The sequence below is a fragment of the Corynebacterium sp. MSK204 genome, from assembly GCF_030229885.1.
GTDB lineage: Bacteria > Actinomycetota > Actinomycetes > Mycobacteriales > Mycobacteriaceae > Corynebacterium.
This window is the reverse complement of the sequence record NZ_JASPGQ010000007.1, coordinates 57672-115342: the sequence shown is the minus strand read 5'-3', so window position 1 is coordinate 115342 and position 57671 is coordinate 57672. Positions and strand designations below refer to the sequence as shown.

Below are 57671 nucleotides of genomic sequence, written 5' to 3'. Positions count from 1 at the left end.
GTGGAGTGGACGGTTGTTGCCAGCGAAGTTGAAGCGCTGCAGCTGGAATATACCTGGATTAAGCGGTTCGACCCGCACTTCAACGTCATGTACCGCGATGACAAGACATATCCCATGCTTGCCGTCTCGGTGGGAGAGGTCGTCCCGCGCGCCTTTTTCTACCGCGGCCCCCGCCGCAAGGGGGTGCGCTACTTTGGCCCCTATTCCCACGCTTGGGCTGTGCGCGAAAGCCTGGATCTGCTCACCCGAGTCTTCCCCATGCGCACCTGTTCCAAGGGCGTATATAACCGTCATGAGCGGCTGGGACGGCCGTGCCTTTTGGGATACATCGGCAAGTGCGACGCGCCCTGTATCGGGCGGGTAAGCAAGGAAGAACACCGCGAGACCGTCAATGAGTTGGTCTCGTTCATGAACGGCAACACGGCGGGCGTTAGGCGCAAGCTGGTCAAGGACATGGAGGCTGCCGCCGAAAACCTGGAATTTGAGCGCGCGGCGCGGTTGCGCGATGACCTTGGGGCCATCGATAAGATTATGGAGCAACAAGCGGTTGTCTTCGCCGATGGCACCGATGCCGATCTGATTGCGTTTAATTCCGATGAATTAGAAGCCGCCGTCCAAATCTTCCACGTCCGCGGCGGCAGGATTCGCGGCCAGCGCGGCTGGGTCGTTGAACGCGCCGGCGACCAGGCAACCTCTGAGCCCATTGAGGAGGGCCAACCCGATCCCGCCTTGCCCGCATTGGTGCAAAACTTCCTCATCCAGTTTTACTCGGATGCTGTAGAGCGCGAAGAACAAGAAGCCCGCGAGGACGCGGCTTTAGCTGCGGATGTGCCGCGGCGCGGCGTGGACCAAGAATCGCATATGGAACAGCGCCACGTCCACGTCATCCCGCGCGAGATTCTGGTCCAGGCCATGCCGGAGGAGTCCGAACAAGTGGTCTCCCTCCTGGAAGACCTGCGCGGTGCGCGCGTCGATCTCCGCGTTCCCCAACGCGGGGATAAACGCTCCCTTATGGATACCGTGGAAAAGAACGCCAAGGAGCAGCTGCGCCAGCATAAGTTGAAGCGCGTCGGCGACCTCACCGCGCGGTCCGCGGCGCTGCAGGATATCCAGGATGCCTTGGGCATGGACCAAGCACCGCTGCGCATTGAGTGCACCGATATTTCGCATATTCAAGGCACCGATGTCGTCGCTTCCTTGGTGGTTTTTGAAGACGGCATTCCAAAGAAGTCCGATTACCGGCGCTACCGCATCAAGGAGGCGGCCGGCGACGGGCATTCCAATGACGTTGGCTCCATTGCTGAAATCACGCGGCGCCGGTTTAAGCGCCATAACCAAGATAAGTTGGCGAACCCGGACGAGGAAAAAGAAGAATCCTCCTTCGCGGAAGAAAAGGTGGCGGAAGAATCCGCCGAGGCAGGCCGCCGCTTTGCCTATCCTCCTCAGCTTTTTATCGTCGACGGTGGCGCACCGCAGGTGGCTGCGGCGCAAGAGGTATTCGATGAACTGGGCATCGTCGATGTCACCCTCGTGGGGCTGGCTAAGCGCTTGGAAGAAATTTGGGTGCCAGGCGATGATGAACCGGTGATTTTGCCGCGCAATTCCCAGGCCCTGTTCTTGCTGCAGCAAATTCGCGATGAGGCGCACCGCTTTGCCATTACCTACCACCGGCAACAGCGGTCTAAGCGCATGCGCTCTTCGGCGCTTGATGCAATTCCTGGTCTCGGTCCGCAGCGCCGGACGGATTTGGTGAAGCATTTTGGTTCAGTCAAAAAGCTCAAGGCTGCTTCGGTGGATGAGATCTGCGAGGTCAACGGCTTCGGGCCGAAGCTGGCCCAGACCGTTTACGATAAGTTGCACGACACACAGTAAATAAGCAGCCTTCTGGCAGAAGTGTAGAGCGCGAAAACGCTAGACTGGTGTGCATGACGCACTTCGAGACTCCGCCCATCTTGATTACCGGCATGTCCGGCGGCGGGTTGAGTTCCGCCGCCAAGGTTTTTGAGGATAAGGGCTACTACGTGGCGCATAATATCCCACCGCGCGCCATCGTGGACCTGTGGAAATTGTGCAACCAAGAAGAAACGCCCGTAGAAAAGGTCGCGGCGGTAACGGACGTGCGCTCCCGCATGTTTCCAGGCTCTCTTATAGAAACCATCGATGAGCTAACGGCGCTGGGCATGAAGCCCACCGTGCTCTTCCTCGATGCCCGCGATGATGTGCTCATCCGCCGCTTCGACTCTGTGCGGCGCACCCACCCCTTGCAGGGCGAAGATACCTTGAAGGTGGGCATTCAACGCGAACGCCAAGCGGTGGCGGAGATTCGGGATCGCTCCGATATCATCATTGATTCCACGAACCTCTCGATTCATGACTTGCGCCGGGCTATCGAAGCTGCGTTTGGCGAGTTTCAGAATACGAACCAGCACGTCACGGTGGAATCCTTCGGATTTAAGAATGGTTCCCCGCGCGATGCCGATATCGTTGTCGACGTCCGCTTTTTGCCCAATCCCTACTGGATTCCGGAGCTGCGCGGCTGCCGCGGTACCGATGCGCCGGTGGCCGATTATGTCCTGTCGCAACCGGCCGCCCAGAAATTCGTGGATAATTTTGTCGCCATGTTTTCCACCATGCTGGAGGGATACCGGCACGAGGGCAAGAACTTCATCACCGTGGGCGTCGGCTGCACCGGCGGGCATCACCGCTCGGTGGCGGTAGCTGAGGACATCGCCAAGCGCCTGCGCACCAATGACAACCTTGACGTCAGTATTTTGCACCGGGATATCGCCCGCAATTAGGGCTGAGGAGCACTAAAAACTGTATGGAACACCCTTCTCATATGGTCTGCCTCGGCGGCGGCCATGGTCTTTATCAAACCCTTTTATCCGCGCGGCGCAGCAATGCAGCGGATATTTCTGCCATCGTGACGGTTGCCGATGATGGCGGATCTTCGGGGCGCCTGCGCCGGGAATTGGATATCATTCCACCCGGTGACCTGCGCATGGCTTTGGCGGCGCTAGCCGATGACAATCAGATAGGCGAGCTGTGGGGCAAGACCCTCCAGCATCGCTTCGGCGGCAATGGCGCTATGGCAGGCCATGCCGTGGGCAACCTCATGATCGCCGGGTTGACCGGGGTTTTGGGCGATTACCAGGCCGCCTTGGACGCGGTGGCGGAGCTTACCCACTCGCACGGGCGGGTCATCCCCGTGGTCCCGCATCCCTTAGAAATTGAGGCCGATGTCTCTGGGCTTGACGATGACCCCCGGGTCATGCGCCAGGTCCGCGGCCAGGTCGCGGTGGCATCGACGCCGGGCCATGTGCGGCGGGTGCGCATCCTGCCTGAAGCGCCCCAAGCGAGCCCTGCTGCGCTGGAGGCCATTAGACAGGCTGATCTTATTACCATCGGTCCGGGATCCTGGTTTAGCTCCGTGCTGCCGCATACGTTGGTGCCAGAGATCGTGCAGGCCATTTCTGAATCCAATGCCTTGCGCGTGGTTATGCTCAACCTGTCGGCCGAACCGGGAGAAACCCAAGGCTTTTCCGCGGAGCGCCACGTGCACGTGCTTGCCCGTCACGCACCGAATTTGCGCATCGATCGCATTGTGGTGGATGCGGCAGCCTTACCGAATGAGAGCGAACGGGTTTATGTGCAGCGTGCCGCGCAAGCCTTGGGGGCGCGCGCAGTATTTGCGGATGTCAGCATTCAGGATGACAATGGACAGCGATTGATGAAACACGATCCAGACAAACTTTCTTCTGTCATCGTGGATCTTTATAACGAGTACCGGCGGGCCTAGTTAAAATCAGGCCAGCCAGTCCTCAATGCGCGTGGCACGGTAAAATAAGAAAATTCAGTTTCCCACGCAGTAGTTGGTGTGCGTGGGGCCGTGCATTGCACAAGCGTCATTCGTGACTGTGACAGAGAAATGGGGCGAACTAGGTGACCACACCGTTGACCGAACAGGTCAAAGAAGAACTAGCGGCGGTAGGCGTAACGCGCCAGTCCGCGCGCGCTGCGGAGCTCGCATCGATCCTGCGCTTTGCCGGAGAGGTAGACGTCTCTGGGGACAGCATGGCCTACGAGCTTGAGCTCGATAACCAGGCTATTGCGCAGCGCATCCTCGTGGCTTTGGACGAGCTTTACGGGATCGAAGCGGAAAGCCATGTTGTTGGCCCTGCGGGGACGGCGAAGAAATCCCGCGTCATCGTGCGCATCACCACAGGAGCGAAGGAGCTTACCCGCCGCCTGGGCCTGATTACCCGTTCCGGTCACGCCGTGGTGGGGCTTCCCCCGCAGGTCATTTCCGGCACGGTGGCAGATAGCGAGGCAGCGTGGAGGGGTGCCTTCCTTGCCCACGGCAGCCTGACGGAGCCAGGGCGTTCTTCGGCACTTGAAGTAACGTGCCCCTGCCAAGAGGCCGCATTGGCACTCGTGGGCTGCGCGCGGCGCCTGGGGATTTCCGCGAAGACAAAAGAGACCCGCGGCGAGGATCGGGTCGTTGTCCGCGACGGCGATGCTATTGGCGCACTGCTGACCCGCATGGGCGCTCAGGTGACCCGCTTGTCTTGGGAGAAGAAGCGGGTAAAGCGCGAAGCGCACGATACATCGCGCCGGTTGGATAACTTTGATGATGCCAACCTGCGCCGCTCGGCACGGGCCGCCGTGACCGCCGCGGCGCGCGTGGATAGGGCGATGGAAATCTTGGGCGATGACGTTCCCGAGCACCTGGCCGATGCCGGCCGCCTGCGCGTGCAGCACCGCGAGGCTTCCTTGGAGGAGCTTGGCCGGCTGGCGGATCCGCCCATGACCAAGGATGCGGTGGCCGGACGCATTCGACGCCTACTGTCTATGGCGGATAAGCGGGCCGAAGAACTGGATATCCCCGATACCAATGAATCCATCTCGGACGATCTTTTTGGTGACTCTTAGCCGCAGGGCACGGCCTAAAGCAGTTATTTGATCCACGAAAGGCGGGAAGGAAAGCACTGAAGTGCTTGTCCCTCCCGCCTTCTGTTGTGCCGCGGCCCAGCACCGAGGATGATTTGGTGCTAGGCGGGGGCAGGGGCTTAAAGCCGGTGGCGGCCTAAGCTTTATGGGACCGCCTTATGGGACCAAGAAGCCCAAGACGTTGGTCATCAAGAAGACGATGACGCAGACAACGGCCAAGAACGCGATGGAGTAGCCCACGACGTTCTTCAAGATGACGGATTCCTTGCCCTCCATGGATACGGCGGTTGCCGCAATAGCCAGGGACTGTGGCGAAATCATCTTACCCACAACACCACCGGAGGTATTGGCGGCCAGCATGAGGTCAGGGTTGACGCCAATGCGGTCAGCGGCGGCGACCTGGAGGTTACCAAAGAGCGCGTTCGCGGAGGTATCGGAGCCGGTAACCGCGGTACCAATCCAGCCCAGCACGGGAGCGAAGAGCGCGAAGATGGAACCGGCGGAAGATACGAATTCACCGATGGCGATGGTCTGGCCCGAGTAGTTCATCGTGTAGGCCAAAGCGAGGACCAAGACAATGGTCAGCCCGGAGAACTTCATGCGGTTGGCAACTTCACCGAAGGCCTGCACGGGTTGGGCGAAGCTGAGCTTGTAGCGGCCATTTTCGTTCCAGAAGTGGTAAACAATGGCCACGATAATGCCGGAGAGCAAGAGCAAGGTACCGGGGTTGCCAAAGACATTGAAGCTAAAGCTGGTGTCCATGGCTTCGCCGTTGGTGCCGATGACGGTGCCATCCAGCAGCGGCCACGCGAACTTCAGCTTCCAGAAGCCGAAGATGGCTGGGGCTGCGGTTGCGATGGCAAATACTGCGGTAACGACGGCGTAGGGCAGCAGGGCCATCCAGATGCGGCGGCCATTGAGGTCGGTCGACGTTTCTGCGGCGGGCAGCTCCATGCGCTCGCGCAGCTGCGCGACGCCGCGTGGCTTCCACACGCGGAGGAAGATGAAGGCGGCACCCAAAGATACGATGCAGGCAATAACGTTGGTGAGCTGGTAAGCAAAGAAGGTTGCGGTCAGCCACTGTGCGGCGGCAAAGGAAATGCCGATGACCGCGGCGGCGGGCGCCGTTTCCTTCACGCCGCGCATGCCGTCGAGGATGAATGCGATAAGGAACGGGACGATCGCGGCGATGACCAACACCTGCAGGGCAATAAGGCCTGCGATATCTTGGGTTTGCTCAGCGGTACGTCCGCCAACCTCACCGGCGGTGGTGACCGGAATGCCGACCGCGCCGAATGCCACTGGGGCGGTATTAGCAATGAGGACCACCGTCGCTGCGCGCAGCGGCTTGACGCCGAGCGCCATAATCATCGTGGCGGTGATAGCAACGGGTGCGCCGAAACCCGCAAGGGCTTCAAGGAGGCCACCGAAACAGAAGGCGATGAGCATCGACTGGATGCGGATATCTCCATCGCCTAAGAGGTCGAAGGTCTTACGCAAATCCTCGAAACGGCCCGAGGCGACCGTGATCTCGTAAAACCAAATCGCGGTGATGATAACCCAGACAATGGGCAAGAGGCCAAAGAGTCCACCGCGGACCGCGGAGGACAGTGCCATATCCACGGGCATCGCAAAGGCGACTATGGCAAGGATGATGGAGGTCGCAAGGGCGACGGCTCCTGAAGTATGTGCACGGGCTTTAAAGCCCATCAACATAATGAAGAAAGCCACGAGGGGGAGAATCGCCACGAGCGCGGTGAGCCCAAGACTGTCTCCCACAACAGAGGTATTTATCTCAAACATTGAGTATCCTCGATTCTAACGGGGGTACTATCGCAGGCGCATTCGGTCTGCGGGGGGACTTAAATTTGTTGCCCACGCGTTTCAGGCGAGAGTTAGCGCCCAGCGAATGCCCGAGTGCTACCTGTAACACAGTGAGTTAGCGCAAGCATATCGCGTCATAAAGAATGCTGTGTGATTTGGGTCAAGTAATTTATAGTACTCCGTCTCTAGCGACCAGTGTGCGAGCCGTTTCTGGCGACCGTTGTGCGAGCAAGCCTGGACATATTGTGGGCTGTGATATATCGCACATTAACGGTGTAAAGTCCACATGAATCCACCTAAACGGGCTTGAACAGCCGGAATATTCGGGAGAAACAAAAATACCCGGGAAGATTGTACGCCTAAAACGGAAAACTTTCAGATGCTGCGCGCCCAGTATTGAAGGCCACTGCACGCGTCATGAAGGCTCTGTAGTATTGCGGTTGTTGGGCAAAGCCTCGGGCACCTTACTCACCCTGAGCAGTAAAGTACTCGAAGGACCCGCGGTAGGCCCATAGAAATAATTACTCGACTCTTTGAGGAGATTTACAGTGACTACCCGCGTAGGCATTAACGGCTTTGGCCGCATTGGTCGTAACTTCTTCCATGCTGTTAACCGGACCGACAACGACCTTGAGATCGTTGCTGTCAACGACCTGACCGATAACCACACGCTTTCTAACCTGTTGAAGTACGACTCCGTATTGGGTCGCTTCGACGGCGAGATTACCTACGACGATGACTCCATCACCGTCAACGGCAACCGCATCCAGGTCTTCAACGAGAAGGACCCGAAGAACCTGAAGTGGGGCGAGCTGGACGTGGACCTCGTTATCGAGTCCACCGGCCTGTTCACCAACGGGAACGACGCAAAGGCTCACATCGAGGCCGGCGCCAAGAAGGTCATCATTTCCGCTCCTGGCAAGGAAGTTGACGCAACTTTCGTCTACGGTGTTAACTCCGACACTTACGATCCTGCTAATCACAACGTTATTTCCGCAGCTTCCTGCACCACCAACTGCCTGGCACCTATGGCCAAGGTCTTGAACGATAAGTTCGGTGTGGAAAAGGGCCTGATGACCACGGTTCACGCTTATACCGGTGACCAGCGCCTGCAGGATGCTCCTCACAAGGACCTGCGCCGCGCCCGCGCCGCAGCGGTCAACTTGGTACCTACCTCCACCGGTGCAGCAAAGGCCGTCTCCTTGGTTCTGCCTGAGCTGGAGGGCAAGCTGGACGGCTACGCAATGCGCGTTCCAGTCATCACCGGTTCCGCAACGGACCTGACCTTCACCGCTTCCCGCGACGTCACCGTTGAGGAGATCAACGCCGCACTCAAGGAGGCAGCTGAAGGCGAGCTGAAGGACACCCTCGCATACACCGAGGATCCGCTGGTTTCCACCGACATCGTGACCTCCCCGCACGGCTGCATCTTCGACGCCGGCATGACCAAGGTCTCCAACGGCAACCTGGTCAAGGTGCTGGGTTGGTACGACAACGAGTGGGGCTACACCTCCCAGCTCGTCCGCATGACCAACCTGGTTGCAGACAAGCTCTAAAGTCCTGAAACCGAGCACCCTTTAATGCGATACCGGCCACAACGAACGCCCTGACGGCACGACGTTGTGGCCGGTATCATTTTATGTAGGAACCTCGATTGCAGAACCCACTTTAAAAGGAGTAACACATGGCTTTTAAGACCCTAGATAACCTGCTTGAAGAAGGCGTAGAGGACCGCCACATCTTGGTGCGTTCTGACTTCAACGTGCCGCTCGATGATGACGGAAATATCACCGACCCGGGCCGCATTACCGCTTCTCTTCCGACCATTAAGGCGCTTGTCGATGGCGGCGCGAAGGTCATCCTTTCCGCCCACCTCGGCCGCCCCAAGGGTGAGGTAAATTCCAAGTACTCCTTGGCCCCAGTCGCAGAGGCGCTGTCCGAGGCCCTGGATCAATATGTTGCCTTGGCCAACGACGTCACCGGTGAAGACGCCCACGAGCGCGCAAACGGGCTAAACAGCGGCGATGTCATGCTGGTAGAAAATGTCCGCTTTGACCCGCGCGAGACCTCCAAGGATGAGGCAGAGCGCGGCGAATTTGCTGAAGAGCTCGTCGCCTTGGCCGCCGATAATGGTGCATTCGTTTCCGACGGCTTCGGCGTTGTTCACCGCGCACAGACGTCTGTGTATGACGTCGCCAAGCGCCTGCCCGCCTACGCCGGCAAGCTGGTGGAAAAGGAATTGGACGTATTGTCCACCGTGGCCAAGGATCCAGCGCACCCTTACGTCGTCGTTCTGGGCGGCGCAAAGGTATCCGACAAGCTCGGCGTTATTGAAGCACTCGCCGGAAAGGCCGACAAGATCATCATCGGCGGGGGCATGTGCTACACCCTGCTGGCCGCTAAGGGCTACGACGTTCAGGAGTCCTTGCTGCAAGAGGACCAGATTGAAAACTGCAAGAGCCTGCTGGAGCGCTTCGGCGACAAGATCGTCCTTCCGGTAGATCTCACCGCCGCCAGCGAGTTCGCCGCAGACGCTGAGACCAAGGTTGTTGAGCTCGATGGCATCCCTGAGGGCTGGATGTCGCTGGACATTGGCCCCAAGTCCGTCGAGAAATTTGCCGCCGTACTGGCAGATTCCAAGACCGTATTCTGGAACGGCCCCATGGGCGTATTCGAAATGGAAGCCTTCTCCAAGGGCACCGCTGGGGTGGCGCAGGCGATTATCGATGCCACCTCCTCCAACGGTTCCTTCTCCGTCGTCGGCGGCGGCGACTCCGCAGCCTCCGTGCGCACCCTGGGCCTCGATGAGGATGGCTTCAGCCACATCTCCACCGGCGGCGGCGCATCCCTTGAATACCTCGAGGGCAAGGAGCTGCCGGGCGTTTCCGTGCTCGAGGCATAAACCGCCTGAAATAGCTCAATATAGGCGTACACAGAAAGGATTAATCATGGCACGTACACCACTTATTGCTGGCAACTGGAAGATGAACCTCGATCACATTGAGGCCATCGGCTCCGTTCAAAAGTTTGCTTTCTCCCTGCCGGAGGATTACTACGACAAGGTTGATGTAGCCTACATGGTTCCATTTACCGATATCCGCACCATTCAGACCCTCGTTGAGGGCGATAAGCTGAAGATCACCTACGGTGCGCAGGACATCTCCAAGCACGAGTCCGGCGCCTACACCGGTGAGGTATCCGGTCAGATGCTGAGCAAGCTGGGCTGCAGCTGGGCAGTCGTCGGCCACTCCGAGCGCCGCGAATACCACGGCGAAACCGACCAGCTGGTCGCTGAAAAGGCCGCAGCGGCCCTGGACAATGGCATCAGCCCGATCGTCTGCGTGGGCGAGCCACTCGATGTGCGCGAAGCCGGCACCCACGTTGACTACGTGGTGAACCAGACCCGCGATTCCCTGCAGGGACTGAGCGCCGAGCAGCTATCCAAGACGGTTATCGCCTACGAGCCCGTGTGGGCCATCGGCACCGGCAAGGTTGCCTCCGCTGATGACGCGCAGGAAGTATGTGCTGCAATCCGCGGCTTGGTCAAGGAGCTTGCAGGCGACGAGGTCGCCGAGGGCATCCGCATCCTGTACGGCGGTTCCGTGAAGGTCGATTCCGTTGCTGATATCGTCAGCAAGCCGGACGTGGACGGTGGCCTGATTGGCGGTGCTTCCTTGGTAGGAGAGGACTTTGCCAAGTTGGCCGCCAATGCCGCTAATGCCGTTAGTTAACATGCGTTAACAACCATCACAAGGTAACTGTTGTGCCGCGGGTTGGGGTGAGTCCCGCCCGCGGCATGGTGTACAGTAGGCCCTTGTGATTGCTTTGCGTAGGCAAAGCCGGTAAGTACTTCGCGCCGGTGGCTAGCGTGACTTTCGGTAGTACATCGAAGGTGCCACTGGGCGCACGTTGAGAAAAGGAAGAACCTCATGGTCTTAGCACTGGAAATCATTTTGCTAATTTCAGCTATTTTGATGTCCATCTTTGTGCTTTTACACAAGGGCAAAGGCGGCGGCCTGTCTAGCCTTTTCGGCGGCGGCGTGCAATCGAACCTGTCCGGTTCGACCGTGGTGGAAAAGAACCTAGACCGCTATACCGTCGTCATGGTGATTATCTGGTTGGCCTGCATCGTTGGCCTTAACCTTATCCAGGCCTACGCTTCCTAGGAAGCACGCAGCAGGCCCCCGCTAACCGCTAGCGGCGGCCAACCGCGCAAAACAGCGCCGGTACGTCAGTCCCTTAACCTTTCGCAAGAAGGGACCGAGGTACCGGCGCTGTATGCGTTAAGCGGCGGTGCCGGCGCTGCTGGCTTTACAGCTCCTGCGCGGCATCGTCTGCAAGGAAGAGGATCGTTTCCTTCGTCCCTTGCGCACCAGCGGCCGGGCACTCTTCAGCGTCGACGCCGTCAACGATGTTCTTTGCGGCAGCGGCCTTTTCCTCCCCGGCAACCAAGAGCCAGACGCGCTCAGACCTGTTGACCGCCGGCAGCGTCAGGGTGATGCGCTCGCTGGGCGGCTTCGGCGAATCGTGTACCGGTACCGCGAGTTCTTCCTGCTCACGGATGGCAGGAGAGTGGGGGAACATGGAGTTAATGTGGCCTTCTGCGCCCATGCCCAAAAGGTGTAGATCGAAGCCTAAAGGTGCGAAGTCCTTCAACTCTGGCTCGTAGGCATTTGCGGCCGCCTCCATGGAGACCGCACCGAGGTCGAAACCGTGGATATTCTGATCCGGGATATCCACGTGATCGAGCAGCGCGGAACGCGCTTGGCCTTCGTTGGAATCTGGGTCGCTGACCGGGACATTGCGCTCATCGCCAAAGAAGATGTGCACGCGGGACCAATCGATGCGCAGGGCAGGGTAGTTCTCGCCTTGCTGCTGGGCGGCGAAGTCCAAGCGCGCGAGCTCGTGCAGGAGCCCAATTCCTGCGCCCCCGCCAGTTAGTACGACTCTTGCCACGCCGTCACCATGGAGGCCACCATTGCCGGCCTGAATACCGGCGATGGTCTCAATAAATTTGAGTGCGGCTTGGGAAATAAGGTCATCTACATCGCTGACGCGGTGAAGCGTTACCATTCGGTATCAGAATCCTTTGCAAAGAATCGGTATGAGCAAGTGCGCTATTAAAGCTTACTGTAGTCTACTTCTCCCAGAGCACGCAGCGCCTGAGCATAAGTTTTATCGGCGTCGAGGTGCCGCAATTCCTCGGAGAGGATTTCGGTTTGCGTGCGCGGGCTCAAGCTGACCAGCGAGTCTGGCGTACCAGGCACGCGCACCCGCACGGTGCGCTCATCCACGACATCCACATCGACGTGGGTCGTCTCCCGGTTAAAGCGCAGGTGGGTAACCGGGAAATAGTCACTATTAGCTTCCTCGGCCATGCGCTGTACCGGGACGCTCAGGCGGTCAAGCAGCCACCCCGCAGCGAAGTTTGGCGCGGGATGCCCGGCGGGGCCGGCGACCTCTACCGATAGCACCTTTTCATGGGGATGGTGGTCGAGTGCCGATGCGACGACGCCGCGCCACAAGGTAATGGAGGCCCAGGACATATCGGAATCGCCGGGGGAGTAGCCATTAGAAAGCGCGCGCAGATCCTGCTCGCCCACGGTGCCTTTATGCGCCACGTTGGTGATGCGGCGCTGCGCCAACTTGCCCACGGGGCTTTCGGAGGGAACCTGCGGGCACAGGTTCGGCCACCACGCAACCAGCGGGGTATCCGGCAGCAAGAGCGGGGTGAGCACGGACTCGGCTTGATCCGCCAGCGCCCCGTGCAATTGCATGACGACGGTCTCGGACGCACCGGCCTCGCCACCGACGCGGAGCTGGGCATCGAGCTGGGTATCAGTATTTGGATCGCCGGGGACCACGACGAGCACGCGGGAGGGGTGCTCATGAGAGGCATCGCGCACAGAGGCAAGGATTTGCTCGAGATCGTCGCCTTCTTGTGCCTCAACGATGAGGGTGAGCACCCGGCCCGTGGTGCGGGTGTAATGCTCCTGGGCATCGACAAGCTTCTTGGCAATTTCACCGGTGGTGGTATTAGGCAATGGGATAATCATTGACTACGTCCCTTCTATGGGCGGCGCCAGGAATGGCCCCGGCGGCGCAGCATCTTATCGGCTGAAGTGGGCCCCCAGGTGCCCGCCTTATAATCTTCGGGCTCACCATGCTTGGACCAATAATCGAGGATCGGATCCAAAATGGACCACGATAGCTCGACTTCCTCATTAGTGGGAAACAGGGATGATTCATCGAGGAGCGCATCCAAGATGAGGCGCTCATAGGCCTCCGGGGACTCCTCGGTAAAGGCCTCGGCGTAGGCGAAGTCCATATTCACATCGCGGACTTCCATGGTGGAGCCCGGGACCTTTGAGCCAAAGCGCATGGTCACGCCCTCATCGGGCTGAACGCGGATGACCACGGCATTTTGGCCGAGGGCATCGGTTTCGCCATCGACAAAGGGCTGGTTCGGTGCGGCCTTGAAGACCAAGGCGATCTCGGTGACTCGACGCCCCAAGCGCTTTCCGGTGCGCAGGTAGAAAGGCACGCCTCCCCAGCGCCGAGAGTTGACCTCCAACGTGCACGCCGCATAGGTCTCAGTAGTGGAGGCGGGATCGAAGCCCTCCTCCTCACGCAAGCCCTTCACGTATTCCGAGCCCTGCCAGCCAGCGGTGTACTGGCCACGGGCGGTGGTTTTATTGAGCGGATGGACCGGCTGCGTAGCGCGCAGCACCTTGACCTTTTCAGCGCGCAGCGCCTCCGGTTCAAAGGAGGAAGGCTCTTCCATTGCCACGAGGGCGAGCAGCTGCAGGAGGTGGTTCTGAATGACGTCTCGGGCCGCGCCGATTCCGTCATAATAGCCAGCGCGGCCGCCAAGCCCAATATCTTCGGCCATGGTGATTTGCACGTGGTCGATATAGTGCGCGTTCCACATCGGCTCAAAAATCTGGTTAGCAAACCGCAGCGCCATGATGTTTTGCACGGTCTCTTTACCCAGGTAGTGATCGATGCGGAAGACAGCAGATTCTGGGAAGACCGCGTTGACGATCTCATTGAGCTCGCGCGCAGATTCCTGGTCGTGGCCAAACGGCTTTTCGATGATCACTCGGCGCCACGAGTCCTCCATGGAATTGGCCATGCCCACGCGTTCCAATTGGTGGCAGATATCGGAGAAAAACTCTGGCGGCACCGAAAGGTAGTATGCCCAGTTGCTTCCCGTGCCGCGGGCTTTATCCAGCTCGGCCAACCGCGCAGAAAGCTTGTCGAAGCCCTCATCGTCGAAGGAGCCTTGCACGAACTCGATTCCTTGGGATAAGTGCTCCCACACGTCGTGGTTAAAGTCAGTGCGGGCACCGGCTTCTACCGCGCTGCGGAAATAATCGCAGAAGTCCGCGTTATCCCAGTCCCTGCGGCCATAGCCGACGAGCGTGAAGCCAGCGGGCAAGAGACCGCGGCTGGCAAGGTCATAGATGGCCGGCAGGAGCTTTTTGAAAGCTAAATCGCCGGTCACACCAAAGATGACCATGCCCGCGGGGCCCGCGATGCGTGGCAATCGTTTATCGGCGGCATTACGCAAGGGATTGACCCAAGCGGCTGAGTCCGTCACGGATTATCCTTCCTGGAGGGAAAAGCTAAGTAGTCTTTCAACTAGTGGCGGCATAATGCCCCGCCGGCTATCCGGCGGGGCTAGGACCACGGTCGTAGTTTACGCGAGTCGTTGTTTGAGGGAATCAAGGAGGTCATTCCACGCGGCGACGAACTTATCCACGCCCTCGCGCTCGAGGACCGCGAAGACATCTTCTAGGTCAATGCCCACCGATTCGAGCTGGGAGAAGACCTTCTCGGCTTCTTCGCCGGCGGTGGAGAGGGTATCGCCGTGGAATCCACCCTCCTGCAGTACCGCATCAATGGTCTTTTCCGGCATGGTATTTACCGTGTGCGGGCCAGCCAGCTCGGTCACGTACAGCGTTGCTGGGTAGTCGGGGTTTTTCACGCCGGTGGAAGCCCACAGTGGACGCTGTACGGGCGCGCCTTCGGGGAGGCCGTTATCACCGAGCAATTCCTCTTGGAAGAGGGCGTAGGCACGCTGCGCGTTGGCAACACCGGCCTTGCCGCGGAGGGACAGGGCCTCATCGGAACCGATAGCCTCCAAGCGCTTATCAACTTCCGTATCTAGGCGGGAGACGAAGAACGATGCGACCGAGTGAATCTTGGTAACGTCTTTGCCATTATCAGCCGCGCGCTTGAGCCCGGCCCGGAATGCGGCGATGACCTCGCGGTAGCGAGACACCGAGAAGATCAGGGTGACATTGACGCTGATTCCCTCTGCCAAGGCATCCTCGATAGCGGGGAGGGAGCCCTTGGTAGCCGGAATCTTGATCATCGCATTGGGGCGGGCCACCTGGTCCCACAGTTCGCGGGCCTGCTTGAGAGTTGCCGCGGCATCGTCGGAGATGCGCGGATCCACCTCGATGGATACGCGGCCATCCTGGCCGTCGGTCTCAGCATAGATATCGGCAAAAAGGTCACAGGCGTTTTGTACGTCCGTAATAGCCAGGGAGTAGACGGCTTCATCGGCCGAAGCGTTCTTCTCCTTCAAGGCCGCCAGGTCTTCGTCATAGGCCGTGCCGCTGGTCATGGCGGTGGCGAAGATGGCCGGGTTGGTGGTTACGCCCACGATGGACTTGGAGGAAATAATCTCCTTCAAGTTTCCGGATTCCAAGCGCTGGCGCGAGAGATCATCGAGCCACGTGGAGGTGCCCAATTGGGCAAGTTCAGAAATGTTGTTCATAGTCATTCCTTTTAGCGTCGGTGAGGTGGGGCTTAGCTTTGGGCTTCGGCGATGCTCTCGCGTGCGGCATCGGCCACCGCAGCAGAGGTAAAGCCAAACTTTTCGAAGAGCTCATCGCCGGGAGCGGAGGCCCCGTAGTGCTCTAGGGAGACGTTGCGGCCGAAAGTACCAGTGTACTTGTGCCAGGACTGAGCGAGGCCGGCCTCGACGGAAACGCGGGCCCTCACGCTGCTGGGCAGAACCGATTCGCGGTACTCTGCGTCCTGCTCGTCGAACCACTCCAGGCACGGCGCGGATACCACGCGAGCGGCCGTGCCTTCGCTTTCGAGCTGCTGGGCGGCCTCGACGGCTAGCTGTACCTCCGAGCCGGTGGCCAGCAAGATGACATCGGGCTCATCCTTGGAGCCTGCGACCAAGGTGTAGGCACCGCGGCGAACGCCATCGTGTGCCTTTTCCTTGGTGCCTTCCAAGATGGGGAGGTTCTGGCGGCTGAGCGCAAGGCCCTTCGGGGCTGCCTTGTATTCCATCGCTGCGGCCCAAGCTTGCGCGGTTTCATTGGCATCGGCAGGCCGGATGACGGACAAATTCGGAATGGCGCGCAAGGCTGACAGGGTTTCTACCGGCTGGTGGGTAGGGCCGTCTTCGCCCAAACCAATGGAATCGTGCGTCCACACGTAGTAGGTATCGGTAGACATCAGCGAGCCGAGGCGCACGGCAGGGTACTGATACTCGGAGAAGATCAGGAATGTACCGCCATATACGCGGGTATTTCCGTGGAGGGCGATGCCGTTCATGATGGCGGACATCGCGTGCTCGCGGATGCCAAAGTGAAGGTTGCGGCCATAAGGCTGTGCGGACCACTTATTGGTGGTGATGTTTTCAGGGCCGAAGGAATCCGCGCCCTTAATCACGGTGTTATTGGACCCCGCCAGGTCGGCCGATCCGCCCCACATTTCGGGCAAAGCGGCGGCCAGCGCCTGAATGGTCGCCTCAGAGGCCTTACGGGTGGCAATCGCATCCCCTGGCTCCCATGCGGGGAGCTCGGCATCGAAGTTCTCCGGCAATTCGCGGGCGCTCATGCGGTCAAAGAGCGCCTTATTTTCGGCGTTGTCCGCTGCCCACGCGTCGAACTTCTCTTGCCACTGCGCGTGCTTTTCAGCGCCACGATCGCGCAGCTTGCGGGTGTGGGCCAAGACCTCATCATCAATGTGGAAGGTCTTTTCTGGGTCGAAGCCGAGGACTTCCTTGGTGGCGGCAACTTCGTCATCGCCAAGCGCGGCGCCGTGGACGCCGCCGGTGTTCATCTTGGTCGGGGCAGGGTAGCCAATGACTGTCTTCACGCGGATGAAGGAGGGGCGCTCTGTTTCCTGCTGTGCATTGCGCACTGCCTCTTCAATGGCAACGACGTCCTCGCCGGACTCAACGGTCTGGACGTGCCAGCCGTATGCCTCATAGCGCGCAGCGACGTCCTCATTGAAGGCGATATTGGTGTCATCCTCGATGGAAATGCGGTTGTCATCCCAGAAGACAATCAGGTTGCCCAGCTTCTGGGTACCAGCCAAAGACGATGCCTCAGCGGTTACGCCTTCCTGCAGGTCGCCGTCGGAGGCAATGGTGTAGACGTAATGATCGAAGGGGGATTGGCCGACTGGTGCCTCAGGATCGAAGAGGCCGCGCTCTTTGCGGGCGGCCATCGCCATACCTACCGAAGATGCCAGACCCTGGCCGAGTGGGCCGGTGGTGATCTCCACGCCATCGGTGTGGTGCACCTCAGGGTGGCCAGGGGTAAGGGAGCTCCAGGTGCGGAGCTGCTCGAGATCTTTCATCTCCAAACCGAATCCACCCAAGAAGAGCTGGATGTAAAGGGTCAGGGAAGAGTGGCCGACAGACAATACGAAGCGGTCGCGGCCTGCCCAATTCACGTCATTGGGGTCGTGATTGATAACGCGCTGGTAGAGCGTATAGGCGAGGGGAGCCAGCGACATCGCCGTGCCCGGGTGTCCGGAGCCGCAGTTTTGGACGGCATCGGCAGCAAGCACGCGCACAGTGTCGACCGCGCGAGTATCAGTGTCTGTCCAGTCGTCCGGATAACGGCGCTCGACCATAGCTTGCAGGTCTGGGGACAAATTATCTTTCGACACGGTATAAGGCCTCGCTTAAATCTAGGCGTTAATTACTGAACTCCACACAGTCTAGTTACTTTTTTGACGGCGGTGCGGAATTATTGAAAGCCGCGGGGAACCGGTAAGCTGGCATGGCTAAGCGGTGTACGGCACAGCATTAGTTACTCTCTGCATTTCCGCTGCATTGATACGATCCATGTGTAGCGCATTTTAAATGTAAGCCATAGTGTGAATTAATTCTCCGGAACTTTTGTGCCGGGGTGTGCGACCACTACACCGTGGGCATACCGCACTGTGTAGCGTGTGTGCTGTAGATCAACGTCTGTTCAGATAGTGGAGGAATTCCTTGGAGACCATCAAGGCCTATTTTGCGCTAACGAAGCCGAGGATTATTGAACTCCTCCTCGTGGCCGCAATTCCGGCGATGCTCCAAGCACAACGGGGCGTTGAGGCGGTTTCTGAAAATATCTGGCTCATCATTTCCACCATTTTCGGCGGATGGATGGGCGCTGCGGCCGCCCATACCTTTAATAACGTGGTCGATTATGAAATTGACCAGAAGATGCAACGCACCCGCGCGCGGCCGCTAGTGCGCGCCACGATTTCGAAGCGGAATGCGGCGATTTTCGCCTGGATCATGCTCGTGGTTTCGGTGCTTTGGCTGGGAATCCTGGCCAATTCTTGGTTGGCGGCGTTCTTCGTCATTCTGACGAACTTTTTCTACGTCTTCGTCTACACCAAGTTTTTGAAGATGCGCAATGCCCAAAACATCGTGTGGGGCGGTTTAGCGGGGTGCATGCCGGCCATGGTGGGCTGGGCAGTCATCCGCGATAACGCGCCAGCAGGCGAGCCCGACCGCTGGTGGCAGGCAATAGTCCTATTCCTTATTATCTTTTTCTGGACCCCGCCACACACTTGGGCCTTGGCCATGAAATACAAGGAAGATTACCGCAAGGCTGGGGTGCCGATGCTGCCGGTAGTGGCAACGGAACAAGAGGTAACCCGCCAGATTGTGTGGTATTCCGTCGGCACGGTCATCGTCACGCTGCTTATCGTTCCCGCGGCATCGTGGATTTACCTCATCGCCGCCGTAACTTCTGGCGCGGTCTTCTTATGGCTAGCCATCCGCCTGCACCAAGGCGTAAAGAAAGGCGCAAAGGTAAAACCCATGCGCCTGTTTATCTATTCAAATAACTACCTATCGGTACTCTTTATTGGCCTGTCCATCGATGCCGTCTTGGGCTGGGAGCCAATCGGCCGGATGCTTGGTTGGTCCGCCACCCTGTTTTAGATCCCAGTAGCATGCTGAAGCGCGAGCCTTCGTGGCTCGCGCTTCTTTCTGCATTAGTCCTGCTTTACCCGCAGAACAATAGAACCGGTGGTGCTGCGCGATTGTAGATCGCGGTGGGCCTGCTCTGCTTCCTTCAAGGGATAGGAGGCCGATACGTTGAACTTGAGGTCTCCGTCCATGACGGCCTGGACGACTGCTTGCGCGCGCATCTGGAATTCGCCCTCTTGCGCCGTCCACGCGCCGAGCGAAGGCCGGGTCAAGAAGATGGAGCCATGCTTATTGAGCAGCTGGGGATCGATGGGCTCAACCGGGCCAGAAGCGGCGCCAAAGAGTGCGACGGTGCCGCGCGGGCGAACGGCCTCGAGCGATTCGAAGAAGGTGGATTGCCCCACGCCGTCATAGACCACATCGACGCCGCGGCCGCCATTAAACCGGCGAACCTGCTCGCCCAGACAATCGTTGTAGCGGAAGACGTGGTCGGCGCCGCACTTGTACGAGATCTCTTCCTTTTCATCGGTGGAGACGACCGTGTAGACCGTAGCGCCCAAAGAGGAAGCCATTTGGGTCAACAGCTGGCCCACGCCGCCCGCACCAGCGGTGATGAGACACGTGGCGCCTTCGCCAAGCTCATACACGCCGTGGGAAAGGAAGTGGGCGGTCATGCCCTGTAGCAGCATGGAGGCAGCGATCTCGGTGGGGAAATCATCCGGTACGGCGACAAGGCCATTCCGGGGGACGCAGACCTGCTCGGCATAGGAACCAAAGGCGTGGTGCCATGCCACCAAGGTGCCTTCCGCAATTTCCCCCTTGGGATCGTGGACAACGCGCCCCGTTCCCTCAAAGCCAGGGATAAAGGGCGTCTGGGCGTTATAGATACCCTCGCGGTAGTAGGTGTCGATATAGTTCACGCCCGCTACGGTGACATCGACTAAGACCTCGTCCTCAGCGGGCGTGGGCGCAGGAACCTCGGCGTAGCGCAGGACTTCCGGCCCGCCCGTTTCTGTGATCTGGATAGCATGCATAAGGCCATGCTATCCCACAAAGCCCAGAAGCTGCAGAAAAATGGTGCTGCCTAAATCCTAAACGGCGGCGCGTTCCTCATTTAATGATTGCTGGCGAACGGCGTATTTATCGTCGCCGGCGGGAGAGCCTGAGATGAGGTCCGGCGTGCCGCCGACGCGGTGGCGCCCGTGTGCCCAGAGCAGGGCGGTAAAGCCGGTGACCACGGCGGACATACCGATGTGGAAGGGGACCGTCCACCGCGGCACGCCCAGGTAGAACTGCAAGACGCCGACGGCCCACTGGATGAGGATGCAGACGATAAGGACCCACCCGGTCTTCTTGGTCTCCTGCGGGGTGCGGTGCTTGTACAGCAGGAAGACGGTGATGGCGGTAAAGATGAGGTAAACGTACATGCACATCGCGTGGGCGATGGCCATGGATTCGGTATCCACATCCAAGCGGCCGTCCATTCCCACGCCGGAGTCGCCGGAGTGGACGCCGGAACCGGTCACCATCGTCCCGGTGATCAGGACGATGGAGAGGGCGATGGTCGCGATGACGGCGAGGATGCGAATAGCTTGTGGGAACCGCGGCTGTGCGGTGCCATCATCGGGTTCTTTGATGCGGGCGTACAACATGCAGGCAAGCCACACCAGCACCATGGAGGGCAGGAAGTGAAGCGCCACGGACCACCAGCGCAGATCTAGGTGCACGGAGATGCCGCCGATGACGGCCTGCAGGACGATGCCGGCCACGTTAAGCCATGCATAGACCCTGAGCTCAGGGCGGCGGCAGGCCATATACATGGCGATGACTGCCGCGCCGGCGGCGGCGGAATCAACAAAGGTGAGCAGGCGGTTACCAAATTCAATGATCTGGTGGATTGCCGGGGCTGCGCCTTCGACCGGCACCAAGGAACCAGGCTGGCATTGGGGCCAGGTGGGGCAGCCAAGGCCGGAACCGGTGACGCGGACGATGGAACCAGATACGGTGATGCCGCCTTGGCAGAAGATCAGGATCAGCGCGATAAGTCGCTGTTGCTCCACGGTAGGGACGGCTTCTTTAAAAAAGCGTTTAGTTCTGGTCCAGTAATTCACAAGGTGCATCTTACTAGGGGGTGTGTAGCGAGCCGAAACCTTTGGCTCTATTTCGCGGGGAACTGGGTATAACTCACATTTAGCCGTCGAAGCGGAACCAACGAACGGCCGCATACGACGCCACTGCCAGCCACGCGGTCAAGGAAATGAGCTCGATGCCGGGGAAGGTGGAATTGGAGGCATCGGCAAGCGCGCCCGCTAGCGCCACCGTAGGAACGATATTGAGCAGGCCATTATCGCCCAAGCCCTGGGAATACAGGGCCCAGCCGACGATCGCCAGAAGGATAAACCAAATGAGGTTAGCCAGCGCGAGTACGGCCTCAGAGCTAAGGGTCCCGCCAAGCACCAAACCCATAGCGGTAAAGGCGGCGACGCCGAAAATGAGCGAGACGATCATGAGCAGAATGCCGGGCGCACTGATGCGCAGGCCCAAGGCAAAGGCCGTGGCACCGAGCACGAGAATCTGGAATACCACCATCGTCAACACGCCGATGATTTTGCCGCCGATAATCGCCCATGCCGGTACGCCGGAGGCGCCGGTGCGCTTTAAGGCCCCGTAGCGGCGGTCAAAGGCCAGGGAAATGGCTTGTCCGGTAAAGCCAGCCGATGTCGCCGCCACCGCAAGCACCATGGGAAAAACCTCGTGCAGACCATGGCCGGTGGTGGATTCCAAGTGTGCGGTCCCAATCAGGATGGCGAGCGGGATAATGATGCTGAGCAATTGTTGCTCGCCGTGGCGCAGCATGAGCTTGGCTTCCATGCCGCCTTGGGCAAGGATGATGGCGCCTGCACTCGCTCGTTTGGGTGCCGGGCGGAAGGTGCCGGGGGAAAACGTTGCGCTCATATTCGGGGCCTATTCCTTGAGAATTTAAAGTGGTGGTTGTAGGTACTGGTGATTCTAGGATGAAGACAGGACACAGGGCTTCATCAACTGCGCAAGTGCCTGCCTGTGAGATCGAGGAATACTTCCTCGAGGTTCCGGTGGTGGGATTCCAGGCTTCGCAAAAGCACGCCTTGCCGGGCGAGATCGGCGGCGAGGGCGGAAATCAGTTCCGGCGAACTGGGCTGGCTCACCCTGTAGTGCAGCGGCCGCGAGGCGGTCGTGGGGATCCCAATTCGCTGCAAGGCGTCCAAGTCAACTGCGGAGTTGGCGCTAAAACTAAAACCGGCGCCCTCGCCCTGGGAGGTAAGTTCTGCCGGGGTTCCCTGCGCCACGAGCGCGCCGTGATCCATGATGGCGATATGATCTGCCAGCGATTCAGCCTCATCCATCAGGTGGGTGGTTAATATAACGGTGGCCCCGTCGCGCTTGAGGGCGCGGATGAGATCCCATACGGCGAGCCGGGATTGGGCGTCCATGCCCGCGGTGGGTTCATCGAGGAAAACCAGCTCTGGCCTGCCGATGACCGCGAGTGCGAGCGATAGCCGCTGTTGTTGCCCGCCGGAAAGGCGCCGGTAGGACGTGCGCGCAACGCCTTGCAAGCCGAGGGTCTCGAGCAACCACTGCGGTGACAGTGGATTGGCGTTATAGCGAGCAGTCAATTCCAACATCTCTAGAACGCGGATGCCTGAGTAGGATCCGCCGCCTTGTAGCATGATCCCCACTTTTTCGCGCACCTTATCTGGTGCGGTGCTGGGGTTAAGGCCCAATACCTTAATGGAACCTGCGGTGGGGTGTATAAAGCCTTCAGACATTTCGATGGTGGTGGATTTGCCAGCACCATTGGGCCCCAGCAGGCAGAATATTTCGCCATGTGCAACGCTCAGGCTGAGCCCATTGACGGCTGCCGTGGGGCCAAATTTCTTTACCACACCATCCAAGGACAGGGCGGGGCTATCGGCTGGAATTACATTCACGGGTGCCTAGTTTAAGACACGGATTCCATTTCGGCGCATAGCAACCCACCACACTCCGGTCACTACGGCGAATGTGCAGGCAGCGGCGATATAAATGGAAAGCACCGTTCCCGCAGGTAGGCCTAAGCCACGCGGCAGGACGAAAAAGCTCATCGCACCGGTATAGGCAACGACGCTAAACCGGAAGATGTGCCGGTTCGCCCACGCCGCCAACGGCAAAACGGCCCACAGGATGTACCAGGGGTGGACCACCGGGAAGAAAATGACGAGTACCAGGGTAGAAATTCCCAAGCCGCCGACGGGGTGGATATATCCGCGCAGGGTGGCATACAGCATGCGGGCCATAAAAGCGACTGCGACCAAGACACCGAAACTGCGGGTGATGGTCAATATGGCGTCTGTATGGTCCCCAAGCCCTAAAAACATCCCGAGGAAACCCGCACCCACTCCCACAGCCGTAGATAGGGAAAGCCAAGAGCGAATCGTGGCGGCGCCGCCTTGCCCGGTAATCCACCCGAGGTTAATGCCTGTGATGAGACTGATGAGCGCAATGGTGGCTATGAGCACCGCAGTCTGCACGGCGATGGCCGTGAATAAGGCCTGCCAGCGCGGCACGCGTGTCTCCACATGTAGGTGGCGGGCATACGCCATGCCGATAAATCCGAGCCCAATAAAGCCGGTGACCTTGACCATTCCGGCGCTGGATAGGAAAATTCCCGAGGCTATCAGCGTTAAGTAGGCCCCTCTTTTATCCTGCCCCAGCTTATCGATGCCCCTTAATCCAAGCTCCATGCCCAGCAACGACAATCCAAGCATGATGGATTCATTATGAATACCGCCGACGAGGTGAAGGACGGTCAGCGGGTTCAAGATGCCGAGCCATAGTGCGGAGGCGGGGGAGACGCGGCATCGCTGAGCAAGCTGTGTGATGGCCCAGCCGGCCACGATGATTCCTACGATGGAAAGTAGGCGGTGGGCAATGACGCCTAAGACAATGGAATTTCCGGTGACGATGCTGACTATGGCCGCCAGCCCCAGGGCAACAGGTCCATACGGTGACGGTGAATTTGCCCAGATAAACGGCACGGAACGCGCGAGCTCGTTGCCAGCGCCCAAGAGCTGCACAGGGCCGGCGGAATAGGGATCCATCCCTTGGGCCACGATGGAGCCATTGGCCAAATAAGAATAGATGTCTTGGGTAAATAAGGGTGCGGTGAAAATGAGGGGGATAACCCACCCAGCCCACGTGATCCACAGCTGGCGTGGGGAGACCAGCCGGCGGGAGCGATCGCTGGCGGGCTCGCCGGGTCGCGCCTGGCGCAGCGGGGTGCCCACGAAGGGGGCGAGGAAAATCCAGGCCGTAACTAAAAGCCCCACGCCCACCATGACGAGCGCAGACGAGGTCTGGAGCATACGCGACATGAGGGAGCCAAAGGGCACATTGTCATAAGGATTGCCCACTACAGGCAGCGCGCCTGCTCCCAAAGCGCCAAAGGCAATGAGGAGGGATCCGACGGTTCCGGCCCACCGCAGGATGAAAAAGGTGCGCTTTTGGGAGACCGTGGTGTGCTGCAGTTCCTCTGGCGCCTGGGCGATGAAATCGTAGCGAGTATCCCCGGCTTGCGCGCCGGTGCCTTCGGCATGCAGCTGCGCGGAACGAGAACCTGCGGTGCCCAAGCGTGGCAATTCCGCCTTTACGCTCTCGAGCACTCCCCGTAGTTTCCCTTTCATGGCTTAAGACCTTACGCGAGGACCGTGGGGTGGGAAATTCACCCCCGCCGCCACGCCCGGTGACTGCAATGGTGGCATTCCGGAATGAATTAAGGAACACTAGTGTTGTCTAATGATGAAAGCGCAGTTATGGCGCTTGCGTAGCGACGGCAATTCCGGCGCGACGGAGCACGGTGGCTGCAGGCAACTGACCTAAGGAAGGGAGGTTTTAGGGCATGGGTAACTCACAGCGCACGGCAGCGGCGCATGTGGCGGTGAAAGAATCGCGGTCCACGGATGGTGATACCCGCCGCCAGGTACTGCTGCTATTGCTTAAAGATGGCCCTGTAACCGCCTCTTACCTGGGTGAGCGCCTTGGTCTTTCGACCGCCGGGATCCGCCGGCATTTAGACATTCTGGTGGAAGAAGAACTAACGGAAGTTGTCGAGCGCCGTCCAGTTTCTCGTTCGCGGATGCACTCCGGAGCGGGTCGTGGGCGACCGGCAAAGCACTTCCGCCTGACGGATCGTGGGCGTGCGCAATTTGGCCACGCCTATGATGAATTAGCTTCTGAAGCGTTGACCGCGCTGCGCTCTGCGGGCGGTTCAGAGGCTGTAAAGAACTTCGCTAAGGCTCGGTTTGAGCGCATCATCGCCGATGTGCGTCCCTTCGTGGACGCGGAAGAATCGGTCGAGGAAGTAGCGCGCAAACTGGCTGAAACCCTGGATAAGCACGGGTACGCCGCAACCGTGGACCGCGCTGGCCAGGGAGTGCAAATCTGTCAACACCACTGCCCGGTTGCCCATGTGGCGGCGGAGCATCCCGAACTGTGCGAGGCAGAGCAGGAAGTCTTTTCCGCCCTCTTAGGCAAACACGTACAACCTTTGGCGTCTATCGCAGATGGCCACGGAATTTGTACCACGAATATCCCCTTGACACCTGTCAAAACTAATACTGAAAGGAGCGAGTCATGACCCAAGCACAATCGGCACCTGACAATAAGATGACCGATGATGAGATCATCGATTCCATTGGTGCGTATGAGTACGGCTGGCACGACTCGGACTCGGCCGGCGCTTCTGCCGCCCGTGGCCTGAACGAGGACGTTGTCCGCGATATTTCCGCAAAGAAGGGCGAGCCCGAGTGGATGCTGAACCAGCGTCTCAAGGCTCTGAATATCTTTGATAAGAAGCCTATTCCCTCTTGGGGCGCAGATCTCTCCGGCATCGACTTTGACCAGATCAAGTACTACGTCAAGTCCACCGAAGAGCAGGCGCAGACCTGGGACGACCTCCCGGATGATATTAAGGCCACCTACGATAAGCTGGGCATCCCTGAGGCGGAAAAGCAGCGCTTGGTTGCCGGCGTGGCCGCACAGTACGAGTCTGAGGTTGTCTACCACCAGATTCGCGAGGACCTGGAAAGCCAGGGCGTTATCTTCGTCGATACTGATACCGCGCTGCGCGATTACCCGGAGCTTTTTAAGGAACACTTCGGCACCGTTATTCCTGCCGGTGACAATAAGTTCTCCGCGCTCAACTCCGCAGTGTGGTCCGGTGGCTCCTTCATTTACGTGCCGAAAGGCGTGCACGTTGATATCCCGCTGCAGGCCTACTTCCGTATTAATACCGAGAACATGGGCCAGTTCGAGCGCACCCTCATCATCGTGGATGAGGATGCCTACGTTCACTACGTGGAAGGCTGCACTGCGCCCATCTACAAGTCTGACTCCCTGCACTCCGCGGTAGTTGAGATCATCGTGAAGAAGGGCGGCCGCTGCCGCTATACGACGATTCAGAACTGGTCCAGCAACGTCTACAACCTGGTGACCAAGCGTACCAAGGTGGAAGAAGGCGGCACCATGGAATGGGTCGATGGCAACATCGGCTCCAAGGTCACCATGAAGTACCCGGCCGTGTGGATGACCGGACCGCACGCTAAGGGCGAGGTACTTTCCGTCGCCTTCGCTGGCGAGGGACAGTTCCAGGACACCGGTGCGAAGATGACGCACATGGCGCCCTACACCTCCTCCAATATCGTCTCCAAGTCCGTTGCCCGCGCCGGCGGCCGCGCTGCTTACCGCGGCTTGGTGCAGGTCAACCAGAATGCGCACCACTCCACGTCCAACGTGGAATGCGATGCCTTGCTCGTGGACAATATCTCGCGTTCGGACACATACCCGTATAACGACATCCGCAACGAGTACGTCACGTTGGGCCACGAGGCAACCGTTTCACAGGTTTCTGAAGAGCAGCTGTTCTACCTCATGTCCCGCGGCATTGCGGAAGAAGAAGCAATGGCAATGATCGTGCGTGGCTTCGTTGAGCCGATTGCTAAGGAGCTGCCGATGGAGTACGCCCTCGAGCTCAACCGCCTCATCGAACTGCAAATGGAAGGATCGGTCGGCTAAAGAAATGGTCGCTTCGAACGAATTCAACCCGGATAAGATCACCAAGGGTGACGTCTTTACCTCTACCAACGTGGAGGATTTCCCGGTACCGCACGGCCGCGATGAGGTCTGGCGCTTTGTTTCCCTGCGCAAGCTGCGGGGCCTGCACAACGGGGAGTTTGCTCAAGCGGTTGCCCAGGACGTCAAGGTAAGCGAGCACCCAGGCGTTTCTGCGGAGACTGTAGACCGTGACGATGAGCGTCTTGGCCGCGTGGGCAAGCCTTCTGACCGCGTGGCCGCCCAGGCATGGACCTCCATGCCCGAGGGTCAAGTGGTAGCCATTGACCCTGAGGTGCAGGTGGAAGATCCCATCACCATTACCTATACGGGCAAGGGCGAGGACGTGACCTTTTTCGGTGCCACCTCCATCGAGGTCGGTCACCATGCAGAAGCCACCGTTGTGCTGAAGTACGTTGGTTCCGGCACCCACGCGGATAACGTGGAGTTCATCCTTGGCGATGGCGCACACCTGACCGTCATCGTGGACGTCGACTGGGAAAACGATGCTGTCCACTTGTCTAACCAGGTAGCACAGGTGGGGCGCGATGCCGTGCTGCGCCATAACTGCGCCATCTTCGGCGGCGAGGTCGTGCGCATTGTCCCGCGCGTGAACTTCACCGCTCCCGGCGGCGACGCTGAGTTGCTGGGCGTGTACTTCGCCGATTCTGGTCAGTACTTCGAAAACCGCATGCTCGTGGATCACTCGGTTCCGAATTGCCGCTCCAATGTCCTGTACAAAGGCGCATTGCAGGGTGAGAAGAAAAACGAGGCTCGTACCTGCTGGGTAGGAGACGTGCTTATCCGCTCCAACGCACAGGGCACCGATACCTATGAGACGAATAATAACCTCATCCTTACGGACGGTGCGCGCGCTGACGCTATCCCGAACCTGGAGATTGAGACCGGTGAAATCACCGGCGCCGGCCACGCCGCAACGGTTGGACGCTTTGACGATATTGAGCTGTTCTACCTGATGTCGCGCGGCATTCCGGAGGCAGAGGCTCGTCGCCTCATCATTCGTGGCTTCTTCAATGAGGTCATCCACCGCATCCCGGTGCAATCCCTGTCCGAGGAACTGGAAAACCGCATTTCCGAAGAACTGGAAAAGATCTCCGCTTAACGCACTTACAGAAGGAAACCCACACACTATGTCTACTCTGGAAATTAAGAATCTCCACGCCCAGGTTCTGCCGAACGAAGAAAACGGCGAGCCCAAGGAAATCCTCAAGGGCGTCAACCTCACCATTAACTCCGGCGAGATCCACGCCATCATGGGTCCTAACGGCTCCGGCAAGTCCACCTTGTCCTACACCATTGCTGGTCACCCGAAGTACGAGGTCACCGAGGGCGAGGTGCTTCTCGATGGCGAAAACCTCCTCGACATGCCCGTCGACGAGCGCGCTCGCGCCGGCCTATTTTTGGCCATGCAGTACCCAACCGAGGTGCCGGGCGTAAAGGTATCGCAGTTCATGCGCTCCGCCGTGACCTCCATCCGCGGCGAGGCCCCCAAGCTGCGCGAGTGGAATAAGGAACTTACTGAGGCTCGCGAGAACCTGAAGATTGATAAGTCCTTCATCTCCCGCTCCGTCAACGAGGGCTTTTCCGGTGGCGAGAAGAAGCGCCACGAGGTCATGCAGCTGGACATCCTAAAGCCCAAGTTCGCGGTCATGGATGAGACCGACTCCGGCTTGGACGTTGACGCGCTGCGCATCGTTTCTGATGGCATCAACCGCTACCAGGATGACACCAATGGCGGCATCTTGATGATTACCCACTACAAGCGCATCCTGAACTACGTGCAGCCGGATTTCGTGCACGTATTCGCTAACGGCCAGGTTGTGAAGACCGGCGGGGCCGAGCTGGCAGACCAGCTTGAGTCTGACGGCTACGACCAGTTCCTGCAGTAAAGACCAGCCCAGTGCTGGTTCATCCTCGATGAATCGAAGAAGTTTTATGTCTGGATTTGATGTAAACGCAATTAGGGAGCAGTTCCCAATCCTGCAGCGCACCGTGCGCGGCGATAAGCCGCTGGTGTACTTGGATTCGGGGGCTACCTCCCAGCGCCCGTTGCCGGTGTGGAAGGCAGAGGAGGAGTTCGTTCTCCATACCAACGCCCCCGTCCACCGCGGCTCTTACCAGTTGGCTGAAGAGGCGGATAACGCTTATGAGTCGGCCCGGCAGGCCATCGCGGCCTTCGTTGGTGCGGACCGCGATGAGATTGCCTTTACCAAAAACGCCACCGAGGCGCTCAATGAGGTTGCCTATACGCTTTCCGATGAGCGCGCGGGCGAGCTGTACGTAGGAGAAGGCGATACCGTCGTCATCACGGAGCTTGAGCACCACGCCAACCTCGTGCCTTGGCAACAGCTCTGTGAGCGCACCGGTGCCACCTTGAAGTGGTACTCGTTGACTGACGATGGCCGCATCGACTTGGATTCGCTCGAGCTTGATGAATCCGTCAAGGTTGTTGCGTTTACTCATCAGTCCAATGTGACTGGCGCTGTATCCGATGTCGAGGAAATGGTGCGCCGTGCCCGTGCGGTCGATGCCATGGTGGTGCTCGATGCCTGCCAGTCCGTCCCGCACATGCCGGTAGATTTCCATGCCTTGGATGTGGATTTCGCCGCATTCTCGGGCCACAAGATGTGTGGCCCGAATGGCGTGGGCGTGCTCTACGGCAAGGACGAATTGCTGCGCAAGCTTCCCCCGTTCCTCACGGGTGGCTCCATGATCGAGGTAGTGAAGATGGAAGGAACCACCTTCGCGGAACCGCCCACGCGATTTGAGGCGGGAACGCAGATGACCAGCCAGGTCGTCGGCCTCGGCGCCGCGGTGAAGTTCCTCGAGGAGGTGGGGATGGATAATATCCATGCCCACGAGCAAAAGCTCACCGCTTATGCCTTGGAACAGCTTCGTGAGATTCCGGGCCTGCACATCATCGGCCCAGAAACGGCCGAGAACCGCGGCGCGGCCATCTCCTTTACCGTGGAGGGCGTGCACCCGCACGATCTGGGTCAGGTTCTGGATGACCAAGGCGTTTCCATTCGAGTAGGCCACCACTGCGCGTGGCCGCTGCACCGCGCCTGCGGTGCGCAATCGACCGCGCGCGCTAGCTTTTACCTGTACAACACGGAAGCCGAAGTAGATAAGCTGGTAGAAGCCATTAAGGCCGCCCGCGATTTCTTTGGAGTTGCCTAATGAATCTAGATTCGATGTACCAAGACGTGATCTTGGATCACTATAAAAATCCGCAACACGCGGGGTTGCGCGAGCCGTTCCAGGCAGAGGTTCACCACGTGAACCCCTCGTGCGGCGATGAGCTCACGTTGCGCGTCAACCTTTCCGCGGACGGCAAGACCGTTGAAGATGTGTCCTACGACGCCGAAGGTTGTTCCATCTCGCAGGCATCGACGTCCGTCATGGCGGAAGAGATCGTCGGCTTGCCCTTGGAGGAAGCCAATAAAAAGCTTGCCGAGTTTGAAAAGATGGTCACCTCCCGTGGCCAGGACGAGGGCGATGAGGACATCATCGGCGATGGTGTTGCCTTTGCAGGTGTTTCTCAATACCCGGCACGAGTTAAATGCGCGCTGCTAGGGTGGAAGGCTTTTCAGGCCGCCACCGCAGATGCGCTCAATGAAGTGGAGAAGTAAATGACCGATCCCGTAGATCCTTACCAGAACGAGAATTCGTCCTTCAGCGCAGGCGGTGAGCGGCCAGAGCAGACGGAAGAACAGCTGTCGAAGGCCTTTGACATCACCGAGTTCATGCGCGATGTCATCGACCCGGAGCTCGGCATCAACGTCGTTGACTTGGGCTTGGTCTATGACCTGTGGCTGGAAGAAGAGGACGGCAAAGAGCTTGCCATGATCAACATGACGTTGACCTCGCCGGCCTGCCCTTTGACCGACGTCATTGCGGAACAGGTTGAGGACATTGTTACCGGCAAGAAGCTTGCCGATGGCGTGCGTATCAACTGGGTCTGGATGCCACCGTGGGGCCCACACATGATTTCCGAAGAAGGCCGTGAGCAGCTCCAAGCTCTGGGCTTTGCGGTTTAATCACCACGGAATGTCTAAAAGGCGGCGGTAGTTTTACCGCCGCCTTTTTTGCGCGAATTAGTGCCTTGGCCTTTGGTTGCTAGACTGGCTTGTCGTGATTGTGACCAATGATTTTGAGGTACGCGTAGGCGCCCGCACGCTTCTCGATGCCCCCGGACAGCACCTCCGCGTCCAGCCCGGCGACCGCATCGGGCTAGTGGGCCGCAATGGTGCGGGAAAGACCACGACCATGCGCATCCTGGCAGGCGAGACCGAGCCTTATGGCGGTACTGTCTCTCGTTTGGGCCCGATTGGTTACCTTCCGCAGGATTCGCGCGAAGGCAATATCGAGCAAACCGCGCGCGAGCGCGTGCTTTCTGCCCGCGGGCTGGATGATATTAAGCGGCGGATGGCCAAGCAACAAGAGCTGATGGAAACGGCCACGGATGAGAAGTTCCGCGATAAGGCCATCCGTAAATACTCCCGGTTGGAAGAGCAATTCGACTCCTTGGGCGGCTATGAGGCTGATTCCGAGTGCGCCCAAATCTGCGATAACCTAGGCTTGCCTCAGCGCGTTTTGGATCAAAAACTCAAGACGCTATCGGGTGGCCAACGCCGCCGCGTGGAGCTGGCACAGATCCTTTTTGCAGCCAGCGAAGGCTCGGGTAAATCCCAGACCACGTTGCTCCTCGATGAGCCGACCAACCACCTAGATGCGGATTCCATCGTCTGGCTCCGCCAGTTCCTGTCCAAGCATGAGGGCGGACTGGTCATGATTTCCCACGACGTCGAGTTGCTCGAGGCCGTGTGTAATAAGGTCTGGTTCCTCGACGCGGTGCGCGGCGAGGCGGATGTCTACAACATGGGTTATAAGAAGTATCTCGATGCCCGTGCTACAGATGAGGCACGCCGGCGCCGCGAGCGCGCGAATGCCGAAAAGAAGGCCTCCGCGCTGCAAAAGCAGGCCGCCAAATTGGGTGCTAAGGCCACCAAGGCATCTGCGGCGAAGCAGATGCTGAACCGCGCCGAGCGCATGATGAATGACCTCGATGAGGTGCGCGTTGCGGATAAGGTAGCCAATATTAAATTCCCCGAGCCCGCCCCGTGCGGCAAGACGCCCATGAACGCCAAAGGCTTGACCAAGATGTACGGTTCGTTGGAGGTGTTCACGGGTGTGGACCTGGCCATCGATAAGGGCTCCAGGGTCGTTGTCCTGGGGTATAACGGTGCCGGTAAGACGACCTTGCTCAAGCTCTTGGCGGGGGAGGAGCGCACCGATGGTGAGGGTGGCATCGTCAGTGGCCACGGATTGCGCATTGGCTACTTTGCGCAGGAGCACGACAGTATCCACCCGGATAAGAGCGTATGGGAAAACACCATTGAGGCCTGCCCCAATGCGGACCAGCAAGAGCTGCGCGGGCTGCTGGGAGCGTTTATGTTTTCCGGCGATAAACTGCAACAGCCTGCCGGAACTCTGTCTGGCGGTGAGAAAACCCGCCTGTCCCTGGCTACGTTGGTCTCCAGCCGCGCGAACGTGCTGCTTCTCGATGAGCCGACCAACAACCTCGACCCCATCTCTCGCGAGCAGGTGCTCGACGCGCTTAATACCTACACGGGCGCGGTGGTCTTGGTTACCCACGATCCGGGCGCGGTGAAGGCGCTCGACCCTGAGCGGGTGATCATCATGCCAGATGGCGATGAAGACCTGTGGTCCGATGAGTACATGGAAATCGTCGAGCTGGCTTAAGCCTGATGAAAACGCTGATCGAGAGGATGCCCGCCTGGCGGGATAAGTTTTGGGTCATTCCCGCGGTTGCAGTGGCGGTGGCCGTCGTGGCGGCCGAAGGCATGCTCGCACTCGATCGCAACTTCGACCTGGCGCTCTCTCGGCTCTATGACGGTAGCGCGGAAAGCGCCCAAGGCCTGCTCACCGCCGTGGCCACCGCCACGCTGTCCCTGGCCGGAACCCTGTTCTTTATCACCCTGACCGCGCTTTCCGGAGTGGTGACGGTGATGGGGCCGCGCCTATTGCACGAATTTTTGAAGGACCGCTCCATCCAGTCCACGCTGGGGATCTACCTGGCGACCTTTACCTATTCGCTGCTCTCTCTGCGTGCCGTGCGCGCCGGTGGTGAAGGCAAGCAAGAACACGTTCCCTCGCTGAATGTCGCAGTCGACATTGCCTTGGCGCTAATTTGCGTGGTCTTTTTGATTTATTTCATCGTCCACATCGCGCAGTCCATCAGCATGTCTCACGTGGTGCACGTGGTGGCCCAAGACGTGGAAGAGCACATGCGGCGCCTCATTGAGCGTGGCGAGGAAGAGAAGGTCTCCAAGGCACCAGGTTCGGATTTCTATGAATCCGCTGACGCAACCCGCAGCTCTCAAACGGGCTACCTGAAATTCGTGGACTACGAGTCCATTGCCCAAGCGGCGGCCGAAGAAGATTGCGCGGTTCACTTAGGTGTGGCCCCCGGCGATCTCGTGCTTGAAGGAGAGGTCATCGCCCACGGCGTGCCGCACATGCCGGAAAACATTGAAAAGCACATCGTGGTCACGCAGCACCGTGAGGATGCCTCCGCGCACGACCCGCGGTTTACGGCCCGGCACCTCGCGGAGATTGCCGCCCGCGCTTTAAGCACCGGCGTCAATGACCCTTATACGGTCATCGACATCATTGACCGCTTCACGCAAATCTTGGTGGTCATTGGGGACAAGCGCTTGCCGCAAGGGATCATGCATATCGATGGCGAGTTCCGCTTGGACTATCAAACCTTTAGCTACGAACAGATCATTGAGGCGATGTTCACCCAAATCCGCCGCGATGCGGCCGATAACGCCGAAATCTACCTCAGCCTGCTCAACAACCTAGCCAAGGCGGTCGCGCTGCTGCGCACCGTGGAGCGCCGCAATGTCCTAGATGAAGCAGCGGAGGCCATCTACTCCGATGCCGGCCGCCAGGTCGGCGGCGAGGTGGAATTGCGCCAGTTAGAAGATTCTTTTCAGCACTTCAAAGCAAACCTCGCCCGGTGGGAAGAATCCGAGAAGCCGGGCGAAGAGAATGAAGACTCCGAGTCCTAAGAGGAGCTTGGCGCGCTTGTCCTAGGCGCGCTTCCCCCTAGGCGTGGAGTACTCGACACCTAGTTGCGGAAACCGTGTACCGGTGCAGGGATGAAGCCGCCGCGGTTGATGAACTGCGAATTGCCCACCTGATTGACCGGGATGATCGGTGCATAGCCCAAAAGCCCACCGAAGCTGACCTCGTCGCCCACCTTGGCACCAGGTACCGGAATGACGCGCACGGCGGTGGTCTTATGGTTCATCACGCCGATTGCGGCTTCATCCGCAATCATGCCGGAAATCGTGGCCGCAGAGGTATCGCCGGGGAGTGCGATCATGTCAAAGCCTACCGAGCAGATGGCGGTCATGGCCTCCAACTTGTCCATGGAAATGGAGCCGGACTTTACGGCATCGATCATGCCCCTGTCCTCAGAGACGGGGATGAAAGAACCGGACAAGCCGCCCACGCGCGAGCATGCCATCATGCCGCCCTTCTTGACGGCATCGTTAAGCAGCGCCAATGCCGCCGTCGTGCCGTGCGTGCCCACCTGATCGAGGCCCATGTGCTCGAGGATGTGCGCCACGGAGTCGCCGAGTTCTGCCGTGGGGGCCAAGGAGAGGTCAATGATGCCGAAGGGAACGCCGAGGCGCTCGGAGGCCATATTGCCCACGAGCTGCCCGGCGCGGGTGATCTTGAAGGCTGCCTTCTTCACTTCCTCAGCCACCTGATCCAGGCTTGCGCCTTCCAAGGAGCCGAGGGCGCGGTCCACCACGCCGGGGCCGGAGACGCCAACGGAGACGACGCAGTCAGGCTCCTCGATGCCGTGGAAGGCACCGGCCATAAACGGGTTATCGCCCACGGAGTTGGCAAAGACGACGAGCTTGGCGCAGGCGATTGCGGAATCATCCTTGGTCAGCTCAGCGGCTTCCTTGATGACCTCGCCCATTTGCTTCGTCGCATCCATGTTGATGCCGGCGCGGGAGCTGGCGATATTGACCGAGGAGCACACTACGTCTGTCTCGGCCAAGGCTTCGGGGATGGAGGAAATGAGTTTTTGCTCTGCGCTCGTCGCGCCCTTTTCTACCAGCGCAGAGTAGCCGCCGACGAAGTTAACGCCCACCTCCTTCGCGGCCTTATCCAGCGCCTGCGCGGCATCGACGGGGTTGCCGTCCAAGCCTGCTACAACGAGGGAAATGGGGGTGACGGAGATGCGCTTGTTGACGATCGGGATGCCGAGCTCACCTTCGATGCCCTCGCATACCTCAACCAAGCGGCCTGCTTGCTGCGTTACGCGGTCATAGATGGCCTGGCAGGTTGCCTCCATGGTCGAGCGCGTACATCCCAGCAGGGAAATGCCCATCGTCACGGTACGGATATCGAGACGATAGTTTTCGATCATCTCGATGGTGTCCAAGATATTGGTGGTATTAAAACGCGTGCTCATGTTAAATCTCGTTCATGGCGGTAAAGAGGTCTTCGGACTGAATGCGGATGGATTGCTGCTTTTCCTCCGCAACCGGGCGCATCCGCTCCTTGATGGTCTGGATGGATACGGCATCCGCATCGAATTCGACGCGGAGGATCATGGTGAAGTAGTCACCCATCAAGGTCTGCGAGACGTCAACGACGTTGATGTCCAGTTCAGCAAGGGTCGTGGTCACTGCGGCAATGATTCCGGTGCTATCGGCACCGGTAACGGTCATAATGGCATACATAGTCAGTATTCTATCTGGTTCGGTGTGTAACGCTCGCACCGCGGTCGCGGCATGTTCTGGCACCGCTGAAAAGAACCGCTGCAGCATAAAAATCGCGCTGTTACCATTGGGCGCTATGGCTGATACTAAGAAAAAGGTTTTGTACATCGGTGGACACGGCAAGGTTGGCCTGCTGGCGGCTCCAAAATTAGCGGAAGCTGGCCACGAGGTTCACTCGCTTATCCGTAACCCAGAGCAAAAGGCCGATATCGAGCAGGCCAACGCTACGCCGGTTATTGCAGATATTACCGAGCAGTCCGTTGACCAATGGGCCGAACTATTCGCAGATTATGACGCAGTTGTATGGGGTGCCGGAAACGGCGGCCGTGGCGGCGCGGAACTGACGTGGGCCGTCGACCGCGACGGTGCTTTGGCCGCCATCGAGGCCCTAGAAAAGCTGGGCAAAGACGTTCCTCAGTTCGTCATGATTTCTTATGTCGGCTCCCAGGTTGCGACGACCGATCCAGCCGATGAAAAGTGGTACGCCTACGTGGAATCCAAGAAGGAAGTGGACAACCGCTTAGCCGATAGCTCTATCCCGCACATCATCCTGAAGCCCGCTGGCCTGACGGAGGAGCCTGCGCAGGGGCTGGAATTTGTTGAGGACAAGATGCTGCAAGAAGGTCAGACCTCGTCTCGTGACCTGGTGGCAGACGTCATCGTAGAGGTACTGGGCCGCGAGGAGCTTCCGGGCTCTCCAGTCGTATTCGTTGACGGCGACAAGCCAGTAAGCTCCATTAATTAATAGTCAGCCAGACTATCAATGAGTGTTTCGCGCCCAGCCGTCTTGCTCGACTGCGATCCAGGGATTGATGACTGTCTCGCCCTAATGTACTTAGCGGGGCTGCATCACGCGGGCGAGATCGAATTAGTGGGCGTGAGCACGACTGCTGGAAACGTCGCGGTCCAACAGACAGCCGCCAATGCACGGTGGATTTTGGACCTTTGTGGATTGCCGGAGGTTCCCGTCGCCTCAGGGCGGCCGGCTCCGCTCGAAGTAGAGCTGACCACGACACCTGAAACCCACGGTGAGTCCGGCTTGGGTTATCTTTCCGCGCCCGATCACGATTTCGCCGATATTCAGTGGCAGGAGTTGTGGTCGAGCGCCATTGCCCGCAACCCGGGGCTACACCTCATCGTCACCGGGCCGGTAACTAATTTGGCAGACTTCGAGCGGGAGCATGGCGATGCCGTTGCGCAGTGCGGCTCGATTACCATCATGGGCGGTGCCGTTAATTACCGCGGCAATACGACCCCGACCGCGGAGTGGAATTTCTGGGTAGATCCCCACGCGGCAGCACGTCATTTTTCAGCCTCAGCAGAATTGCACAGTACGCTGTGCTCGCTCGAGGTCACCGAGCAATTTCTTATCACCCCAGAGCGCTTGGCAGAAATTCAGGGGCTTCTTGGTACACACCCGATGACGGAAAAATTGCCGGAGATCCTGCGGTTTTACTTCGAGTTCCATCAAGTGCAAGAAGAAGGCTACCAAGCCCAGATCCATGACCTTCTGACCTGCATCATTGCGCTTAAGAAGGTGCCGTTTGAGGCTGTGGATACGACCATAGACGTGGAAGCGGATTCTGCGCTGATGCGCGGTACCAGCGTCGCGGACCTCCGCAACCATTGGGGCCGGCCAACTAATGCCTCTCTGGTGACCAGCGCGGATATTCCAGCTGCTCACCGCGAGTTCGACAGGGCGCTGCGCATCTTGGGCGCGCGTGTTGCTCTAGGCGAATAAATCTTTTACCCTAATCCGCAGCGCATACGCCACATTTTCCTACGCTGAGGTGACATAGGCTGGGACTACAAGAGCAGTGTGCCCCAATCTCTTTTTCACATTGATGGATTAGGAATACCTCTATGCCTCAGCTTTCTCTTACCCCTGCCCGCCGGGGGATGGTCATCGCGGGCGCCGCGCTCGTCGTCGCCACGTGGATCTACTTGGTGCTTTTCCGCCCAACTGATTGGGAGTCCGTAGCGGGCTCCGCCGAAGCCTTGATCACCCTGGCCGGCTACCTCATCGGTGCGGCCTTGTTGCTCGCCGGCACCGTGCCGTCCCTGCCGGCTCGTACCATCGCCATTATTCCCATCGCGTTGGTTCTCAACATCGTGGTGGGCCAAATCATCGGTTCGAGCGGTATTCCACTGTATATCGACTCCGTGGGAACCATCCTGGTGGCGGCACTGGCAGGCCCCATTGCCGGGCTTGCTACCGGTACACTGTCTTCAGTGGTCTGGGGATTGCTCAACCCGATGGCACTCCCATTCGCCGCCGTTTCCGCGGCTACCGGCTTCCTTTCCGGCTGGGCCATCCAAAAGGGCGCTTTTAGCAAGATCTGGAAGGTCATCGTCAGCGGTGCCATCATCGGCATCATCTGCGGCATGCTCGCCGCACCCGTGGCCGCGTTCGTCTACGGCGGTACGGCTGGTGTCGGTACCGGCGCGCTCACGTCCCTCTTCCGCGAACTCGGCAACTCCTTGATTGCGTCCGTCACGATGCAATCACTTATCTCCGACCCACTGGATAAGGCAGTCGTCTTCCTCATCGTGTGGGCTGCCGTGAAATCCTTGCCTAAGCGCACCCGGGAATCCTTGCAGCCTCGCTAATGTATCGCCTTCACCCGTCGACGGTCCTCACCATTGCTGCGTGCGGTTGGCTACTTATCCTCGCTCTCAATAGCCCACTAGTCTCTGCAGTGGTAGCTGGCGCAATGCTTGCCTATGGCGTGTGGGCCACGAGATCCCTTGCGATCGTCTTGGCCTCTGCAGCGCTCTGTGTTCCGGTGGCCTTATCGATGTTGGTGATCCACGCCCCCTATGGCGATAACCAGCTGATTCCGCTTATTACAAGCGATGGCCTGCTCATCGCCGCCACACTAGCCCTGCGCTTTTTCGCGCTCATGGTGTGCTTCATCGTGGCGATGTCCGTGCTGCGGATATCCGATATTGCGAAATGGCTACAAGTCTCGCGCGCTGGGCACAAAATTGCCTATATCGTTGGTGCTTCACTGCAGTCTTTACCGCAAGGTGCGCAAGCCTGGCGGACCGTCCGCGATGCCAATCAGCTGGCAGGAATCAAGGTGACGTGGCGGAATACCATTTCCCGGGTGGTCATCCCAGTAATTTCGCGCCTCCTGATCCAAGGCACCGAGCGCGGCCACGCCCTTGCCGCCGTGGGCTTTGATGAAGAGGGAACTAGGACCCTTTTGCGGCCGGTACCGGATTCAGCAGTGTCCCGCGTCCTACGCTACATCGTTCCCATTGGAACCATAGGAGTCATGGTCTTTGTATGGATATAGACGATATTCAGCCGAGTAAGGGACGCATCGTCCAAGTACTTGTTCCTTCGGATGCCATCGCCGAAAACGTGGCGCAAGAGCTGGGCGAAAAATTCTCATCATCCGCCATCATTGGTACTGACTCCTCCGCGCAGATCAGCTACCTGCGCGATACCTGCATCGAAGAAGTGGTCCTAGGATTAGAAAACCAGGGTGAGGACCCAGCCCGCATGCAGATACGCGGAGAGGAAATGCTCGCGGCGGTGGGCCTAAGCGATTACGCGGAGAAAAACCCCACCCAGCTTTCTGGCGGTCAGACGCGGAGGCTCGCTGCTGCGTGCGTTGCGATCCGCGAGCCCGAGGTGCTCATTATGTGCGAGCCGAGCGCGGGGCTTGACCCCACATCGTTGGCGATGATGGTGCAGCTATTGCATTCGCTGCGAAATACCTGCGTTCTTGCCGTGTCATCCATGCACTGGCCCGAATTGGGCGGGGAGGTCGTAGGAGAGATCCCACAACCTGCCCCAGTAAGCTTAGACGCGATTTCTTCTTATGGGTCCCGGGGATCTCTCGGTCCGCTTACTGCGCGCCGCGGACAAGAAAAGAAGCGGTGGTGGCAATCGGCGAAGCCTTCCGGCAATACCTTTAGCGTCGGACCGGTAACCATCCCCATTCGCGGCGGGGGCGTGACCTGGTTGCGCGGGGCAAACGGTACTGGAAAAACGTCGCTCCTGCGCGCCGCAGCCGGCCTCGACGGGGCACAGCGCCCAGCTGAGCCCCGGGGATTGGTCCTCCAATCTCCTTATGACCAGGTAATATATTCCACTTTGGGGGATTTTGTTCCCGATACCGCGTTACGGCAGCTGCTGGAACTTGATGCCGATGAGCACCCATTGGATCTGTCCGCTTCCCGGCTCAGGCTGGCTCAAACGGCACATGTGGTGGGGATGGGCCACGCAATCCTACTCATGGATGAGCCGGATAGCTTGCTGTCACTAACGGATCGAGCGCTGATGCATCAACTGATTCATAAGGCGCTGGACTCAGGAACGGCAATCGTCCTTACGTGCCATGATCCAGGGTTCGTTGCAGAGATCGCGCAGTATGTCAGCGTCCAGGAAGTAGAACTTTCCAATACCGGCGGCTTGGCAGAAGGTACCAACTAACCGAGTCTGCGTTCAGCTGGCGCCTTCGCCTCCGGCTCCGGCTAAAGATAAGAGAGACGAAGGCTGGTGCGTGGTTAGCGCTGTGGAGACCTAGAACTCCGAATGGATTGCTCCACCAGATCGAGGACACGCTCCAGGCCATCCGTATCCCCTAAGGCGAGCCTATTAATAAACCCATCCATGAAGGTTTCCAAATAGCTCACCAGGGTATCTATATCGACATCGTCTCGCAGGCGGCCTTGTTCCGCGTTGGAAGCGAGGCGGGCGCGGATAGCCTCGTCACGAATGGACTGGTGTTCTTTCCACCGAGCAGCAAACGATGGGTCCGTGCGCAAGAGGGAAGTGATCTCCAGACGCGTGGCAAGCCAATCGTGGCGTTCTGGGTGACGCAACATCTCCCGCATAACCTCGACGAGGCCGTTATTGGCCACCACTTCTGCCTGGCGTGCGGCATCTTCGCGGGCTAAAGAGAGGAATAAGGACTCCTTGTCCCCAAAGTGGTGGAATATGGCGCCGCGTGATTTCCCGGTGGCTTGTTCTAAGAGGCGGACAGTCGCGCCCTCATAGCCATGTTCGGCAAAGCACCGGCGAGCCCCGACGAGAATTTCGTGCCTGCGCCGATTTAACTCAGATTCACTCACGATTGGCATGGTGAGGTCGTCTCCTTTTAGGAATGATTAATGCTTCAAGTTAAGTATGTTCTGAAACGAACATAGAACGACAATGAAAAAACGCGGGGCCGCAGAGCCCTCTACGGGAGAGAGCGGTGCGACCCCGCGTCATCAAGCTCAGCGACGAGCACTAAGCCCAAAAAGCTTAGTACTTTTCCGTCGCATTAAGTGGCTTAGTTCTTCACCATCTGGCGCAGCACGTACTGCAGGATACCGCCGTGGCGGAAGTACTCTGCCTCACCCGGGGTGTCGATACGTACGTTAGCGTCGAACTCGACAGCGTCGTCGGAGTCCTGCTTGGTAGCGGTGACGTGAACGGTCTTCGGGATGGAGCCGTCGTTGAATCCGGTGATGCCTTCGATGTCGAAGGTCTCCGTGCCATCCAGGCCCAGGGACTCGTGGGACTCGCCCTCAGGGAACTGCAGCGGGATAACGCCCATACCGATGAGGTTCGAGCGGTGGATGCGCTCGAAGGACTCGGTGATGACTGCCTTAACACCCAGGAGGTTGGTGCCCTTTGCAGCCCAGTCACGGGAAGAACCGGTGCCGTATTCCTTACCAGCGATAACGACCAGTGGAATGCCGGCTTCCTTGTAGTTCTCGCATGCATCGTAGATGTATGCCTGCGGTGCGCCCTCTTGGGTGAAGTCGCGGGTGTAACCACCGGTCTCATCCACCAGCTGGTTAGCCAGGCGAATGTTGGCGAAGGTACCGCGCATCATGACCTCGTGGTTACCGCGGCGGGAACCCAAGGAGTTGTAATCAGAGCGGGACACGCCGTTCTCATCCAGGTACTGCGCGGCCGGGGTGCCCGGCTTGATGGCAGAAGCAGGGGAGATGTGGTCGGTGGTGACGGAATCGCCCAGCTTCGCAAGAACGCGAGCGCCCTTGATGTCCTCAACCAGGTCTGGTTCGGTCGGCATGCCCTCGAAGTACGGAGCCTTGCGGATGTAGGTGGAGTCCTCATCCCACTCGAAGGTCTCGCCCTCTGGAACATCCAGGTTGCGCCATGCATCGTCGCCCTTGAAGACGTCGGCGTAGTCGGCCTCGTACATCTCGCGGGAGATGGCGGACTGGATGGTGTCCTCGATCTCCTGCGGGGTAGGCCAGATGTCCTTCAGGAAGACATCGTTGCCGTCTTCGTCCTGACCCAGCGGCTGGTTGTCGAAGTCGAAGTCCATGGTGCCGGCAATAGCGTAGGCGATAACCATGATTGGGGATGCCAAGTAGTTCATCTTGACGTCCGGGGAGATACGACCCTCGAAGTTGCGGTTACCGGACAGAACTGCGGTAGCTGCCAAGTCGTTCTCGTTGATGGCTGCAGAAACTTCCTCTGGCAGCGGGCCGGAGTTACCAATGCAGGTGGTGCAGCCGAAGCCGGACAGGTAGAAGCCCATAGCCTCGAGGTCCTTCCAGAGGTCTGCACGCTGGAAGTAGCCATCGACAACCTGGGAACCAGGCGCACAAATGGTCTTGACCCATGGCTTGGAGCGCAGGCCCTTTTCGGCGGCCTTACGTGCAATCAGACCAGCACCCACCATCACGGATGGGTTAGAGGTGTTGGTGCACGAGGTGATGGAGGCAATGGCCACCATGCCGTGGTCAAGGGTGTACTCGCCGCCGTTGTCAGGTTCAACGGTGATCGGGTTGGAGTGACGTCCCTTAGCGCCAACCGCGGCGGATTCGCCGTGGCCCTCGCGAGACTTGTTCAAGCCACCGGTGACATCATCGTCGCCAGGCGCGCCGCCCTCACCGGACATGCGCTTAGCCTCAACGGAGGAGTCGTCGACGCATACTTCGTCGGTGGTGTAGTTGGACAGGTCCTTACGGAACTGCTCCTTGGCCTCCGAAAGAAGGATGCGGTCCTGCGGGCGCTTCGGGCCGGCGATGGACGGCTCAACGGTGGACAGGTCGAGTTCGATGTACTCGGAGTACTCCGGCTCCGGAGTGTCCTCTGCTAGCCACATGCCCTGGGCCTTGGCGTACTGCTCGACGCGGTCGATCTGCTCTTGCGGGCGACCGGTGAGCTCGAGGTACTTGGTGGTCTCTTCGTCGATGGGGAAGATGGCCGCGGTGGAACCGAACTCTGGCGACATGTTGCCGATGGTGGCGCGGTTAGCCAGCGGGACGGACTTGACGCCGTTGCCGTAGAACTCTACAAACTTCTGGACAACGCCGTGCTCACGCAGCATCTCCGTAATGGTCAAGACGACGTCGGTTGCGGTAACGCCGGTCGGGATTTCGCCGGTGAGCTTGAAGCCGACGACCTTCGGGATGAGCATCGATACCGGCTGGCCAAGCATGGCAGCCTCTGCCTCGATGCCGCCAACACCCCAGCCCAGGATGCCCAGGCCGTTTTCCATGGTGGTGTGGGAGTCGGTACCGATACAGGTATCCGGGTATGCCAAGCCCTCGTTGTCAAAGACAACGCGGGACAGGTACTCAATGTTGACCTGGTGGACAATACCGGTTCCCGGAGGAACAACGCGGAAGTTGGAGAAGTTCTCAGCACCCCAACGCAGGAACTGGTAGCGCTCTTCGTTGCGCTGGTACTCGATTTCAACGTTCTTCTCAAGAGCGTCGGTGGAGCCAAAGGCCTCAACGATGACGGAGTGGTCAATAACCATCTCGGCCGGGTTTAGCGGGTTAACCTGGTCTGGCGTACCGCCAAGAGCGGAAACGGCCTCACGCATGGTTGCGAGGTCGACGACACAGGGAACACCGGTGAAGTCCTGCATGAGGACGCGGGCTGGGGTGAACTGGATTTCAGTATCCGGTTCGGACTTTGGGTCCCAATTGGCGAGGGCCTTGATGTGGTCCTCGTTTACATTCTTGCCGTCCTCATTGCGCAGCAGGTTTTCTGCCAGCACCTTGAGGGAGTACGGCAACTTCTCCATGCCAGGAACCGTGTTGATGTCAAAGTAGTCGTAAGACTTACCGTTGACATCAAGGGTCTTCTTGGCGTCGAAGGAGTTCAAGCTTTCAGTCACAGGGAGCTCCATTCCTTGTTGATAAACAGTCTGTTCTGTTTTGTACTCGCCGCCTACTGGAGTTGCGGGATAAGCAAAAGGTGCGCGACCACATAGTGGTCGAGACGAAGCCATGGGGCCCGCAGTGCCAAAGACGGCAAAGAACGCGATGGTTCACCTATTTATTGTAGAGGCAAAAACCTTCCGTTGCGTCAATTGTAACGGGACAAGCGTTCTGTTTAAAGCTTTTAGTCGCACTCGGCGCGTTTACTGTGTAGGCGGCGGCGGTAACCATTATCTTTAATGAAGAACGACTGAGGAATATGCGCAGTGCATAACCCCCGATCTCGGGTGCACGAGTCTCCGTGATAGGGAAATAGAGGGAAGAGGATTGAATGGTTCCGGGTGATGTGGACGTCCCGCGGCTGGCTCAGCAGCTCAAGCAGGATGGCGTGGCTTATTCCGCACCCTCCCTGGAATCGGATACTCAGCTGAACGCACACGTCGCAGAGCAACTGCGTGAGGGTGACGGGGTTGCCGTGGTCGATGTCTTTGTCTCCAAGGCCGCCGACGCGCGCGACATTGCACAAGAGCTCTATGATGCTACCGATCTGCACACTGTCATCGTGCAGACCCCGCGCCATGTCTCCTCGGTTAGCGAGAACTATAGCCGTGCGGATATTGAATCTTCCCAGGCGCAATTAAAACCGGGACTTAACCAAGTCGATCTTGTGCAGCAGTACTATGCAGGGCTTGAGCAAAGTAGCTTTCCAATGGTCGCCGTCGTCGCAGTCGTCGCCATACTCGCCCTACTTTTCGGCGGTTTAAGTTATTGGCGCGCCTCCCTTCACCGCGAACTTCGGGGATAAGTAGCTGCCATTCAGGAGGGCGCGGGTCCGGGGAGAGTGGACGTATCAAGGCGTCCAAACGTATCCAACTTCTAGCTATGTTTGTTCGAAAAAGTAGAAGAAAAATTCCATTTTTTCAGCGCTCGGCGCGCCCCAGAACCATCCGCCGAATCGAGCTAAATTTTGCGGCCGCATGAGCGTCGTGGCGTACCACACCGAAGGGACTCGCGGTGCCCGCTCTGAGATTTATAGAAAATGATGTTCAGGAATTGGCGTGATTCATCGGCCTCCTTACGGGCACCCCTCGGGTGACTCCGGGTCGCTGCGGATGAAGAAAACTGTGGTTGCCTAAAAGGTCAGGGGAGCGGGGGAGGGGTCAAAGTAAAGGTTTAGTGGTTGACTTGAGTTGGGGGAGTGGTTCTAGAGCTGCGAAATGGCTCCGAATTGGTTACAGCTCGGGGCGCAAGACCCTCGAAATACGAAAACCAAAGTGATGAACATCACAATAACGGGATGGTAACAAAATTATTGCAGGTTAGGTACGACTGTTGCGTCATGTGGTTTAACTTGACTCCACGTAATTAAGTGGAATGTGTGCGAAAAGGGCGTGTCGTGACGTATGGTTCGAGTGTCGACTCAAGGGACATGAATATCTTCTTGAGTTCATGGGCTTAGCCTTGACGGTCAATTGAAGATTCGCACGGGTATGTGGGGAAGCACGCCTCGCGGGAATCGAGGAATTGGCGGTTCTTGGAAGTCAATGAACCACGGAGCGAACTCTCGAACGGGAGAGTAGAAAATCTTTCACTTGAGCGATGACAATGTTCGAAAAATAAACATCAACCCACCTTCCTTAAAAGTGGTGAGACGAGTTCGCTAGAGCTCCGTTGTGTGGGTATGCGGGTGTTGTTCTTTGTCGAGCCCTTCGATATTGGATTCCCGGAGAAGCGGAATCCAGGCACGAGGTTCGCGAGGAGCGCAGTCGGGTACGTGCAGAATGAGAGAATGAGGGAACCGGAATCACACTAGGGCCAGCATCGTGTGGCCTGTTCATGGTTTGTGGCCGCTTGCCCTCGCACGGAAGAGTACGCGAATAAAGCTGTACATCCACTGCGCCGCGGCGAGTTGCGCCAAGGATCATAGGGCAGTTCTCACTGTGCCAAGCGCAGCGTGCGAAGGGGCTTGGACTCTTCCAGCAACCCAAATTCACCGCACGCCACAACTGGAGCTCTATGAAGATGCGCCAATCCTAGATTGGAACTGCAATGGGTGAGTAGTAGATGCTCCCTGCAGTGCTAAAGCGCTCACGCTCACAGTAAACCGCGTAGGACACGTGGAGAAAGTGCACCATACATGTCGCTGGTATGGGGAAATAGTAGCGATTGTTGGGCATTGAGTCGTGAGGCTACTGAGCTCAAGCATCAGTGCATAGAGCTTTAATAGACGTGCGCAATCCCTAGGTGAAGTCTCTACTTTTCGGGCTCATGTGCCGCTTACCTCCTGGAGCTAAGGGCTGGCAGGGCGATAACGCATACCCATAAGCCTTTGGGTGTGCGGCTATCGGATTCGGAATATCGCAACGAAGACTCTGAGCTTGCTGCTGTGCGAAAATGCGCAAGCTTCAGTGTCTCGGGCATTCCTATGCCCAAGTGCGGTTCATGGTGTCCCAATCTTTAACAGGAAGGTGGTCCAAACAAGGAGAATTCCAGTGGCCACCATTCGTCTACCGCGCATCCGACATGTTCGCGCAACTATAGCTGCAGTCGCAGGTGCCGCAGCGCTATCGCCCCTGATGTCCATCGCTCCCGCGGGAGCAGATGAGCACCCCGATCCCGCCCAAGCCGGCGCGGTTGAAAAAATTCCAAGCGCCGGTGCAGATGACTCCATTGCCCGCGCTGTATCAAACGTTGATGCTCAGCAGCGGGACGTAGAACAGCTGCGGCGGCTCCTCGCCCAGGCGGAGGAGCAAGCGGCGGCCGCGACGGAGCGCATCGCCCAGCTTTCGGACGATCCTGAGCTTGCGGACGATGCGGCAGAGCTTGACCAAGCTTATGCCGATAAGCGCGCAGCCGAATCGGCAATGGTAGAGCACCGCCGTAACTTGGCCCAGCGGGAAGCTCAAATGAATGCCACCCGTAACTTCGCCGAGGCGTCTTTTGCTCACCAGCAGCAGGCGGTGGAGGTATCCCAACAAGGCGACCTTTCAAAGGTGCAAAATCAAGATAATAACCTTGATTTTAAGGTAGATGGGGATGTGTTTGCCGATGCTCCCGTCAAGTCGAAAGACTTGAATAAAGACAAGGCTCAAAACTTTACCGACGAAATCGTTTCCGACGAGACTCCGCTACCTGAGGCGACTAATAACGACGTCGGTTCGGACGAGCAGGCGGATCCGGCGACCCCGAAGGCGGAGTTCGGCACTGCGCTTAACCAGGGGGCAACCCCGTCCTTTAACACGGTGGACTATGGCACCGGATCCTCGGCATCGGACGTTATGGACGTCGCCGGGGAGCTCGCCGCATCCGTCGACCAAGACGATGTGCGAGCACTGATGGAGGGATCTGCAGACTTGTTGGGGATTGGCAGCCCGAATACGGCGCCATCGGCAAGCACTGATCCTTCCGCCACCGGTCAAGGGTCCGGAACGCCATCCAACCCTGCTTCGGGCAATAGCAGCCAGATTGAGGCAGTGATCGCTCGCGCAGAATCCGTCATCGGCACCCCATACGTGTGGGGCGGTGGCGACAACAATGGCCCAACTGGTGGCCTCCGGGACGGCGGCATCGCCGATAGCTTTGGCGACTACGGCCGGAGCGGGTTTGATTGCTCTGGATTGACTAAGTACGCGTTCGCCGCAGCGGGCCTGGACCTTCCGCACTACACCGGCGCGCAGTACCAGATGGGCAATAAGGTTTCGCGCGACAATTTGCAGCGCGGCGATCTCATCTTCTACGGCGCCGGCGGCAGCCAGCACGTTGCGATCTACTTGGGCAATGACCAAATGATTGAGGCCCCGCAGTCTGGGCAGAACGTACAGGTCTCCCCTGTGCGCTGGGCTGGTGCGACCCCGGATGTTGTGCGCCTTCTCTAATTCTTAGCCTTGTGGTTGCTACTATTTAGGGCATGATTGACGCACAGCATCCTGCCCAAAAATTCGACGCCCTCCTCGTTCTTTCTTTCGGTGGCCCGGAAGGAAACGAGGAGGTCGTTCCGTTTTTAGAGAACGTTACGCGGGGCCGCGGAATTCCGCGCGAGCGCTTAGAAGTAGTGGGCAAGCACTATTACCACTTTGATGGGGTAAGCCCGATCAACGGGTTGAATCGGGAAATTATCCATAACGTCGAAAGCGAGCTGAAAAAACGCGGACATAATCTACCGGTTTATTTTGGCAATCGAAACTGGCACCCCTTTGGTACGGCTACCGCAGAGAAAATGGCGGAAGAGGGGATCCGCTCGGTGGCCGTCTTCGCCACCTCCGCTTGGGGCGGCTACTCGGCGTGCAGGCAATACGATGAAGACATTGCTGCGATGCGGCAACACCTTGCAGATAAGGGTCTACCAGAAATCGAGTTCACCAAGATTCGACAATTTTATGATCACCCCAAGTTCATCGCGGAGATGGTCGATGCCGTCGCCGAGGCCTGGCGGCGTATCCCCGCAGAGAAAATGGACAGCGCGCGTATGCTGTTTACAGCCCACTCCGTGCCGAATGCACACGATAATGTCGGTGGCGCCGATGGGGACAAGAACCTCTACTCCCGGCAAGTAGCCGAAGCCTCCCGATTGGTTGCCGAGCGCGCCGGAATCTCGGATTATGACCTGGTCTGGCAATCGCGCTCCGGCAACCCGAAGACGCCGTGGCTGGAACCAGACATCGTGGACCACACCACCGCAATCCATGACCACGACGGCGTAGACGCCGTGGTGGTGTGCCCCATCGGTTTTATCTCCGATCACATGGAGGTCATCTGGGACTTGGATTCTGAGCTGCAAGCCGCTGCCGATGAGATGGGCGTACAGGTCGAACGCGCCCGTACCGCTGGCCCCTCCCAGCGGTTTGCGGGCATGGTCGTGGATCTGGTGGAAGAACTCGAACAGGGGAAACCGTGGGAGACCAGCGGGAATGTCACCGTTCAGGGGTGTACCACCAACGGCGCGCCTTGCGCTGCGGGCTGCTGCGATATCCGCGCTCACTAAGGGGCCGGCGAGCCTGCTCTAGCGGGCGAATTCCGCTGCCGAATAAGCCACTCCCGTCATCCGCGCCTGCCGGATATGGCGCCACAGCCGGAGAAGCTCCGGATCGAGGCTGTGATCGTTGATCCTATCCGTGACGGTTTCGATGATCGCGGCAACGCGGTCCGCGCGCGCAAAGAGCTTTGCAGCCCGTGGCGGGGTGGCCGGTGGCAGGCCGGGCGTGTCATAGAAATCGCTCAAGGTGCCCACCGTGAGCCGGGGATTAGAAAGGGCGGTGGACTGGTAGCCGGTGGCCGTAATGAGATCGGCGGATTCATCCGTTGCCTTAGTCAACAATGCGTCCGCCTCGCCGGGGCTTAGCCAGGCAGGCGAGGGCAGCGGCTGATCCTCGCAGATCACCTGCCATGCCGTGTGGGCTCGACGGGGATGGGGGATGAGAACGAGCGAGACTTCCGGATTATTGGTGCGCACCACAATGGAGCCCGCTGAACTTTGCGCGGCCGCACGGGCAGACTCTGAGCCCGCAGGAAGCGCCGGCGCTTCACCCGGCCCGGATAAAATGAGCCGGAGGAGAGGCTCCCCGCCCGCGCCTGGCTGAGAGGTGAGCTCTTGCGTTTCGGCGCGCAGCAGGGCGAGCAAATCGATGAAGGGGGATTCATCGAAGCATTCGGGGCGCCCGCCCAGTTCCGTCAATGCATCGAGCAGCTCATCTGTTGTCTCATGTCCCCACAACCACGCAGCGAGCCAGATGGCGGAGTTTTGGAGAGGGGACCACACTTCGGCGCGCATATCCATGGCGAGCAAGTGTAGTAGATAGACTATCGGGCCATGAGTTTAGATCCTTATGGCGGAGATATTTTTGCTGGGCACCGGCGCAGCAAGCCCACCCAGTATCCAGAAGTGCCGGCAGAGCCGGGCATGGTGGTAGAAGTGCGTGGTGATGATTTCGTGGGCGCCGTTTTAGGCGTGGACAAGACCGTCTTTGGCGAGGTCGTGCGGCTAGAGGACCGCCACGGTATCGAGCGAGTATTTAACCTCATTAAGGGCGGATTCTTAGTAGAAGGCCAGCCGGTGACGCTCACTCGGTATGTGCCCAAGCAAGCACCCCGCAAATCGAATTCGGGCTCTAGGCGGGTAGAAAACGTGGAGGCCAAGGTAGCAGCGCCATCGCGCATTTGGGTCGAGGGCGTCCACGATGCCGCCATTGTGGAAAAGGTGTGGGGTCATGACTTGCGTGTAGAAGGCGTGGTCGTGGAATACCTAGAAGGCTTGGACAACCTCGAAGAAAGGCTGGCCGAGTTTCAGCCTGGCCCCGGTCGCCGGGTCGGCGTGCTCGCGGACCACCTAGTCAAGGGGTCGAAAGAAACGCGAATGACTGAGTCAGTGGGAGAGCACGTTCTAGTCACCGGCCATCCCTTTGTGGATATTTGGGCGGCAGTAAAACCGCAACGGGTAGGCCTGCAAGCATGGCCGGAGGTACCGCGCGGTGAAGACTGGAAGACCGGAATCTGCCGCCGCGTGGGGTGGTCCGATCCCTCCGATGGGTGGCGCCACGTTTATAACGCGGTCCATTCTTTCTGGGATTTGGACTCGAGCCTTATCGGGGCGGTCGAGCGGCTGGTGGATTTTGTGACCACGCCGGAGCTGCGCAAATCAGACCTTGTCTAAGCCGCCGCGGGCCGAGCTTTCTGGCCCTAGGCTAGATTGGCCCGTTCAATGAGGTTGACCGCCAGTTGCCACCCGGCCATCTCGGCGCTCCAGCCCGCAGCCTGCAGCCTTTGGGACATCGCCTGTTTGGAAATGCCCAATTCTTCCGCGGCCTCATTTTGATTGAGCCCCGCCCGTACGAGCGAGGTCGCCTCGCGGCCCTCGATAGTGCGCTTATTCAGCACGTATCCAATGAGCGCGAAGGCGGCGGCGATATCGCTTGCCTCCGCGGAACGGCCGCGCTTATTGAGCTTGGTGTAGACCTGCCCCATGCGCGCGGAATTTTTCAGCGCCGCGGTGGCCACGTGGCGCGCGCTGTCCTCGTCTGCCTGGTTGCCGGGGCTGATGCCGATGCCGATGGCCCAGTCGCCATCGGCAAGCAATGCCATGACGACCTCACACACCGCGGTGGCGGAATCGACAACGGCGCAAATATCCTCCACGCCAAGGACGTGAAACTCGCCGACGCCCTCGAGGGTGGATAGCGCGGCGGCCGAGCGCTGCACGAGCTCAGCGCGGCGCACGGAACGTCCACGGTAGCGGGCATGGACAGCGAGCACGAGGATCCTCCTTCATCGCGAGCAGTTCGTTACAGTCTACCGCTTGACCTTGACTGGACGGGAGTCGGCAGGCGCGAATCGAGTACAAGCCCGCCTATGCCGGCGAGGGCAAAGACGATAAAGGCAGCGATAATCCCAGGGCTGGCCGTGCCAGTAAGGGCATCGCCGAAAAAGACGCCAATGACCGTGGTAGGAATCGAGCCGACCAACGTAGCTACCGTAAAGTGAGAAACGCTGATGGGGGTAAGGGCGGCGACATAGTTGAGAAGGCTGAAGGGCACTCCCGCGACCATGCGCAGGGAAGCGATGGCCAGCCAACCGCGCCGCTCGAGGTGGGCATTGATGGTATAAACCGCGGGATGAGCAAGGTGCGGCCTAATCCAGTCTCCGAGCAGTCTGCGCACAATCAGCAGCGATAATACGGCCGAGATGGTGAGCGCGAATAGCGAGATAGCAAGACCCCGCCAAGGGCCGAAAAGGATGCCAGCTGCAATCGTCCAGATGGTCCGGGGTAGGGGAAATTGCGTAAATATGACATAACCTAGCGTGAAGGCAACCGGAAACCACGCGCCAAGGCGGGCAGCGGCGGCCCGCATCTGGGAGAGATTGGGAATATCGAGCCAGATAAAAAGCGCAACTCCAGCAAGCGCGAGCGCGATGATGAGGCTCCAGCGTCGCGGTGACCACGCGCGGATTGAGCCCCAAGCAGAGTGGATGAGTTGAACGCAGAAGCTACCAAAGCTGCGTATCCAATCCCGGAAAGTGGTCATGCGTTTGTATCGTAGTCGGCTGGGCCGGGCTGATAGAAAAGAGCTGTACTCATAGAAAAATCTCGAGACACCATAGGAACGATGTCTCGAGACTTCACGATGTGCCCGGAGGGGGACTTGAACCCCCACGTCCGTTAATAGGACACTAGCACCTCAAGCTAGCGCGTCTGCCATTCCGCCACCCGGGCTGGGTGTTTACAACCTCTCGGTTGGGCACCCCGAAACTTTATCGTGTTCCGCTATTGGAATACAAATCGCCAGGTAAATCCTCATAAAACGGACGATCTCAAGGCGGTGAAAATACATCCTTGTAACTTGGGTGGCCGTAGCGCGAAAGCAGGAACGCGGTACGAAACCAGCCGCCTAGTGGAGGGTTAGTGGGAGGGACATCGACAAGCGCGTGTGATCTGCGGTACAAAGGGGTACATGACTTCTTATGCAGATGACACTCGATTCCCCGGACCTGACCCCTACGCCCCGCTGCGCGATCTCCCCAGCTTCGGGCTGTCTTCTACCGACTTGGTAGAAGGCGATGAGATCCCAGAAAAGCACCGCGCGCCGGAAAGCGTGTCCCCGCAGCTGGCATGGTCCGGCCTGCCGGAGGGAACCAAGTCTTTGGCGGTCACCTGCTTTGACCCGGACGCACCAACCGCCTCCGGTTTCTGGCACTGGGCCGCTTTTAATATCCCCACCGATGTCTCCGAGCTGCCCACCAATGCCGGTGCGGCAGAGGACCTTGGCATCGACGGTGTTATCAGCCTGCGCAATGATTCCGGCAACCGCACCCACTTTGGTGCCAACCCGCCGGCCGGCCACGCGCCGCACCGCTACCTGTACGCGGTCCACGCCGTAGACGTAGAAACCCTCGACATTGATCCAGATTCTTCCCCGACCGTCCTCGGCTTCAACCTGCACTTCCACGCATTGGGCCGGGCAATCCTTTGGGGTTGGTACGAGGCCAAGTAATGGCGAGTTCCGCTCCTAAGAATCCAGTGACCCCACCCGCTGCGCTGCGGGTGGGCGGCGCCTTTTTGGTCGTTGCTTTTGTGCTGGTCCTATTCGCCCTCATTTCCGTCTTTAGCGATGGATGGGGCGCACCCTTTGTGTGGACCTACAGCAACCTCGCGATCATCATCGCTGCGGTGATGGTGGGTGCCTTCAGCACAATGAGCAAGGAGCACGCCGGCAGCCGCGCGCAGATCATCGCCCTGGCGGTGGCGGTGACCTTGATCATTGCTAGCCGCTTTCTGCCGCAGCATGATCTCCTGATTCAACAGCAGTATTGGCTGCTCTTTTATGCCGGTATGTCCGCCATCTGCGCCTTGATTTTGCGGCGCAGCGTCATGGCGACCTCTTAAGCGGTCCCTAAAACAAGCAATGCCACGTGTTTCTACACGTGGCATTTGTGCTATCTGGTGGGCTGCTAGTTTATTGCCTTCCACGGCAGATTGGAGCCTACAGCCTCAGAAATATTGTTCAGGCCATGGGCGCGAATTTGCTTGGCGATGCCCCTGTGAATATCCCGAATCCAGTCCGGACCACCGTAGATGAGCCCGGTATAGCCCTGGAGAAGGTTGGCACCTGCGGCAATCCGCTCCCACGCTTGCTCCGGGGTGGTAATCCCGCCGACGGAAATCAGGACGAGCTGCGAGCCCACGCGCTCGTTAAGGCGGCGGAGCACCTCTAAGGAGCGCTCGGCTACGGGTGGACCGGAAATTCCACCGGCGCCAAGGGCTTCTACCTCCGCGCGGGGAGTATTCAGTCCCTCGCGGGAGATGGTGGTATTGGTGGCGACGATGCCGGCAAGGCCCAGTTCCACGGCGAGATCGGCGACGGCATCGACATCGGCATCCGAAAGATCCGGTGCGATCTTGACCATGACGGGAACATCGGTGGATTCTTGCACGGCGCGCAGGATGGGGCGAAGCGATTCGACCGCCTGCAGGTCCCGCAGCCCGGGAGTATTGGGGGAGGAGACATTGACCACCAGGTAGTCCGCCAGACCGCCTAAAACGGAAGCGGAGCGGCGGTAATCATCCACGGCGCGTTCTGCCGGGGTGATCTTGGTTTTGCCGATATTAATACCGATGACGTCGTTGGACCGGCGCTTGCGCAGGTTTTCTGCCACGGCGGCAGCGCCCTCATTATTAAAGCCCATCCGGTTTAAGATGGCGGCATCTTTTTTGAGGCGGAAAAGGCGGGGAGTCGGGTTGCCCGGCTGCGCCTGTGCCGTGACGGTGCCCAGTTCGGCGTAGCCGAAACCAAGCGGCGACCAGGCATCGGCAGCCGCGGCGTTCTTATCAAAACCGGCCGCGAGGCCAAGCGGGCGCGGGAAGGTGATCCCGCAAACTTCTTGTTTCAAGACTGGATCATTGACAGGCAGGATGCGGCCAAGCGCGCGATTGGCGGGCCCTGCCGCGTGCAGGATGTGCAGGCCAGAGTTGATGATGCCGTGGATGCGCTCGGGGCTTAAGCGAAACATCCCGCGCAACGCCAGCTGATAGGCGCTTTTGCGCAGCGAATCAAAGGTCGAAACCATGGATTAAGACTCCTTTTTCAGGTGCGGATCCGCCACGAACTGCAGCCCCTGGCCGGATGCGGAGGCAACCACGATGGTGCCATTGGAAAGAGCGGAAATATTTTGGGCATCGGCAAGCGTGGCAAAGTCGCCGCGGGATTCGGGAACGCCCTTGTCAATGGAATAGGCGTGCGCGGTATTGTTATCGGTGGTGGTGACCCATGCGAGCTCGCGCGAGTCATCCCAGGTTACCGCCCAGGGAGTGCCGTCCACCACGCCGTATTGGTGCAGGCGGACGACGTCATCGGAAGTATAGACTGCGATCCGGCCGCCCTCGGTATCGGAGGCGAGCACGACGCCGTTATTACCCACCGCGATTTGGCCGACACCCTGGCCAGCGCGCAACCGGCCGCCGGCGCGGTCATTGGGCCAATCGATATTCTGGATCGTGGAATCCGAACGCTGAATGCGCACAATCCCGTCATCGCCATCCGCATTGGGAACGGCGAGCATCTGGTCCGATCCGGCCTCTACGGAGATTTCGCCGTCCCGCGTGCCATCCTTGTATCGGCCCACCACAGCGGAATCGTCTGCGGTGACAAAGACCTCGCCGGTCGAAATCTGGGTAGCGGCGGTGACCTGGAAGTCCTCATCCATGTTGATTTCTTCCGGTGATTCCGGCGCAGAAGGATCTATGAGCAAGACCTTGTCTTGGCAAGCCAAGACGAATCCAGATTCAGAAGAGCTTAAATCGCCGCAGGTGGAATCGATATCGATGCTCTTAGCCTTGTTGGCCCCAAAGTCATCCTGGCTGCCAATGTGCACCTGGTCTGCGGTGCGAACGGCAATCGTATCTTTTACCGCAGCCAGATCCGTAATGTCTTCATCGAAATCGATGACCGTGCCGGCAGGATCGGTGTCACTGGGAGAAGCGGCCGGGGTGGCGTTGCCCTTCACTGCGGTTTCGGGATCACCGCCTACGCCCACGGTGGAATCGCAGGCGGCCAACGCAGCAGTGGAGAGTGCTAGCAAGCTGGATAGTACGAGTGTGGAGCGGGATCGTGATTTCACGGATACTTATCCTAACAGCGCGCGTTGCGATTTCCCGAAGCCGTGCGCGGCGGTAGTGTATGGCGGGTGATTTCTGATACCGCGACCGAAGCAGTTTCTTGGGCACAAGTAATCGTTTTATCCATTGTGCAGGGGCTTACGGAGTTTCTCCCAGTAAGCTCCTCGGGGCACCTGCGCATTGTTTCCGAGCTCTTTTGGGGCAACGATGCCGGTGCTTCCTTTACGGCCGTCATCCAGCTCGGCACCGAGCTTGCCGTGTTGGTCTATTTCGCCCCGATGATTTGGCAAATCCTCTCCGGATGGCTCCGCGGGTGGACCAACCCCGCCTCGCGTGGACAGGACTGGCGCATGGGCTGGATGGTCATCGCCGGATCCATTCCCATCGGCGTTATCGGGTTGGTTTTTGAAGATGCCATTCGCGGGGCGCTGCGCAACCTGTGGATCACCGCCGCGATGCTAATCCTCTTCTCCTTCGTCTTCATCGCCGCCGAGCGCGTGGGCTCCAAAAAGCGCGGTTATGACGGGCTCACGATGAAGGATGCCATCATCATGGGCCTGTGCCAGTGCTTGGCGCTGATCCCTGGTGTTTCGCGTTCGGGCGGCACCATTTCCGGTGGTCTTTTCTTGGGCCTCGACCGCGAGGTGGCCACGCGCTTTAGCTTCCTCTTGGCCATTCCGGCGGTGCTGGCGTCGGGGCTTTTTTCGCTTCCCGATGCCTTCGCACCCGAGGCCGGCCAAGCCGCGTCCGGCATGCAGCTGCTCGTCGGCACCGGAATTGCCTTCGCCTTGGGCTACGCCTCGATTGCGTGGTTGTTGAACTTCGTGGGCAACCACTCCTTTGCATGGTTCGCGGCCTACCGCATCCCAGTGGGCATCCTCGTGATGATTCTGCTGGCCTTGGGGGTCCTACAGCCCATTTAAAGCACCCCATAAGTTCGCGTTAGGATAGGTGCCATGCATTCTTGGCCAACACCTTCTTTTAGCCCCGTCCCAGGCGATGCGGCACAGCTCTATCTCTACGATTCCGCGAACCAAACCAAGGCCCCCGTGCAGGTGAATGGGGATACCGCCACCATGTACGTGTGCGGTATTACCCCGTATGATTCGACCCACTTGGGCCATGCAGCCACCTACCTCACCTTCGACCTGATTTACCGGCAGTTCTTGGATGCAGGCAAGAAGGTCAATTACGCGCAAAATATCACCGACGTCGATGACCCGCTCTTTGAGCGCGCGGAGCGCGACGGCGTTGATTGGCGCGAACTCGGCACCTCCCAGATCGACCTTTTCCGCTCCGATATGGAGCTTTTATCGGTCATCCCGCCGCAGCACTTCATTGGCGCCATGGAAGCGGTCGATGAGATCGTGGACATGGTGCAAAAGCTGCTGGATAATGGCGCTGCCTATGTGGTCGATGACCCTGAGTATCCCGATGTGTATGCCTCCATCGATGCCACCGAAGAATTTGGTTATGAATCCAACTACTCGATGGAACAGATGCGGGAATTTTTTGCTGAGCGCGGCGGTGACCCCGACCGCCCTGGCAAAAAGCACCCCATGGATGCCTTGATTTGGCGCGCCCACCGCGAAGGTGAGCCGGCGTGGGATTCTCCCTTCGGTCCCGGCCGCCCCGGCTGGCACATCGAGTGCTCTGCCATCGCCACCAATTACTTGGGTAGCACCTTTGATATCCAGGGCGGCGGCAGCGATCTGAAGTTCCCACACCATGAATTCTCCGCAGCGCATGCAGAGGTCGCATTGGGTGTCGACCGAATGGCGCAGTTTTATGTCCACACCGGAATGATCGGCCTCGACGGCGTGAAAATGTCCAAGTCCTTGGGCAACCTGGTCTTCGTGCACAAGCTCGTGGAGCAGGGCGAGGATCCCTCCGCCATTCGCCTCGGCGTATTTTCCGGCCATTACCGCGCCGAGCGGGACTGGTCCGATGAGGTGCTCGACCAGGCCAAGACCCG

51 protein-coding genes and 1 tRNA gene (2 of these 52 cut by a window edge) are annotated in these 57671 nt (G+C 58.9%); 31 read left to right on the top strand and 21 right to left on the bottom strand.

Annotated features, from left to right (window positions below):
- From uvrC to whiA, 4 genes are all read left to right on the top strand, one after another.
- Positions 1–1872: the 3' portion of an excinuclease ABC subunit UvrC gene (uvrC, locus tag QP908_RS06240; RefSeq protein WP_284771908.1), read on the top strand. 198 nt of this gene lie to the left of the window's left edge; the window shows 1872 of its 2070 coding nt (coding positions 199–2070); its start codon lies beyond the left edge, outside the window; its stop codon occupies positions 1870–1872.
- Between the two features lie 44 nt (positions 1873–1916).
- On the top strand, positions 1917–2798 hold the full coding sequence (gene rapZ, locus QP908_RS06235; protein ID WP_284771930.1) for an RNase adapter RapZ: 882 nt from the start codon (positions 1917–1919) through the stop codon (positions 2796–2798).
- Positions 2799–2821: 23 nt separating this feature from the next.
- Positions 2822–3799 (top strand): gluconeogenesis factor YvcK family protein, encoded by a 978-nt coding sequence (locus QP908_RS06230; RefSeq protein ID WP_284771907.1) that lies wholly within the window; start codon positions 2822–2824, stop codon positions 3797–3799.
- 155 nt (positions 3800–3954) lie between these two features.
- Complete coding sequence (gene whiA / locus QP908_RS06225; RefSeq protein ID WP_005279109.1) at positions 3955–4932, top strand: DNA-binding protein WhiA; 978 nt, start codon at positions 3955–3957, stop codon at positions 4930–4932.
- A 174-nt stretch (positions 4933–5106) separates the two neighbouring features.
- Here the strand turns inward: whiA and QP908_RS06220 are convergent, their stop codons facing one another.
- Positions 5107–6753, bottom strand: a complete 1647-nt coding sequence (locus QP908_RS06220; RefSeq protein ID WP_239268202.1) for an L-lactate permease — start codon at positions 6751–6753, stop codon at positions 5107–5109.
- Positions 6754–7322: 569 nt separating this feature from the next.
- On the opposite strand from QP908_RS06220, the gene gap reads away from it, so the two are divergent.
- From gap to secG, 4 genes are all read left to right on the top strand, one after another.
- On the top strand, positions 7323–8330 hold the full coding sequence (gap, locus tag QP908_RS06215) for a type I glyceraldehyde-3-phosphate dehydrogenase (RefSeq protein ID WP_284771906.1): 1008 nt from the start codon (positions 7323–7325) through the stop codon (positions 8328–8330).
- A gap of 128 nt (positions 8331–8458) precedes the next feature.
- Positions 8459–9676 (top strand): phosphoglycerate kinase, encoded by a 1218-nt coding sequence (locus tag QP908_RS06210; protein WP_239268198.1) that lies wholly within the window; start codon positions 8459–8461, stop codon positions 9674–9676.
- 46 nt (positions 9677–9722) lie between these two features.
- Positions 9723–10505 carry a triose-phosphate isomerase gene (tpiA, locus tag QP908_RS06205; RefSeq protein ID WP_239275225.1) on the top strand — a complete coding sequence of 261 codons (783 nt, stop codon included), beginning with the start codon at positions 9723–9725 and terminating at the stop codon, positions 10503–10505.
- A 198-nt stretch (positions 10506–10703) separates the two neighbouring features.
- Positions 10704–10940, top strand: a complete 237-nt coding sequence (gene secG / locus QP908_RS06200) for a preprotein translocase subunit SecG (protein ID WP_005279116.1) — start codon at positions 10704–10706, stop codon at positions 10938–10940.
- 145 nt (positions 10941–11085) lie between these two features.
- Here secG and pgl read toward each other — a convergent pair whose 3' ends face one another.
- The 5 genes from pgl to tkt form a co-directional block, all read right to left on the bottom strand.
- Entirely contained in the window at positions 11086–11847 is a 762-nt protein-coding gene (gene pgl / locus QP908_RS06195) for a 6-phosphogluconolactonase (protein WP_239268194.1), read from the bottom strand.
- 47 nt (positions 11848–11894) lie between these two features.
- The gene (locus QP908_RS06190; protein WP_239268192.1) at positions 11895–12830 is read right to left on the bottom strand and encodes a glucose-6-phosphate dehydrogenase assembly protein OpcA; all 936 of its coding nucleotides are present in this window, start codon (positions 12828–12830) and stop codon (positions 11895–11897) included.
- Between the two features lie 14 nt (positions 12831–12844).
- A complete protein-coding gene (zwf, locus tag QP908_RS06185; protein WP_237800863.1) occupies positions 12845–14377 on the bottom strand; it encodes a glucose-6-phosphate dehydrogenase in 1533 nt (510 codons plus the stop codon).
- Positions 14378–14476: 99 nt separating this feature from the next.
- Positions 14477–15562, bottom strand: a complete 1086-nt coding sequence (gene tal / locus QP908_RS06180) for a transaldolase (protein WP_239268190.1) — start codon at positions 15560–15562, stop codon at positions 14477–14479.
- A 32-nt stretch (positions 15563–15594) separates the two neighbouring features.
- Positions 15595–17667 carry a transketolase gene (gene tkt / locus QP908_RS06175; protein WP_284771929.1) on the bottom strand — a complete coding sequence of 691 codons (2073 nt, stop codon included), beginning with the start codon at positions 17665–17667 and terminating at the stop codon, positions 15595–15597.
- A 364-nt stretch (positions 17668–18031) separates the two neighbouring features.
- Between tkt and QP908_RS06170 the strand changes: the two genes are divergently transcribed.
- Positions 18032–18976 (top strand): heme o synthase, encoded by a 945-nt coding sequence (locus QP908_RS06170; protein WP_239268188.1) that lies wholly within the window; start codon positions 18032–18034, stop codon positions 18974–18976.
- A 53-nt stretch (positions 18977–19029) separates the two neighbouring features.
- Here QP908_RS06170 and QP908_RS06165 read toward each other — a convergent pair whose 3' ends face one another.
- From QP908_RS06165 to mptB, 5 genes are all read right to left on the bottom strand, one after another.
- Positions 19030–19998: a quinone oxidoreductase family protein gene (locus QP908_RS06165; RefSeq protein ID WP_239268186.1), complete on the bottom strand. Its 969-nt coding sequence runs from the start codon at positions 19996–19998 to the stop codon at positions 19030–19032.
- A gap of 57 nt (positions 19999–20055) precedes the next feature.
- Positions 20056–21084, bottom strand: a complete 1029-nt coding sequence (locus tag QP908_RS06160) for a COX15/CtaA family protein (protein ID WP_239268184.1) — start codon at positions 21082–21084, stop codon at positions 20056–20058.
- A gap of 70 nt (positions 21085–21154) precedes the next feature.
- Complete coding sequence (locus QP908_RS06155) at positions 21155–21919, bottom strand: ABC transporter permease (protein ID WP_239268182.1); 765 nt, start codon at positions 21917–21919, stop codon at positions 21155–21157.
- Between the two features lie 83 nt (positions 21920–22002).
- Positions 22003–22932 carry an ABC transporter ATP-binding protein gene (locus QP908_RS06150; protein WP_239268180.1) on the bottom strand — a complete coding sequence of 310 codons (930 nt, stop codon included), beginning with the start codon at positions 22930–22932 and terminating at the stop codon, positions 22003–22005.
- A 6-nt stretch (positions 22933–22938) separates the two neighbouring features.
- Positions 22939–24663 carry a polyprenol phosphomannose-dependent alpha 1,6 mannosyltransferase MptB gene (mptB, locus tag QP908_RS06145; RefSeq protein ID WP_239268178.1) on the bottom strand — a complete coding sequence of 575 codons (1725 nt, stop codon included), beginning with the start codon at positions 24661–24663 and terminating at the stop codon, positions 22939–22941.
- A gap of 215 nt (positions 24664–24878) precedes the next feature.
- Between mptB and QP908_RS06140 the strand changes: the two genes are divergently transcribed.
- The 9 genes from QP908_RS06140 to QP908_RS06100 all read left to right on the top strand — a co-directional run bounded on the left by QP908_RS06140 (position 24879) and on the right by QP908_RS06100 (position 34209).
- The gene (locus QP908_RS06140) at positions 24879–25616 is read left to right on the top strand and encodes a helix-turn-helix transcriptional regulator (RefSeq protein ID WP_284771905.1); all 738 of its coding nucleotides are present in this window, start codon (positions 24879–24881) and stop codon (positions 25614–25616) included.
- Entirely contained in the window at positions 25613–27052 is a 1440-nt protein-coding gene (gene sufB, locus QP908_RS06135) for a Fe-S cluster assembly protein SufB (protein WP_005283048.1), read from the top strand. Before QP908_RS06140 ends, sufB begins: the two co-directional genes overlap by 4 nt.
- A 4-nt stretch (positions 27053–27056) precedes the next feature.
- Positions 27057–28211 carry a Fe-S cluster assembly protein SufD gene (gene sufD, locus QP908_RS06130; protein ID WP_284771904.1) on the top strand — a complete coding sequence of 385 codons (1155 nt, stop codon included), beginning with the start codon at positions 27057–27059 and terminating at the stop codon, positions 28209–28211.
- 28 nt (positions 28212–28239) lie between these two features.
- Entirely contained in the window at positions 28240–28998 is a 759-nt protein-coding gene (gene sufC / locus QP908_RS06125; RefSeq protein ID WP_005279139.1) for a Fe-S cluster assembly ATPase SufC, read from the top strand.
- Between the two features lie 46 nt (positions 28999–29044).
- Complete coding sequence (locus QP908_RS06120) at positions 29045–30289, top strand: cysteine desulfurase (protein WP_284771903.1); 1245 nt, start codon at positions 29045–29047, stop codon at positions 30287–30289.
- Positions 30289–30741 carry a Fe-S cluster assembly sulfur transfer protein SufU gene (sufU, locus tag QP908_RS06115; RefSeq protein ID WP_005279143.1) on the top strand — a complete coding sequence of 151 codons (453 nt, stop codon included), beginning with the start codon at positions 30289–30291 and terminating at the stop codon, positions 30739–30741. The genes QP908_RS06120 and sufU overlap by 1 nt, the downstream gene beginning before the upstream one ends.
- Complete coding sequence (locus QP908_RS06110) at positions 30742–31149, top strand: metal-sulfur cluster assembly factor (protein ID WP_005279145.1); 408 nt, start codon at positions 30742–30744, stop codon at positions 31147–31149.
- A gap of 94 nt (positions 31150–31243) precedes the next feature.
- The gene (locus tag QP908_RS06105) at positions 31244–32875 is read left to right on the top strand and encodes an ABC-F family ATP-binding cassette domain-containing protein (protein ID WP_284771902.1); all 1632 of its coding nucleotides are present in this window, start codon (positions 31244–31246) and stop codon (positions 32873–32875) included.
- A gap of 5 nt (positions 32876–32880) precedes the next feature.
- Complete coding sequence (locus QP908_RS06100; protein ID WP_239268166.1) at positions 32881–34209, top strand: DUF2254 domain-containing protein; 1329 nt, start codon at positions 32881–32883, stop codon at positions 34207–34209.
- 59 nt (positions 34210–34268) lie between these two features.
- Here QP908_RS06100 and QP908_RS06095 read toward each other — a convergent pair whose 3' ends face one another.
- Together QP908_RS06095 and QP908_RS06090 are read right to left on the bottom strand one after the other, a co-directional pair.
- A complete protein-coding gene (locus tag QP908_RS06095; RefSeq protein ID WP_239268164.1) occupies positions 34269–35633 on the bottom strand; it encodes a PFL family protein in 1365 nt (454 codons plus the stop codon).
- Position 35634: 1 nt separating this feature from the next.
- Entirely contained in the window at positions 35635–35904 is a 270-nt protein-coding gene (locus QP908_RS06090; protein WP_239268162.1) for an ACT domain-containing protein, read from the bottom strand.
- A gap of 115 nt (positions 35905–36019) precedes the next feature.
- Here QP908_RS06090 and QP908_RS06085 point away from each other — a divergent pair, with 115 nt between their 5' ends.
- From QP908_RS06085 to QP908_RS06065, 5 genes are all read left to right on the top strand, one after another.
- On the top strand, positions 36020–36688 hold the full coding sequence (locus QP908_RS06085; protein ID WP_239268160.1) for an NAD(P)H-binding protein: 669 nt from the start codon (positions 36020–36022) through the stop codon (positions 36686–36688).
- A gap of 18 nt (positions 36689–36706) precedes the next feature.
- On the top strand, positions 36707–37684 hold the full coding sequence (locus QP908_RS06080) for a nucleoside hydrolase (protein ID WP_239268158.1): 978 nt from the start codon (positions 36707–36709) through the stop codon (positions 37682–37684).
- Positions 37685–37806: 122 nt separating this feature from the next.
- The gene (locus QP908_RS06075; protein ID WP_126319066.1) at positions 37807–38553 is read left to right on the top strand and encodes an ECF transporter S component; all 747 of its coding nucleotides are present in this window, start codon (positions 37807–37809) and stop codon (positions 38551–38553) included.
- Positions 38553–39245, top strand: a complete 693-nt coding sequence (locus tag QP908_RS06070) for an energy-coupling factor transporter transmembrane component T family protein (RefSeq protein ID WP_239268156.1) — start codon at positions 38553–38555, stop codon at positions 39243–39245. The genes QP908_RS06075 and QP908_RS06070 overlap by 1 nt, the downstream gene beginning before the upstream one ends.
- Positions 39236–40390 (top strand): ATP-binding cassette domain-containing protein, encoded by a 1155-nt coding sequence (locus QP908_RS06065; RefSeq protein WP_284771901.1) that lies wholly within the window; start codon positions 39236–39238, stop codon positions 40388–40390. Before QP908_RS06070 ends, QP908_RS06065 begins: the two co-directional genes overlap by 10 nt.
- A 74-nt stretch (positions 40391–40464) precedes the next feature.
- Here QP908_RS06065 and QP908_RS06060 read toward each other — a convergent pair whose 3' ends face one another.
- Positions 40465–41040, bottom strand: a complete 576-nt coding sequence (locus QP908_RS06060) for a TetR/AcrR family transcriptional regulator (RefSeq protein WP_239268152.1) — start codon at positions 41038–41040, stop codon at positions 40465–40467.
- 194 nt (positions 41041–41234) lie between these two features.
- Complete coding sequence (gene can / locus QP908_RS06055; RefSeq protein ID WP_239268150.1) at positions 41235–44051, bottom strand: aconitate hydratase; 2817 nt, start codon at positions 44049–44051, stop codon at positions 41235–41237.
- Between the two features lie 374 nt (positions 44052–44425).
- Between can and QP908_RS06050 the strand changes: the two genes are divergently transcribed.
- The 3 genes from QP908_RS06050 to QP908_RS06040 all read left to right on the top strand — a co-directional run bounded on the left by QP908_RS06050 (position 44426) and on the right by QP908_RS06040 (position 49075).
- Entirely contained in the window at positions 44426–44899 is a 474-nt protein-coding gene (locus QP908_RS06050; protein ID WP_239268148.1) for an Rv1476 family membrane protein, read from the top strand.
- A gap of 1687 nt (positions 44900–46586) precedes the next feature.
- A complete protein-coding gene (locus QP908_RS06045; RefSeq protein WP_284771900.1) occupies positions 46587–47969 on the top strand; it encodes an NlpC/P60 family protein in 1383 nt (460 codons plus the stop codon).
- Positions 47970–48001: 32 nt separating this feature from the next.
- Positions 48002–49075, top strand: coding sequence for a ferrochelatase (locus QP908_RS06040; RefSeq protein WP_284771899.1), 1074 nt, complete (start codon positions 48002–48004; stop codon positions 49073–49075).
- Between the two features lie 18 nt (positions 49076–49093).
- On the opposite strand, the gene QP908_RS06035 is transcribed toward QP908_RS06040, so the two are convergent.
- Positions 49094–49867, bottom strand: coding sequence for an Rv1486c family protein (locus QP908_RS06035; protein WP_284771898.1), 774 nt, complete (start codon positions 49865–49867; stop codon positions 49094–49096).
- A gap of 33 nt (positions 49868–49900) precedes the next feature.
- On the opposite strand from QP908_RS06035, the gene QP908_RS06030 reads away from it, so the two are divergent.
- Entirely contained in the window at positions 49901–50740 is an 840-nt protein-coding gene (locus QP908_RS06030) for a DUF3097 domain-containing protein (RefSeq protein WP_284771897.1), read from the top strand.
- Between the two features lie 26 nt (positions 50741–50766).
- Here QP908_RS06030 and QP908_RS06025 read toward each other — a convergent pair whose 3' ends face one another.
- The 3 genes from QP908_RS06025 to QP908_RS06015 all read right to left on the bottom strand — a co-directional run bounded on the left by QP908_RS06025 (position 50767) and on the right by QP908_RS06015 (position 52297).
- On the bottom strand, positions 50767–51339 hold the full coding sequence (locus QP908_RS06025; RefSeq protein WP_005282991.1) for a hypothetical protein: 573 nt from the start codon (positions 51337–51339) through the stop codon (positions 50767–50769).
- A gap of 29 nt (positions 51340–51368) precedes the next feature.
- Positions 51369–52109, bottom strand: a complete 741-nt coding sequence (locus tag QP908_RS06020) for a TVP38/TMEM64 family protein (RefSeq protein WP_284771896.1) — start codon at positions 52107–52109, stop codon at positions 51369–51371.
- Between the two features lie 102 nt (positions 52110–52211).
- Positions 52212–52297 (bottom strand) — tRNA-Leu (locus QP908_RS06015).
- Positions 52298–52535: 238 nt separating this feature from the next.
- On the opposite strand from QP908_RS06015, the gene QP908_RS06010 reads away from it, so the two are divergent.
- Together QP908_RS06010 and QP908_RS06005 are read left to right on the top strand one after the other, a co-directional pair.
- Complete coding sequence (locus tag QP908_RS06010; RefSeq protein ID WP_023022376.1) at positions 52536–53075, top strand: YbhB/YbcL family Raf kinase inhibitor-like protein; 540 nt, start codon at positions 52536–52538, stop codon at positions 53073–53075.
- Complete coding sequence (locus tag QP908_RS06005) at positions 53075–53467, top strand: hypothetical protein (RefSeq protein ID WP_284771895.1); 393 nt, start codon at positions 53075–53077, stop codon at positions 53465–53467. Before QP908_RS06010 ends, QP908_RS06005 begins: the two co-directional genes overlap by 1 nt.
- Before the next feature lie 65 nt (positions 53468–53532).
- Here the strand turns inward: QP908_RS06005 and QP908_RS06000 are convergent, their stop codons facing one another.
- Both QP908_RS06000 and QP908_RS05995 read right to left on the bottom strand, forming a co-directional pair.
- Positions 53533–54648, bottom strand: a complete 1116-nt coding sequence (locus QP908_RS06000; RefSeq protein WP_284771894.1) for a quinone-dependent dihydroorotate dehydrogenase — start codon at positions 54646–54648, stop codon at positions 53533–53535.
- A 3-nt stretch (positions 54649–54651) separates the two neighbouring features.
- A complete protein-coding gene (locus tag QP908_RS05995) occupies positions 54652–55698 on the bottom strand; it encodes an NHL repeat-containing protein (protein WP_284771893.1) in 1047 nt (348 codons plus the stop codon).
- 66 nt (positions 55699–55764) lie between these two features.
- Between QP908_RS05995 and QP908_RS05990 the strand changes: the two genes are divergently transcribed.
- Complete coding sequence (locus tag QP908_RS05990) at positions 55765–56619, top strand: undecaprenyl-diphosphate phosphatase (protein ID WP_284771892.1); 855 nt, start codon at positions 55765–55767, stop codon at positions 56617–56619.
- A gap of 33 nt (positions 56620–56652) precedes the next feature.
- Positions 56653–57671, top strand: the 5' portion of a protein-coding gene (gene mshC / locus QP908_RS05985) for a cysteine--1-D-myo-inosityl 2-amino-2-deoxy-alpha-D-glucopyranoside ligase (protein ID WP_284771891.1). 220 nt of this gene lie beyond the right edge of the window; the window shows 1019 of its 1239 coding nt (coding positions 1–1019); the start codon lies at positions 56653–56655; its stop codon lies off the right edge, out of view.

Bases quoted from the DNA above. Each gene is read 5' to 3' on its own strand.
- QP908_RS06230 (WP_284771907.1), top strand. From the start codon at position 2,822: ATGGAACACCCTTCTCATATGGTCTGCCTCGGCGGCGGCCATGGTCTT.
- QP908_RS06220 (WP_239268202.1), bottom strand. From the start codon at position 6,753: ATGTTTGAGATAAATACCTCTGTTGTGGGAGACAGTCTTGGGCTCACC.
- QP908_RS06210 (WP_239268198.1), top strand. From the start codon at position 8,459: ATGGCTTTTAAGACCCTAGATAACCTGCTTGAAGAAGGCGTAGAGGAC.
- tpiA (WP_239275225.1), top strand. From the start codon at position 9,723: ATGGCACGTACACCACTTATTGCTGGCAACTGGAAGATGAACCTCGAT.
- secG (WP_005279116.1), top strand. From the start codon at position 10,704: ATGGTCTTAGCACTGGAAATCATTTTGCTAATTTCAGCTATTTTGATG.
- pgl (WP_239268194.1), bottom strand. From the start codon at position 11,847: ATGGTAACGCTTCACCGCGTCAGCGATGTAGATGACCTTATTTCCCAA.
- QP908_RS06190 (WP_239268192.1), bottom strand. From the start codon at position 12,830: ATGATTATCCCATTGCCTAATACCACCACCGGTGAAATTGCCAAGAAG.
- tal (WP_239268190.1), bottom strand. From the start codon at position 15,562: ATGAACAACATTTCTGAACTTGCCCAATTGGGCACCTCCACGTGGCTC.
- tkt (WP_284771929.1), bottom strand. From the start codon at position 17,667: ATGGTCGAGCGCCGTTATCCGGACGACTGGACAGACACTGATACTCGC.
- QP908_RS06165 (WP_239268186.1), bottom strand. From the start codon at position 19,998: ATGCATGCTATCCAGATCACAGAAACGGGCGGGCCGGAAGTCCTGCGC.
- QP908_RS06160 (WP_239268184.1), bottom strand. From the start codon at position 21,084: ATGCACCTTGTGAATTACTGGACCAGAACTAAACGCTTTTTTAAAGAA.
- QP908_RS06155 (WP_239268182.1), bottom strand. From the start codon at position 21,919: ATGAGCGCAACGTTTTCCCCCGGCACCTTCCGCCCGGCACCCAAACGA.
- mptB (WP_239268178.1), bottom strand. From the start codon at position 24,663: ATGAAAGGGAAACTACGGGGAGTGCTCGAGAGCGTAAAGGCGGAATTG.
- QP908_RS06140 (WP_284771905.1), top strand. From the start codon at position 24,879: ATGGGTAACTCACAGCGCACGGCAGCGGCGCATGTGGCGGTGAAAGAA.
- sufB (WP_005283048.1), top strand. From the start codon at position 25,613: ATGACCCAAGCACAATCGGCACCTGACAATAAGATGACCGATGATGAG.
- sufD (WP_284771904.1), top strand. From the start codon at position 27,057: ATGGTCGCTTCGAACGAATTCAACCCGGATAAGATCACCAAGGGTGAC.
- sufC (WP_005279139.1), top strand. From the start codon at position 28,240: ATGTCTACTCTGGAAATTAAGAATCTCCACGCCCAGGTTCTGCCGAAC.
- QP908_RS06120 (WP_284771903.1), top strand. From the start codon at position 29,045: ATGTCTGGATTTGATGTAAACGCAATTAGGGAGCAGTTCCCAATCCTG.
- sufU (WP_005279143.1), top strand. From the start codon at position 30,289: ATGAATCTAGATTCGATGTACCAAGACGTGATCTTGGATCACTATAAA.
- QP908_RS06110 (WP_005279145.1), top strand. From the start codon at position 30,742: ATGACCGATCCCGTAGATCCTTACCAGAACGAGAATTCGTCCTTCAGC.
- QP908_RS06100 (WP_239268166.1), top strand. From the start codon at position 32,881: ATGAAAACGCTGATCGAGAGGATGCCCGCCTGGCGGGATAAGTTTTGG.
- QP908_RS06095 (WP_239268164.1), bottom strand. From the start codon at position 35,633: ATGAGCACGCGTTTTAATACCACCAATATCTTGGACACCATCGAGATG.
- QP908_RS06090 (WP_239268162.1), bottom strand. From the start codon at position 35,904: ATGTATGCCATTATGACCGTTACCGGTGCCGATAGCACCGGAATCATT.
- QP908_RS06085 (WP_239268160.1), top strand. From the start codon at position 36,020: ATGGCTGATACTAAGAAAAAGGTTTTGTACATCGGTGGACACGGCAAG.
- QP908_RS06080 (WP_239268158.1), top strand. From the start codon at position 36,707: ATGAGTGTTTCGCGCCCAGCCGTCTTGCTCGACTGCGATCCAGGGATT.
- QP908_RS06075 (WP_126319066.1), top strand. From the start codon at position 37,807: ATGCCTCAGCTTTCTCTTACCCCTGCCCGCCGGGGGATGGTCATCGCG.
- QP908_RS06070 (WP_239268156.1), top strand. From the start codon at position 38,553: ATGTATCGCCTTCACCCGTCGACGGTCCTCACCATTGCTGCGTGCGGT.
- QP908_RS06065 (WP_284771901.1), top strand. From the start codon at position 39,236: ATGGATATAGACGATATTCAGCCGAGTAAGGGACGCATCGTCCAAGTA.
- QP908_RS06060 (WP_239268152.1), bottom strand. From the start codon at position 41,040: ATGCCAATCGTGAGTGAATCTGAGTTAAATCGGCGCAGGCACGAAATT.
- QP908_RS06050 (WP_239268148.1), top strand. From the start codon at position 44,426: ATGGTTCCGGGTGATGTGGACGTCCCGCGGCTGGCTCAGCAGCTCAAG.
- QP908_RS06040 (WP_284771899.1), top strand. From the start codon at position 48,002: ATGATTGACGCACAGCATCCTGCCCAAAAATTCGACGCCCTCCTCGTT.
- QP908_RS06035 (WP_284771898.1), bottom strand. From the start codon at position 49,867: ATGGATATGCGCGCCGAAGTGTGGTCCCCTCTCCAAAACTCCGCCATC.
- QP908_RS06030 (WP_284771897.1), top strand. From the start codon at position 49,901: ATGAGTTTAGATCCTTATGGCGGAGATATTTTTGCTGGGCACCGGCGC.
- QP908_RS06020 (WP_284771896.1), bottom strand. From the start codon at position 52,109: ATGACCACTTTCCGGGATTGGATACGCAGCTTTGGTAGCTTCTGCGTT.
- QP908_RS06010 (WP_023022376.1), top strand. From the start codon at position 52,536: ATGACTTCTTATGCAGATGACACTCGATTCCCCGGACCTGACCCCTAC.
- QP908_RS06005 (WP_284771895.1), top strand. From the start codon at position 53,075: ATGGCGAGTTCCGCTCCTAAGAATCCAGTGACCCCACCCGCTGCGCTG.
- QP908_RS06000 (WP_284771894.1), bottom strand. From the start codon at position 54,648: ATGGTTTCGACCTTTGATTCGCTGCGCAAAAGCGCCTATCAGCTGGCG.